Raw genomic sequence first — 56,440 nt, 5'->3', positions numbered from 1 at the left:
CGCCGCTCGCCCACTGCGCGCTCGCGCTGATGGGGGAGGGGGAGGTCCGCTGCGCCGACGGGACGCTGCGCCCGGCGGCCGAGGCGCTCGCCGGCGCCGGCATCGCCCCCGTCGAGCTGACGGAGAAGGAGGGGCTCGCGCTCATCAACGGCACGAGCGGGATGCTCGGCATGCTGCTGCTGGCCTCGGCCGACCTGCACCGGCTGCTCGCCACGGCCGACCTCGCCGCCGCGATGAGCGTCGAGGCGCTGCTGGGCACCGACACCGTGTTCGCCGCGGACCTGCAGGCGCTGCGCCCGCACCCCGGCCAGGGCGACAGCGCCGCCAACCTGCGCGCGCTGCTGCGGGGCTCGGCGATCATCGCGGGCCACGACACCCACGCCACCACCCGCGTGCAGGACGCCTACTCGCTGCGCTGCGCGCCCCAGGTGCACGGCGCCGCCCGCGACACCCTCGCCCACGCCGACGCCGTCGCCGCGCGCGAGCTGGCCGCCGCCGTCGACAACCCGGTGGTCACCGCCGACGGGCGGGTGGAGAGCAACGGCAACTTCCACGGCGCCCCCGTCGGGTACGTGCTCGACTTCCTCGCGATCGCCGTCGCGGACGTCGCCTCCATCTGCGAGCGACGCACCGACCGGATCCTCGACGTCGCCCGCAGCCACGGGCTGCCGGCGTTCCTCGCCGAGGACGCGGGCGTCGACTCCGGCCACATGATCGCGCAGTACACGCAGGCCGGGATCGTGTCGGAGCTCAAGCGGCTCGCCGCCCCCGCGTCGGTCGACTCCATCCCGTCCAGTGCGATGCAGGAGGACCACGTCTCCATGGGCTGGTCCGCGGCGCGCAAGCTGCGCCGCGCCGTCGACGGGCTCGCCAGGGTGGTGGCCATCGAGGCGCTCACCGCCGCCCGGGCCCTGGACCTGCGCGCCCCGCTCGCCCCGGCCCCCGCCACCGGCGCCGCGCGGGACCGCCTGCGCGCCGCCGTCGCCGGGCCCGGCCCCGACCGCGTGCTCGCCCCGGAGATCGAGGCGGCCGTGCAGCTCGTGACCGCGGGTGAGCTGCTGGCCGCCGCCGAGTCGGTGACCGGCCCGTTGCGCTGACGCCTCACCGGAGACGCAGCACCACGAGCGCCGCCGTGGCCGCGAGCAGCGTCGCGGTCACCGATGCCGCGGTCGTGAAGCCTGCGGTGAAGGCCTGCTGCGCCGAGGCGACCACCCGCTCTGCGACCGGCCCCGGGAGCGCCTCGGCGGCGGTGACCGCGCCGCCGACCGTCTCGGCGGCGGGGCCGGGGAGCCCCTCCGGTTCGAACCGGCTGCGGAAGACCACGCCCGCGATGCTGCCCAGCGCCGCGATGCCGAGCGCCCCACCCAGCTCGCTGCCCGCCTCGCCGAGGCCCGCGGCCGCGCCCGCGCGGTGCGGCGGGGCCGCGCTCACGATCAGGTCGATGGCGAGCGGCACGAGCATCCCGGTGCCCAGCGTCACCACGGAGTAGGCCGCGATCACCGCCGCCGGCGCGGTGTCCACGCCGACCCGGGCGACCAGCAGGAACCCGACCGCGGCGACCGCGAGCGCGGACCCGGCGACCAGGCCGGGCCGCACGAACCGGACCAGGGTGGTCGCGAGCGCGATGCCGATCCCGGTGGTGGCGACGGTGGGCAGCTGCCACAGCGCCGCGGCGAACGGCCGGATCTCGAGCACCAGCTGCAGGTACTGCACGGCGAGGAACCCGAGGCCCGCGCTGCCGACGATCATCACGACGTAGCCGCCGAACGCCGCGGCGAACCCTCCGTCGGTGAACAGCCGGACGTCGACCAGCGGGTCGCGCAGCCGCAGCTGCCGCCGGACGAACACCGCGCCGAGCGCGAGCCCGGCGGCGAGGGCGGCCCAGCCCGCGGGCCCCGAGTGCAGCAGCTGCTTCGCCCCGTGCACGACACCCAGCACGGCCCCGATCGACAACAGCGCGCCGACCAGGTCGAACCGCGGCCCGGACGGGTCCTTCGACTCCGGCAGGAGCACCGGCCCGAACGCGAGCAGCAGTGCCATGACCGGCACGTTGATCAGGAAGACCGAGCCCCACCAGAAGTGCTCGAGCAGGAGCCCGCCGACGATCGGACCGACCGCGATGCCGCCGGTGAAGGCCGCCGTCCAGATCCCGATCGCGGTCCGGCGCCTGCCCTCGTCGGGGAACATCCCGCGCAGCAGCGCGAGGGTGGACGGGGCGAGCGTGGCCCCCGCGACGCCGAGCAGGCCCCTGGCGAGCACGAGCAGCTCGGCGGTCGGGGCGTAGGCGGCCACCGCGGAGGCGGCGCCGAACGCGGCGGCACCCGCGAGCAGCAGCCTGCGCCGCCCGATGCGGTCGCCGAGCGCGCCCATCACCAGCAGCGTGCCGGCCATGAGGAAGCCGTACGCGTCCATGATCCACAGCAGCTGCGCGGGCGTCGGGGTGAGGTCGGCGGCGATCCACGGTGCCGCCATGAACAGCACGGAGAGGTCCATCGAGGCCAGCAGCGCCGGGAGCGTGAGCACGGCGAGGCCGATCCATTCCCGGTGCCCGACCCGGGCGTCGTGTCGCGTCACGCGCCCCGATGGTACGGACGTCAAGGACGTACGTCTAGGACGTCCGTATATGACGGATGTCCTGAACGGGCGTTAACCTCGGGCGCATGGGCAATCGGGAGGCGCTGCTGGCAGGCGCGAAGCGCTGCATCGTCGAGAAGGGCTATGCCCACACCACGGCGCGCGACATCGTGGCCGCGTCCGGCACCAACCTGGCGTCGATCGGCTACCACTTCGGGTCGAAGGACGCGCTGCTCGACGCCGCGATGCTGGACTCGTTCGACGACTGGGACGAGGACATCGAGGCGGCGCTCGCCGCGCAGCCCGACGGGGCGCCCACCGACCGGCTCGCCGCGTTCCTCGACGTCCTGATCGAGAAGGTGCGCACCGACCGGGCAATGGTGGCGGCCGGCGTGCAGTGGGTGGCGCAGGTGCAGTTCTCGGCCACCGTCCGCGAGCAGCTCGCGCTGGCCTTCTCCCGCGCGCGGGGTGCGTTCGCGGCGACCCTGCTCGGCGTCGCGGACGGCGAGGTCGACGACGACACCGCCCGCCGGGTCGGCTCGCTCATGCTGGCGCTGGTCAACGGCGTCGTGCTGCAGGCGCTCGTCGACCCCGACCGGGCGCCGTCGGGGGCCGACGTCGCGGAGGCGCTGCGGGCGGTCGTCGCCGCCCCCGCCGGGTCGGACTCCGAGGGACTATGCGGCGCGGGCCAGTGAACGCGCGATCACGAGCCGCTGGATCTGGTTGGTTCCCTCGAAGATCTGCATGACCTTGGCCTCGCGCATGTAGCGCTCCACCGGGAAGTCGCGGGTGTACCCGTAGCCGCCGAGCACCTGCACGGCGTCGGTGGTGACCTTCATCGCCGCGTCCGTGGCCACGAGCTTCGCCACGCTCGCCGCGCGCCGGTACTCACGGCCCGCGTCGCGGCGGCGGGCGGCCTCGAGGTAGGTGGCGCGCGCGGAGTCGACCGCCGCGGCCATGTCGGCCAGCAGGAAGCCGAGCCCCTCGTGGTCGATGATCTTGCGGCCGAACGCGGTGCGCTCGTTCGCATAGGCGGTGGCGGCGTCGAGCGCGGCCTGGGCGAGGCCGGTGGCGACCGCGGCGATGCCGAGCCGCCCGGAGTCGAGCGCGGCGAACGCGATCTGCAGGCCCTGGCCCTCGCGGCCGATGAGCCGGTCGGGCTCCAGCACGGCACCGTCCCAGTGCGCGGTGGCGGTCGGGATCGCGTGCAGGCCCATCTTCTCCTCCGGCCTGCCGAAGGAGAGCCCGTCGACCTGCCCGGGGGCGAGGAAGCAGGAGACGCCGCCGCTCCCCGGTGCCGTGCGGGCGAAGAGCGCGTAGCAGCCCGCACGCCCGCCGTGGGTGATCCAGGCCTTGGTGCCGGTGATCCGGTAGCCCTCCTCGACCCGCTCGGCCTTGCACGCCAGTGCCGCGGCGTCCGACCCCGCGTGCGGCTCGGACAGGCTGTATGCGCCCACGACCTCGCCGGCGAGCATGGCGGGCAGCCACCGCTCCTGCTGCTCCTCCGTGCCGAACGCGGCGAGCGGGTGGCAGGCGAGCGCGTGCACGCTCACCGCGACGGCGACCGCGGCCCAGCGCGCGGCGAGCTCCTCGAGCACCTGCAGGTAGACCTCGTACGGCTGGCCACCGCCCCCGAGCTCCTCGGGGTAGGGCAGGCCCAGCAGGCCCGCCTCGCCGAGCGTGGCGAACAGCCCCTCCGGGTAGGACTCCTCCCGCTCGTGCCGGTCGACGCGCGGGGCGAGCTCCTTGTCGGCGATCTCGCGGGTCAGCGCGATCAGGTCCTCGGCCTCCGTGGTGGGAAGCAGGCGCTCGACGGCCATGGCCGCCTCCTCTATCGGTACTCAGAGGGAAACGTCAGTACCGGTTAGGATAGCCGACATGGGCGTGGTCCGGCGTGGCGCCGTTCGGCGGGAGCAGCTGTTCGACGCGTTGGTGGAGCTGCTGCTGGCCGAGGGCTTCTCCCACCTGACCCTCGACGACGTCGCCGCGCGGCTGCGCTGCTCCAAGCGCACGCTCTACGCGCTCGCGGGCAGCAAGGAGCAGCTGGTGCGGGCCGCGGTGGTGCACTTCTTCCGCGGCGCGACCGAACGCGTCGAGGCCGCACTCGCCGCGCGGAGCGACCCCGCCGAGCGGCTCGCCGCCTACCTGCGCGCCGTCGCCACGGAGCTCGCGCCCGCCTCCGCGCGGTTCTTCGACGACGTCGCCGCCTTCCCGCCCGCCGCCGAGGTGTACGAGCGCAACACCCGCGCCGCCGCCGCCCGCGTGCAGCAGCTCGTGGCCGACGGGGTCGCGGCGGGCGCGTTCCGCGACGTGCACACCGGCTTCGTCGCCGACGTCGTCACGGCCACGATGGTGCGGATCCAGCAGCGGCAGGTGGCCGCGTCCACGGGCCTGGACGACGCCGCGGCCTACGCCCACCTCGCCGAGCTGCTGCTGCGCGGGCTGGCCCGGCGCGGCTGAGCTGCCTCAGACCAGGAAGCGGTAGGCCGTGGTTCCCGGCGCGATGTGCTGGATCTTCAGCGGGCTGGCCTCCATCCGCTTCCACAGCGGCTCGTAGCCGTCGCGGTGGGCCAGCTCGATGCCCACGAGCGCGGGGCCGGTCTCGCGGTTGTCGCGCTTGACGTACTCGAACAGCACGATGTCGTCGTCCGGGCCGAGCACCTCGTCGAGGAACCGCCGCAGCGCGCCCGGCTCCTGCGGGAACTCGACGAGGAAGTAGTGCTTGAGGCCGCGGTGCACCAGCGAGCGCTCGATCACCTCGGCGTAGCGGCTCACGTCGTTGTTGCCGCCCGAGAGCAGGCACACGACCGTCGCGCCCGCAGGCAGGTCGAGCTCGTCGAGCGCCGCGGCGGCCAGCGCCCCCGCGGGCTCGGCGATGATCCCGTCGACCTGGTAGAGGTCGAGCATCTCGGTGCAGACCCGGCCCTCGGCCACCGTGGTGAGCTCGGCGCCGCAGTCGCGCACGAGGGGGAAGGTGACGTCGCCGACCCGGCGCACGGCGGCCCCGTCGACGAACGTGTCGAGCTCGGCCAGCGGCACCGGCTCGCCCGCGTCGAGCGCGGCCGCCATGCTCGCCGCGCCCGCGGGCTCCACGCCGACGATCCGGACCCCGGGGTGGCGCTCGGCGAGGAAGCCGCCGACGCCGGCGAGCAACCCGCCGCCGCCCACCGGCACCACGACGACGTCCGGGGCGCGGTCCAGCTGTGCCACGATCTCCGCGGCCACCGTGCCCTGGCCCGCGATGGTGCGCGGGTCGTCGAACGCGGGCACGACCGTCGCCCCGGTGCGCTGGGCGTGCTCGGCGGCCGCGGCGGCCGCCTCGTCGTAGGTGTCGCCCTCGACCACGAGCTCCACGGCGTCGCCGCCGAGCGCGGTGATCCGCTCCCGCTTCTGCCGCGGCGTGGTGCTCGGCACGTGCACCCGCCCGCGGATGCCGAGCCTGCGGCAGGCGTACGCGACGCCCTGGCCGTGGTTGCCCGCGCTCGCGCACACCGCACCGGCCGCCCGCTCCTCGGGCCCGAGCTGGGCGAGGAGGTTGTACGCGCCGCGCAGCTTGTACGAGCGCCCGACCTGCAGGTCCTCGCGCTTCAGCCAGACCTGCGCGCCGGTCGCGGCCGAGAGCCGCTCGCTCCGCTGCAGCGGGGTGACGAGCGCGACGCCTTCCAGCCGCGCGGCCGCGGCGCCGACGGCCGCGGCGACGGAGCGGACGGGGTGGGCGAGCGGAGCCGCCGTGCGGGAGACCACCCGTCGATCCTGCACCCGCCACTGCGTGTCGTCGCGGGTGGGGGAGGGCTCGCCCGATCCGGGGTCAGCGCTTCTCCAGCAGCTCCAGGATGCGGTCGATCTTCGCTCCGTGCTCGGCGAGTACCGCGTTGTGCTGCGCCTGCATGCCGACGAGGCCGGCGAGGGTGGCGGTGTGCTGCACCGCCACGCCCGCGATCTCGTCGAGCCTGGCGCTCTGCTTGTCCTGTGCCGCGGCGATCGCCGAGAGGTACGCGTACACCGTCACCGGGTCGGTGCCCTGATGACGGATCGTTCTGTCGTCCTCCGCAGCCGTCATGTCAGGCAATCTAGCGAGCGGAGATCCACCTTTGGGTCACTTTGCGACAACCGGTGCCGATCGGGGCCGAAGGTCGAAACCCGCTGCGCGGTAGCTGTCGTCGAGCAACTGGGCGGTGGCCACGGCGTCGTGGGCATCGGTGGGCACCGGCCGCCCGTCGCGGACGGCCGCGGTGAACGCCTCGAGCTGGTAGGCGTACGACGGGCGCTTGCCCAGCCGCTCCTCCCGCTCGGTGCCGCCCACCGCGATCCACACCCGGTCGTCGCGGTGCGGGAGCACGAAGTTCCCGGCGCGCACCTCGCCCGCGTCGCCGACGAGCCGGGCGGTCATGCGCACCTCCTCGGCGGCCATCGAGCTGTGGACCACACCGGTCACCCCGCCGGGGAAGGCGAGCTCGACGCGCGCCCACTCGTCCACCCCCGGGTGGCCGGCGCGCTCGCGGGCCTCGGCGCCGGTGACCCGCGGGGCCCCGCCCGCGAACCGGCCCAGCATCCGGTGCAGGTGCAGGCCGTAGCAGCCGACGTCCATCAGCCCGCCGCCCGCCAGCGGGAGCGACCAGCGCGGGTCGCCGTCCGGCGGGGGCGGGATCTCCATGTGCACCTCGACCTCGCGCAGCTCACCGATCTCGCCGGACTCCACGGCCTGCAGCAGCCGCTGCGCCACCGGGTGGTACAGGTAGTGGAAGGCCTCCATGAACACGACGCCCGCCCCGGCGACCGCGTCGCGCACCTCGCGGGCCTCGCCCGCGTCGCTCGCCGACGGCTTCTCGGTGAGCACGTGCTTGCCCGCGGCGATCGCCGCGAGGTTCCACGGGCCGTGCAGGCCGTTGGCGAGCGGGTTGTAGACGGCCTCGACCTCGGGGTCGGCGATCACGTCGGCGTAGGTGTCGAGCACCCGCTCGACGCCGTGCTGGGCGGCGAAGGCCTCGGCCCGGTCGCGGTCGCGCGCCGCGACGGCGACGAGCCGGGCCCCGGTCAGCTGCGCGGGGGCGACGATGGCGTTGGCGGCGATGCGCGAGGCGCCGAGCACTCCGATCCGAAGGGGTTCCACGCGGATGATCCTCCCCAGCGGGGAGGTGGTGCCGCTAGTGGATGTGAGCGCGCCAATCCGCCGGGACCCGCTCCGCGGGGCCGGGGACCGCCTGGTCGAGCGGCCGGTGCCGGGGTTCGGGCAGGTCGGGGCCCTCCAGCAGCTCGTTCGTGCGGTAGTCCCAGTACCAGCCCTCGCCCGGCTCGAAGCTGCGGACCAGCGGGTGGCCGGTCGCGCGGAAGTGCGCGGTCGCGTGCTGGGCCGGAGACGAGTCGCAGCAGCCGATGTGGCCGCACTGCGCGCACCGGCGCAGGTGGACCCACCAGCCGCCCACGTCGTCGCACTCGCGGCAGCCCGTGCCGCTCGGGGCGGCGGTGAGGTCGATCCCGTCCGTCATCCACCCATCATGGCGCGGAACGACCCGTCAGCGCCCCGCGGCGTAGCCCTGGGCGCCCCGCGGGTTGGCCGCGGCGGACAGCACGCCGGTCGCCGGGTCGCGGTGCACGCTCGACAGCCGCCCGAGCTCCCAGTCGCCCGCGCGCGTGACCAGGTGCCCGCGCCGCTCCAGCCCGCTGATGACCTCCTCACCGAGCCGGTCCTCCACCACCGCGCCGCCCGGGGTCCAGGTGCGCGGCCAGAACGAGCCGGGCATCGACGTGGTGTGCAGGGCCGGGGCGTCGATGGCCTGCTGGGGCGAGTAGCCGCCGACGAGCGTGCGCAGCAGGTAGAGCAGCTGCCACTGGTCCTGCTGGTCGCCGCCGGGCGAGCCGAGCGCGCCCACCGGTTCGCCGTCGCGCAGCAGCAGGGTGGGGGTGAGCGTGGTGCGCGGCCGCTTGCCCGGCGCGAGCGAGGACGGCGCGCCCTCTTCCAGCCAGGTCATCTGCAGCCGCGAGCCGAGGCAGAACCCGAGCTCCGGGATCGTGGGGGAGGACTGCAACCAGCCCCCGGACGGCGTGACCGCCACGATGTTGCCCCACCGGTCCACGACGTCGACGTGGCAGGTGTCGCCGCGGGTCTCGCCGGACAGCACGACGGTCGGCTCGCCCACGCCCGCCGCGTCGCCCTCCGCGGGCTCGGTGACGAGCGGCGGCAGGAACGGTTCCCGCCCGCCGGGGCGGCCGGGCCGGAACTCGTGCGAGGCCGTCTCGCCGATGAGCTCCCGCCGCTCGCGCGCGTACTCGGCGGACAGCAGGACCTCCAGCACGCCCTCGGGCATCGCGTCGCCGTAGTGGGCGTCGCGGTCGGCGAGCGCGAGCTTGAGCGCCTCGAGCACGTGGTGGGCCCCGTCGGGGGTGGACGGGTCGAGGGCCTCGTCGGGCAGACCGTCGAGGATCATGAGCGCCTGCAGCAGGACGGGGCCCTGGCCCCACGGGCCGGTCTTGGCGACCGTGGTGCCGCGGAACTCGGCGGTCACGGCGGGCTCGAACCCCGCCGAGAACGCGGCGAAGTCGGCCACCTCGATCACGCCCGCGTGGTCGGTGCCGGACGAGTGCCGGTGCGGGGTGCGCAGGAACTCCACCGCCTCCCGCGCGACGAACCCCTCCTTCCACTCGCGGCGCGCCGCCTCGATCCGGCCGCGCCGGTCGGTGGCCCGCGACCCGGCCTCGACGAGCCGCTCGAGGGTGCGGGCGTAGGCGGGGAGCCGGATGATCTCGCCCGCGCGGGGCGGGCGGCCGTCGGGCATCCACAGCTGCGCGGACGTCGGCCAGTGCTCGGTGAACAGCTCCGCGACCGTCTCGATCGTGGTGCCGACCCGCCCGACGACGGGGTGGCCGTCGCGGGCGTATCCGATCGCGTAGGCGAGGACGTCGGCGAGCTCCCACGTGCCGTGCTCGGCGAGCAGCACGAGCCACGCGTCCACCGCACCCGGCACGGCGGCGGCGAGCCCGCCCGCGCCCGGGACCAGGTCGAGGCCTTCGCCGCGGTAGTGCGCGATCGTCGCACCCGCCGGCGCGGGGCCCTGTCCCATCAGCACCTGCGGGGTCGGGTCGGCGGCCGTGGCGAACACCCCGGTCAGGTCGCCGCCGGGGCCGTTGAGGTGCGGCTCGACGACGTGCAGCACGAACCCGGCGGCCGTGGCGGCGTCGAAGGCGTTGCCCCCGCGCTCCAGCACCGACTGGGCGGTGGCGGTCGCCAGCCAGTGGGTGGTGGCCGACATGCCGAACGTGCCCTGCAGCGTGGGCCGGGTGGTGAACTCGGACGGCGGGACGAAGCTCACGGGGTTCCTTTCCTCCGCACGGAGCGCCCTGGTCAGACCTCGGATGTATACATCACCGCGGGTGGTGACGCGGCGCAACCGGAGTCAATCCCACAGCGGGCTCGGATGCAGGACGGCAACGATCGCGGGTCGGGCCGCGAGTGAGCCTTCGCACCGGCCGGAGGACGTGAGAAGCTGCAGCGATTCCGGACCGTCACGATGTGACGCCCTCACGTCCTGACACCCTGACGACAGGGGGACCGATGAGCGAGCTGGCGAGCGTGCCCACCGACCCGCGGACCGAGTCCGAGCCCCGGGTCAAGCCCGTCGTCTTCTACGGGTCCGCGGCGGTCACCCTCCTGATCGCGCTGTGGGCGATCATCGCCCCGACCGCCGCCTCCGACGTCCTCACCGCGGTCGTCGGCTGGACCTCGGAGTGGTTCGGCTGGTTCTACATCCTGCTGTCGACGCTCATCCTCGTCTTCGTGATCCTGGTGGGCGCCTCCCGCCTCGGCCGGACCAGGCTCGGACCGGAGCACGCGCGGCCGGAGTTCAGCACGTTCGCGTGGGCGTCGATGCTCTTCGCCGCGGGCATCGGCACCGACCTGATGTTCTTCGCCGTCGTCGAGCCGGTCACCCAGTACCTCACCCCGCCGCGCGGCGAGGGCGAGACGCTCCAGGCGGCCGAGGAAGCCACGGTGTGGACGCTGTTCCACTACGGCATCAGCGGCTGGGGCATGTACGCGCTGATGGGCATGGCGCTCGGGTACTTCGCCTACCGGCGGAACCTGCCGCTCGCCATCCGCTCCGCGCTCTACCCGATCTTCGGCAAGCGGATCCACGGCGGGATCGGCACCGCGGTGGACCTCGCCGCCGTGCTCGGCACGATCTTCGGGGTCGCGGCCTCCCTCGGCATCGGGGTCGTGCTGCTCAACTACGGGCTGTACTTCCTGTTCGGGATCCCCGAGGGCGCGGCCGCCCAGATCGGGCTGGTCGCCATCGCGGTCACCATCGCCACCATCTCCGCGGTGAGCGGCGTCGACCGCGGGATCAAGCTGCTGTCGCAGCTCAACGTGCTGCTCGCGATCGCGCTGGCCCTCTACCTCCTGGTCGCGGGCGACACCGTGTTCCTGCTCAACGGGCTCGTGCAGAACGTCGGCGACTTCGTCGCCTCCTTCCCGGGCATGACGCTGCAGACGTTCGCCTACGACCGGCCCGTCGACTGGCTCAACGCGTGGACGCTGTTCTTCTGGGCGTGGTGGATCGCCTGGGCGTCGTTCGTCGGGCTCTTCCTCGCCCGCATCTCCCGCGGGCGCACGATCCGCCAGTTCGTGGCCGGGACGATGATCATCCCGTTCACCTACATCGTCATGTGGATCTCGATCTTCGGCAACAGCGCCCTCGACGTGATCCGCCGCGGCAACGCCGAGTTCGGGCAGGCGACGATCGACAACCCGGCGCAGGGCTTCTACGAGCTGCTCGCGCAGTACCCGGCGGTCACGTTCGTCGCGTCGATCGCCACCTTCGTCGGCCTGCTGTTCTACGTGACCTCCGCCGACTCGGCGGCGCTGGTGATGGCGAACCTGAGCTCGCACCTGCCGACGCCGAAGACCGACGGCGCCCCGTGGATGCGCATCTTCTGGGCGATCGCCACCGGCCTGCTCACCGTCGGGATGCTCCTGGTCGGCGGCGTGCCCGCGCTGCAGAACGCCACGATCATCATGGGCCTGCCGTTCGCGTTCGTGCTGATGCTGGTCATGCTCGGCCTGTACCGGGCGCTGCGGCTCGAGGCGCTGCAGGCCGACAGCAGGCAGTTCGGCCTGCGCTCGCTGTCCAGCCGGAGCACGTCGAACGGGCACCTGGAAGGGGTCCCGGCCTGGCGGCTGCGGCTGGACCGGGCGCTGTCGTTCCCGAGCCGGGAGCGCACGGAGCGGTTCCTGACCGAGGTGGCGCTGCCCGCCATGACGGACGTGGCGGCGCACCTGCAGGAGCGCGGATGCGGGGCGCAGGCGCGCGAGGACCGGGACGAGGACGGCACGCGGTACGTCGTGCTCGACGCGGACCTCGGCGAGGAGCGCCCGTTCCGCTACGAGATCCGGCCGCGGGAGGTGCCGGTGCCCGTCTACGGGCGGGCGGTGCCGAAGGGCAGCGACACCTACTGGCGGCTCGAGGTGCACCTGCGCGAGGGCGGCCAGGACTACGACGTCATGGGCTACACGTCCGAGCAGCTCATCGACGACATCCTGGACCAGTACGAGCGGCACCTGGAGTTCGTGCGGATGCAGGAGGTCGCCGGCTAGCGCCTGTTCGATGCGTCGCGGGGCGGTCCGGCTACCGGGACTGCAGCCGCTCCGCGCGCACCCCGTCGTCGCCGAGCAGCCCGGCGCGCCCGGCGAGCGCGGCGGCCTCCGTGCGGTTCGCGACGCCGAGCGTGCGCAGCAGCCCGGCCGTGAGGCGCTTGACCGTCCGCTCGGAGACGTGCAGCGCCCGCGCGATCTGCGCGGTGCTCGCGCCGCTGGCGATGAGCGTCCAGAGGTGGCGCTCCCTGCTCGTCAGGGCCGAGCCGACCGGGAGGTGCGCGGAAGGCTGGGTGGTGGCGCCGGTGGCCGCGAGCAGCGCGGGGACGAACCCGGCCGGGGGGACGGTGCGCAGCAGCACGCCGTTCGCCCCCGCGCCGAGGATCTCGAGGACCCCCTCGAACCGCGCGGCGTGACGCGTGAGCGCGAGCACCGGCAGGCTCGGCTGGACGCGGCGCATCGCGGTGAACGCCGCCACCGGCCCCGGCGCGTCGAGCTCCAGGTCGACCAGGGCGACGTCGGGCCGGTGCATGCGCACCAGCGCCGGCGCCGAGGCGGCGACGTCCGTCCCGGCCACGACGCGCACCCAGCCCTCGCTCGCCGCGGGCAGCGCCTCCTCCAGGCAGCGGCGGAACATCGGTTGCCGATCGACGATCAGCACGCGGACCACCATGCCGGTGGGTTTCCCACGCGATCGCGTTCCTACCGACGCGCCGTCCGATCGGAGGACGGGGACGGCCCGCTCGTGGTACCGATCCGCAGCGATACCGGCAGCACGATGCTCTCCGGGGTGCCGCCCTCCACCAGCTCCATCGCCGCGCGCGCCGCGGCCCTGCCCTTCTCGGCGCTCGGCTGGACGACCGTGGTGAGCTGGGTCGGGGCGAGCCAGTGCAGGTCGGCGCCGTCGAAGCCCACCACCGACAGGTCCTCGGGCACCCGGATCCCGAGCTCGGCGGCGGCCTGCAGCACCCCGGCGGCGAGCACGTCGCTCTGGGCGATGATCGCCGTCGGCCGCCGTTCCGCGGGGACGTCGAGCAGGACGCGCCCGGCCGCCGCGCCCTCGTGCACGGCGTTGCTCGGCGTCTCGTACATCGGCACCGGGCCGAACACGTCCTCCACGCCCTCCATGCGGTGGCGCACGTCGCGGTAGTGGGCGAGCGCGCGCCGCTTCGGCGTGACCGGCCCGCGGGTGCCGTCGAGCCGCAGCGGCATCGTGACGACCTCGACCCGGCGGTGGCCCAGGTCGTGCAGGTGGCGGGCGAGGTCGCGGGTGCCGCCGCGGTCGTCGATGTCGATCATCGGGACGCCCTCGAGCTCGGGGCCCTCCACGGCCACGATCGGCACCCCGCGGGCGCGCAGCTGCTCCACCGCGGGGTCGTCCTCGAGCCCGCAGGTGGCGAAGATCGCCGCGTCGAGCGGGATGCGCGCGATCTGGCTGGTCGACGGGCGGCCGACGTCGCCCGCGAGCAGCAGCAGCCCGACGTCGTGGGCGCTCAGCACCTCGCTGATGCCGTCGAGCAGCTGCAGCGCCACCGGGTCGCGGAACGCGTAGAGCAGGCGCTCGCCGATGAACGCGCCCACGACGCCGCTGCGACCGCGGCGCAGCGAGGCCGCGAGCGGGTCGGGGCCGGCGTAGCCGAGCTCGGCGGCCGCCGCGAACACCCGCTCCCGGGTGGCCGGTGCCACCTTGGGGCTGCCGGCGAACGCGAGCGATGCCGTCGAGGGGGAGACGCCTGCCCGCGCCGCGACGGCGGCGAGCGTCGGGCGGGTGGACACGCCGGGAACCGTAGCGGCCGGGCCCGGGCAGGTTGAGCGGGCCGGGCCCGTCGCGTACCGTTGACGCGGATCGAATCGATTCGATGCCCCGCGCGATCTGATTGAGGAGCCGACGTGACCGCGACCGCAGCCGTGCCCCCCGCCCAGCTGTCGAGGGCGCGCACCGCCGTGGTCGTCGTCTTCATCGCCGCGGGGCTGGCGTTCGCGTCGGTCATCGCGCGCACGCCCGCGCTGCGCGACTCGCTCGGGCTGTCCACCGCCGGGCTCGGCCTGCTCCTGCTGTGCATGTCGGGCGGTGCGGTCGCCGGGCTGCCGCTCTCGGGGCCGATCGTGCACCGCCTCGGCCCGGGCCGCGCGGTGCTCGCCGGTGCGCTGTCGATGACGCTCGGGCTGGCGCTGCTCGCGCTCGGCATGTCCACCGAGCTCGTCCCGGTGGCCGCGGTCGGCCTGGTCGCAGCCGGGCTCGGCACCGGCGTGTGGGACGTCGCCATGAACGTCGAGGGCGCCGACGTCGAACGCAGGCTCGGCCGCTCCCTCATGCCCCGCCTGCACGCCGGCTTCAGCCTCGGCACCGTGGCGGGCGCCGCGATCGGCGCGGCGTGCGCGGCGCTCGGCATCCCGCTGCAGGTGCAGCTGATCGGCATCGTCGTGCTGCTCCCCGCCGTCGTCGTGCCCGCCGTGCGCCGGTTCCTGCCGGTGGCCGAGCCTGCGGCGGGGGAGACCACGGCGGGCTCCGGGGTGCTCGCCGCGTGGCGGGAGCCGCGCACCCTCGTCGTCGGGCTGATGGTGCTCGCCTTCGCGTTCACCGAGGGCTCGGCCAACGACTGGATCGCGCTGGCGATGGTCGACGGCCACGGCACCGGCGAGACCCTCGGCGCGGTCGGGTTCGGGTTCTTCGTCGCCGCGATGACCGCGGGCCGGATGGTCGGCGGCGCGGCCCTGGACCGCTTCGGCCGCGTCGCGGTGGTGCGCGCCACCGCAGGCATCGCCCTCGCCGGGCTGCTCCTGATGCTGCTCGGCGGGTCCGTGCCGGTCGCGCTCAGCGGGGCCCTGCTGTGGGGGGTCGGGGCCTCGCTGGGCTTCCCCGTGGGCATGAGCGCCGCCGCCGACGACCCGGCCCGCGCGGCCGCGCGTGTCTCGGTGGTCAGCTCCATCGGCTACACCGCGTTCATCGCGGGCCCGCCCCTCATCGGCCTCATCGGCGAGCACGCGGGCATCCTGCGGGCCCTGTTCGTCGTGCTGGGTGCGCTGCTGTTGGGCCTGCTCGCCGCGGGCGCCGCCCGGCCGCTCACCCAGCCGGAGCCGCGGTAGTCCCCCGAGGAGCCGCTTCCGCTTGACGTCCGGCCGCTGGCGAGGACGATCGGCGGGTGCCCAGTCTGTACATCGACGGGACCTGGACATCCGGGTCCGGCGACCCCGCCGAGGTCATCAACCCGTTCGACGCGAGCGTGATCGAGACGGTCGAGCAGGCCGGCCCCGACGACGTCGAGCGCGCGGTGGCCGCGGCCCGCACCGCGTTCGACGACGGCCCGTGGCCGCGCACCCCGGCCGCGGAGCGCGCCGACCTGCTGCGGCGCGTCGCGGACCTGCTGGTCCGCGACAAGGAGGACATCGCCCGCACCGAGACGCTCGACACCGGCAAGACGCTGGTCGAGAGCCGCATCGACGTCGACGACGTGACGGCGGTGTTCCGGTACTACGCCGACCTCGCCGCCCACGACGCCGGGCGGCTGGTCGACACCGGCAAACCGTCGGTCGTCAGCCGGGTGGTGCACGAGCCCGTCGGCGTCTGCGCCCTGATCACCCCGTGGAACTACCCGCTGCTGCAGCTGTCGTGGAAGGTCGCACCCGCGCTGGCGGCCGGGAACACCGTGGTGATCAAGCCGAGCGAGGTCACCCCGCTCACCTCGGTGATGCTCGTGCGGCTCCTGGAGGAGGCGGGAGCACCACCGGGGGTGGTCAACATCCTGCTCGGCGACGGCCGGTCGGTCGGCGCGCCGCTCACCGAGCACCCGGGCGTCGACATGGTCAGCTTCACCGGCGGGCTCGCCACCGGCCAGGCGATCATGCGGGCCGCCGCGGGCACCGTGAAGCGGGTCGCCGTGGAGCTGGGCGGCAAGAACCCCAACATCGTCTTCGCCGACACCGACTTCGAAACCGTCGTCGACAACGCGCTCACCGCCGTCTTCCTGCACGCGGGCCAGGTCTGCTCGGCGGGCGCGCGGCTGATCGTCGAGGACTCGCTGCACGACGACCTGGTCGCCGAGATCGGCCGGCGCGCCGAGCGGATCCGGCTGGGCAACGGGCTGGACGAGGCCACCGAGTCCGGCCCGCTGGTCTCGGCCGCCCACCGGGCGAAGATCGAGGACTACGTTGCGTCCGCGCAGGCCGAGGGCGCCCGGCTGGTGGCGGGCGGGCGCCGCCCCGAGGAGCCGGACCTGCAGAAGGGCTTCTTCTACCGGCCCACCGTGTTCGCCGACTGCCGCCGCGACATGCGCGTGCTGCGCGAGGAGACCTTCGGCCCGATCCTCACCGTCGAGCGGTTCACCACCGAGGAGGAGGCGATCGCGCTCGGCAACGACACCGACTACGGCCTGTCCGGCGCGGTGTGGACGAACGACTCGGGGCGCGCCGAGCGCGTGGCCCGCGCGCTGCGGCACGGCACCGTGTGGATCAACGACTTCGGCCCGTACGTGCCGGGCGCGGAATGGGGCGGCTTCAAGCGTTCGGGCAACGGGCGCGAGCTCGGGCCGACCGGGCTCGCCGAGTACCAGGAGCACAAGCACATCTGGCACAACACCGAGCCCGCGCCGGCTCGGTGGTTCACGAGCGGAGGGGCCCGGTGACGGGAAGCGCTGCGTCCGAGAACACAGCGAGGTCCGACAACACAGCGACCGAGAGCTTCGACTACGTCGTCGTCGGTGGGGGGTCGTCGGGGTGCGCGCTGGCCGCCCGCCTGTCGGAGGACCCCGACGTCACGGTCTGCCTGCTCGAGGCCGGCCCGTCCGATGTCGACGACCCGGCGATCCTCAAGCTCACCGACTGGATGGCCCTGCTCGACTCCGGCTACGACTGGGACTATCCGGTCGAGCCGCAGGAGCGCGGCAACAGCTTCCTGCGCCACGCCCGCGGCAAGGTCCTCGGCGGCTGCTCGTCGCACAACTCGTGCATCGCGTTCTGGCCGCCGCGCGAGGACCTCGACGAGTGGGCGGCGATGGGCTGCGAGGGCTGGAGCGCCGACGAGTGCTGGCCGCTCGTCGCCCGGCTGGAGAACAACGACGGGCCGTGGGAGGGGCACGGCCGCACCGGCCCGGTCCGGATCATGCAGATCAAGCCGGAGGACCCGTGCGGGGTCGCCGTGCTCGAGGCGGCCGCGGCCGTCGGCCTGCCGACCGTCCGCTTCAACGAGGGCGTGACCGTCTGCGAGGGCGCCGGGTTCTTCCAGATCAACTGCGAGCCGGACGGCACACGCGCCTCCTCGTCGCACGCCTACCTGCACCCGATCATGGGTAAGCGCCCCAACCTCGAGGTCCGCACGGGCGCGTGGGCGTCCCGCGTGCTGTTCGACGGCCGCCGTGCCACCGGCGTCGAGTACCAGCACGGCATCGGCCCGGGCCGCCGCACGGTGACCGCGCGCCGCGAGGTCGTGCTCAGCACGGGCGCGATCGACACCCCGAAGCTGCTCATGCTCTCCGGCATCGGACCCGCGGACCACCTGCGCGAGGTCGGCGTCGACGTGCTGGTGGACGCACCGGGCGTCGGGGCGAACCTGGACGACCACGTCGAGGGCCTCGTCATGTGGGAGGCCGCCCGCCCGATGGTCACCCGCTCCACCCAGTGGTGGGAGATCGGGCTGTTCACCCGCACCGAGGAAGGCCTCGACCGGCCGGACCTGATGATGCACTACGGGTCGGTGCCGTTCGACCTCAACACCGTGCGCTGGGGCTACCCGACCACCGACAACGGCTTCTGCCTCACCCCGAACGTCACCCGGGGACGCTCCCGGGGCACGGTGCGGCTGCGCAGCCGCGACTTCCGCGACCGGCCGCGGGTCGACCCGCGCTACTTCACCGACGCCGAAGGCCACGACATGCGCGTCATGATCGCCGGGGTGCGCCTGGCCCGCCGCATCGCCGAGCAGGAGCCGCTCAAGGAGTGGGTGGCCCGCGAGCTCGCGCCCGGCCCGGACGCCGTCGGCGACGACGAGCTCGCCGACTACATCTCCAAGACCCACAACACCGTCTACCACCCGGCGGGCACGGCCAAGATGGGCCCGGACAGCGACCCGATGGCCGTCGTCGACCCGCAGCTGCGGGTGCGCGGGGTCGAGGGGCTGCGGGTGGCGGACGCGTCGATCATGCCGTTCCTGCCCGCGATCAACCCCAACATCACCTGCTACATGATCGGGGAGAAGGCGAGCGACCTGTTGCGGCGGTGATGGGGTGGGTGCGGGGGGTCTCGCGTTCGCGGGTTCCGCGGAACTCGATTCCCGTCGATTCGGCTGCCCGGGTGGGCGTGCCTGGTCACCTCGGGTGGGTGGCTGGGCCGGGTTCACCACCGAATTCCGTGGTTGCGCGGACGGGCGTACCCGACTGGAGGGGCACGCCAGTTCACGACGAGCCCGCTGCAGCTGGGTGCTGCTCGACCGCTTGTGGTCCCGTTGCGTATTCAGACACACCCCGACGAGGCAAGGATGTCATCCGGGTCTGCACTTCTCGGGTTCCGCGGAACCTGAAAGCGGCCCATCCGAGGCTGCGCATTCCGTTCGAGCGAAGCAGGTTCCGCGGAACCCAGAAGAGGCCCCCCGATGGCACCGATCAGCTGATCGGCACCGCCGACCCCGTGGCCGCGTCGACCAGCTCGTCCGGGTCGCAGCCGTACCCCCGCTCCCGCTCGGCGGCGAACTCGGCCTCGCCGAGGGCCGCGGTGGCGGCGGCGGTGATCCGGTCGACGTCGCCGCGCTCGGCGGGTGGCAGAGGTGCGCCGACGCCGTCCCGCGCCGCGGCGGCGGCGCCGAGCAGGCGGGCGGCGTGGCGGTGCTCGCCCGCGAGGGCGAGGGCGCCGGCGAGCCCTTCGAGGCTGAGGGCGAGCGCACGCAGGTCCGTGCCGCGCCGGGCCACGGCGTGCCCGGCGAGGTGGTGGCGGAGGGCGGCCTCGGCGTCGCCGCGCAGCTCGGCGACGAAGCCCAGCTCGGCGTGGATGAGGCCGAGGGCGATCTCGGCGTCGACGCCGCGGTGCCACTCGAGGATCTCCTCGAGGTGCTCCTCGGCGGCGTCGAGGCGCCCGGTGCGGCGCTCGCCGAGCGCGAGGCCGGTCAGCGCGTAGATGCGCCCCGGCGCGAAGCCGTGGGCGACGGCCGTCTCGACCGCGCGGCGGTGCAGCTCCTCGGCCTCGTCGAACCGCCGTTCCAGCAGCGCGATCCGGCCCAGCCACGACTGCTGGTAGGAGACCTCGGCCCACAGGCCGAGCTCCTCGGCCATCCGCAGGCCGGCGCGGTGCTGCGCGGCGGCCTCGTCGTAGTCGCCCGCGAGCTCGGCGAGCGTGCCGAGCGCGAACGACGCCTGCACCTGGCCCCAGCGCTCGCCCACCTCGCGGAACAGCGCCGCCGTGCGGTCGGCCTGCTCGCGCGTGCCCGCGTAGTGGCGCTGGCTGACGCGGTCGACGAGGGCGGCCGCGATGCCCCACCGGTCACCCAGCGCCTCGAACGTGGCGAGCGCGCTGGTGGTGAGGGGGATGCCGCGGGTGTCGCCGACGGTGGTGAGCGCGTAGCCGAGGAACCACTGCGTGCGGGCGCGCGCGACCGGGTCGGCGATCCCTGACGTGTCGAGATCCGCGTCGTCGGGGCGGACGCCGTCGAGCACCCGCAGCGCGGTGAGCCACGCCGAGGCCTGCGCGCGGGCCGAGGCGGGTGCGTCGCCGGGGACGGCGAGCGCGGCGCGCAGCGACCGGACGGCCTCCCCGGTGCGCCCGCGCAGGAACCAGTACCAGCACAGGGCCAGCACCAGCCGCAACGCGGGCCCGGCGCCGTCGGCCTGCTGCACGAGGTGATCGAGCGCTGCGCGCAGGTTGGCCGACTCCGCGTCGAGGCGCTCCAGCCAGCGCTGCTGGTCCGGGCCGCGCAGCTCCGGCTCGGCGCGCTCGGCGAGCGCGAGGTAGTGGCGGCCGTGCCGCTGCCGGACGAGCTCGAGCTCCCCGGCTTCGGCCATGCGCTCCAGCCCGTAGGCCGCGACGGTCTCCAGCAGCCGGAACCGCGGCGGCCTGCTGACCACGAGCGACCGGTCGACGAGGCGGGCGAGCAGGTCGAGCACGTCCCCGCGGCGCACGCCGTCGCCGGCGCAGACGGTCTCGGCCGCCTCCAGGTCGCAGCCCTCGGCGTGCACGGCGAGGCGCCGCAGCACGACGCGCTCGGCGGGCGTGAGCAGGTCCCAGCTCCAGTCGATCACCGCGCGCAGCGTGCGCTGCCGGTCGGGCGCGTCCCGGGGCCCGCCCGCGAGCAGCGCGAACCGGTCGTCGAGCCGGGCCAGTACCTCGTGCACCCCGAGCGCCCGCACCCGGCCCGCGGCGAGCTCCAGGGCGAGCGGCAGCCCGTCGAGCCGACGGCAGATCGCGGCGACCGCGGGCGCGGTGTCGTCGTCCAGGACGAACCCGGGCGCCGTCGCTGCGGCCCGCGCGACGAACAGCCGGCCGGCGCTGGAGGCGCGCACGCCGTCGGGGTCGGTCCGCTCCGCGGGCGGCTCCAGCGGCGGGACCTCGTAGAGCACCTCGCCCGTCACGGCCAGCGGCTCCCGGCTGGTGGCGAGCATCCGCAGCCCGGGGGCGCGGCGCAGCAGCCGGCCGGCGAGCGCGGCCACCGACCCGACGACCTGCTCGCAGTTGTCGAGCACCAGCAGCATCCGGGCGTCGGCGACGGCCTCGCCGATCTGCTCGACGAGCTCGGCGGACGGGCCCTCGCGCACGCCGAGGGCGCGGGCGACCGCGGTGGTGACCCAGTGGTCGGCGGGGCACTCGTCCTCGGGGCAGACCTGCCGGTCGAGCCCGGCCAGCTCGACCAGGCACGCCTCGCCCGCTGCGCGCGCCACCGCGGTCGCGAGGCTGGTCTTACCGACCCCGCCGGGCCCGGTGAGCGTGACGAGCCGGGCGGTGTGCAGTCGCTCCCGCACCTGCTCGATCGCGGCCTCCCGGCCGACCAGCTCCGTGAGCGGCGCGCGGATCGTGTGCCGGAGCGGGGTGGCTCGGGGCTGTGGGACGTCGAGCGCGGGGTCCTGGGTGAGGATCCGCTGGTGCAGGGCGGCGAGGTCGGGTGAGGGTTCGAGCCCGAGCTCGGCGACGAGGGCCGCGCGCAGCTCGGCGTACGACGCGAGCGCCTCCGCCTGCCGCCCGCCGCGGTACAGGGCGCGCATGTGCAGGCCGCGCAGCCGCTCGCGCAGCGGGTGGCGTGCCACCAGCGCGCCCAGCTCGGCGACCAGCGGCCCCAGCTCTGAGGCATCGAGGGCGAGCCGCGCCTCCGCGCGTTCCTCCTCGGCGGCCAGCCGCTCCTCGTCGAGCCGCTGCGCGGCGGCCACCGCGAACGGCTCCTCGCGGACGTCGGCGAGCGCGGGCCCGCGCCACAGCGCGAGCGCGTCGGCGAGCGTGGCGGCCCGCTCGGCCGGGTCGGGCGTCTCCCGCGCCCGGGCGGTCAGGTCTCGGAACCGGTGCAGGTCGAGCGCGCCGGGCGCGAGCCGCAGCAGGTAGCCCGGCGGCTGGCGGACCACCAGGTCGCGCCCGCCCGCGCGGTCGAGGGTGCGCCGCAGCTGGGAGACCTTGGTCTGGAGGGTGTTGAGCGGGTTGCCGGGCTCGTGGCCGCCCCACAGGTCCTCGACGAGCCGCTCCACGGCGACCGGGCGGCCCTCGTGGACGAGGAGGTCGGCCAGCAGCAGCCGGACCTTCCGCTCCGGCACCCGCACCGGGCTGCCGTCGTCGGCCCACGCGGCCACCGGCCCGAGCACCCCGAACTGCACGCACCCACCGTATCCACCGGCCCCGACCGTTTCCGACGAGCGGCGCAGCCGTCGGTACCCGTCCGGCGGCGCCGATGGCGGCGAAGGTCTCCACGGTGCGCACGTCGAGCAGGTGGGCGCGCGGGTGGTGCGTGGTGACGTCGCGGCGCTCGATCAGGAGTCCCTCGACGCCGCGCCGGGCCAGTCCTTCTACATCCGCTCCGGTGCCGCGCACGCGCAGCGCGCCGAAACGCGGTCGACCCTCCGGCACCCCGGGAATCCCACCCGTCCACCCGCGCCTCGGCCGGTACGCGGACGACGAACGGGCCGTTCGCCGGATGAGGGCACTGGGGTCAGGCGGGCTTCAGCGGATCGTGGCCCAGCGACATCAGGCGGTGCCGCCACGCGGGCTGGCCCGCCGTCGGCTCCAGGTCGTCGCGGCGCTGGGCGTGCACGCGGTCCACGACGCGGCGCATGACGTCCGCGTCGTGCGTCGTGAGGTCGGCGCGGCGCTTGCCGAGGATGGCCAGCACCCGCTGCCCGGTCGGGGTGCCGGCCCGGTCGGGCAGTTCCTCGCCGTCCTCGCCCGCGTCCCGGGTGCGCAGCCACTCCGACAGCTCGCGCGAGGTCATGTTGACCACCCGGTGGAACTCGTCCCACATCTCGTCGTCGACATCGGCCATACCCCGGGCCTACCCGCGGCGGACGGGTGCGACGCGGCCGGTGTCAGTACTTCTCGAGGATCTCCTCGGCGACCTGGCAGGCGTCGGTGTCCTCCTCGCCGATGGCCACCGCGAGCCGCTGCAGCAGCGCGCGCAGGGTCTCGCGCTCGGCGGGGTCGAGCGGGGCGAGCACGTGCTCCTCGACCCGGCGCAGCCTGCGTTCGAGGTCGCACAGCCGGGCGTTGCCGGCCTCGGTGAGCACCACGCGGCGGGCCCGGCGGTCCGCCGGGTCGGGCTTGCGTTCGACCAGCCCGGCCTTCTCCAGGTCGTCGAGGAGGTAGGTCATCACGGTGCGGTCGACGCCGAGGCGCTGGGCCAGCGCCAGCTGGGTGCCCGCGTCGCCCCGGGCGGCGGCGGAGAGCACGTGGTACCCGCGGGGCCCGCCGGGGAGGTCGGCCACCGCCTGTTCGGCGATCCGCAGGTAGGAGCGCGTGACGGTGCCCAGGACCCAGCCGAGGTCGGACTCGACGTTCGTGGGGCTGGTCACCTGTCGATGGTACCCGGGGAATAGGGCGGTCGGATGCTCTGTTGACGCGATGGTCTGTATCGCAGATGATCTGAGCGACAGCATGCATCGCGTGGGAGGAAACCCGATGACCTTGTTCCGCCTGGACAGCAGCATCCAGGGAGACGCGTCCGTGAGCCGGGCGGTGGCCGACGCCGTGGAGCGGGCCTGGTGCGACCACCACCCCGAGCCGAACGTGATCCGTCGGGACCTCGCCGCGAGCCCGGTACCCGCCGACGCCTGGCAGACGGCGGTGTCCGGCCTGTTCGCCGCGGAGGCGGACCGCACCCCGCAGCAGCGGGCGGCCCTGACGCTGGCCTCGTCGCTGGCCGACGAGCTGTTCGCGGGCGACGCCGCCCTCATCGCGGCCCCGCTGTACAACTACGGCATCTCGCAGCACCTCAAGTCGTGGATCGACCTGGTGCTCACCGACCCCCGGCTGCAGCCCGGCTCCGCGGGGCTCGACGGGAAGCCGGTCACGATCGTGGTCTCGCGGGGCGGCGGCTACGGCCCGGGCACCCCGCGCGAGGGGTGGGACCACGACACGCCCTACGTCCGGCGGATCTTCGCCGACGTGCTGAACGCCGACGTCACCGTGGTGACCGCGGAGCTCACGCTGGCCCCGGTCAAGCCGGAGATGGCGCACCTGCGCGAGCTCGCCGAGGAGTCGCGCGCCCGCGCCCTGCGCGACGCGGAGACGACCGGCCGGGTGCTCGCCCAGCGGCTCGCGCCGGCGGGCGTCTCCCGCTGAACCGCCGGGCGGCCCGTTCGTCGGATCCCGGCGGACGGGCCACCCGGGTTCACGGCAGGAAGAGGTGGACGACCTGGTGCTCGACGGCGGCGCCGGTCTCCGGCCGGAACTCGAAGTTCGAGGTCAGCAGGCCGGTGGCGCCGTCGAGTCGCCCCGATCCCTCCACCTCCCAGATGACCGAGCCCCGCAGCGTGCCCTCCTCGGCGGAGGGCTCGATGACCCCCGTCCCGGCGGTGCGCAGCCGCAGGCCGGCGCCGTCGAACGTCATCTCGCCGTCCTCGACGAACGTGCGTTCGCCGGTCATCGTCACGTGGGTCTCGTAGGCCGCCTCCGCCGGTACCCAGGCACCCGCGCCGTCGAGCGTGTCGATCGTGCCCGGGCCGGACGTCACGTCGAAGCTCGGCGGGTCGCCCGCGGGCGGTGTCGTCCGCGGTTCGAACCGCAGGAGCAGGGTCTGTCGTCGCATGGCGCGCTCCTCGCGTCGACCGGATGGTCCGAGGGGCCTCGTCGATCCGCCGGAGCTCGTTACGCGACGCGGGGCCCGGGTCACGGCCTGCCCGCCTGCTGAGGATCGACCCGGCGCTCCGCTCGTGAGCGTCGATCGTGCGCGGCAGCTGGGCCGCCTGGGTGCCCTCCACCCAGAGCCGAAGGTCATGGGGCCGACGGCCCGCGGGTGCCGCCGGGCCAGATCCAGGTGGTCCCATTGAAACGCGGCGAGGTCGGCGTCGCTGGTGTGGCCGGGCTTCGCCCCGCATGCCTCGAGCGGCGCGGCCTGGGGGAGGAGGAACAGGTCCTTCCCCGCCGCGGCGGTCTCCAGCGTCCGCGGGGTCGCGCCACGGCGGAGATGGAGTCGCAGCACTGGTCGAATCCGACCCGGTCGACCTCCGCGGGGATCTCCATGGTGGCCGTGACGGCGGGCGCGGCCTCGACCACCACCCGCATGTCCGGGAACGTCTCCTTGATCGTCCTGGCCGCGGAGGCGAGGTCCTCGGGGGACACGCCGCGCCAGTAGGGCTCGTCGCGCAGGTCGAATCCGGCGACCTTCTCGAACGAGTCGGTGAACCCCGCGGCCTCATCCGCGTGGGCCTGGGCGCCGACCACGCCGTGCCCGCCGAGCGACGAGCGCCGCCACCGCCGCGACGGCCACGACCGGCCGCCTCCCGCTCGGCCGCAACCACCGGTGCCTGGCCGTGGGTCGCGGCCTGGAAACGGTTGCAAGTCGTTACAGGCACCCACCGACCGGATGATCGAGTTTCCTGATGCTCGGGGGTTGACGTTGGTCGCAAACGGTTTCAGACTTTCGCACACCGAATGCCGACCAACGACGGAGGCCCCGTGGCGCCCACCATCCGCGACGTCGCTCGTGCCGCGGGCGTCTCGCAGGCGACGGTGTCGCGGGCCCTGTCGATGCCGGACCTGGTGCGCCCCGCGACGCGGGCCCGGGTGGAGGCGGCCGCGCGCGAGCTGGGCTACCGGCCCAACCGCGCCGCGCGCGGCCTGATCACCGGGCGCACCGGCAACCTCGGGCTGATCGTCCCGGACCTGGCCAACCCGTTCTTCGCGGCCGTGGTGAAGGGCGTGCAGGCCGCGGCGCGCGCCGCCGACCACTCGGTGTTCATCGCCGACACCGACGAGGAGGCGAGCGCGGAGGCCGACCTCGTGCGCGCGCTCGCCAAGCAGGTCGACGGGCTGATCCTGTGCTCGCCGCGCGCCCCCGACGAGGAGCTCGCGAGCGTCGGCGCGGACACCACGGTCGTGTTGATGAACCGCGTGGCGGGCGACCGGCCCAGCGTCACCGTCGACAACGCCGACGGGATGCGGCAGGCCCTGGAGCACCTGGCCGCGCTCGGGCACCGCCGGGTCGCGTTCGTCGCAGGCCCGCGCACGTCGTGGTCGAACGCGCAGCGGGAGGAGGGGCTGCACCGCTCCGCGGAGGCGGGCGGGGTCGACCTGGTGCACGTCGGGCACTTCCCGCCGCAGTTCGAGGGCGGCGTCGCGGCGGCCGACCTGGTGGTCGCCTCGGGCGCCACGGCGGTGATCGCCTACAACGACCTCGTCGCGCTGGGGCTGCTCAGCCGCCTCGGCGTCCGCGGCATCCCGGTTCCGGATGCCATCAGCGTCGTGGGCTGCGACGACATCGGCATGTCGGCCATGAGCCACCCCGCGCTCACCACGGTGTCCGTGCCCAAGCGCGCGGCGGGCCGGGCGACCGTGGGGCTGCTGCTGTCGCTGCTGAACGCGGGGCCCGATGCGGGCCCGATGCACCGCGAACTGCCCACCCAGCTCATCGTGCGCGGCACGACCGGGGTCGCGCCCATCTCCCCGACGAAGGGATCCAGCCGATGACCATGCACTGGCGCAGGGCGCTCACCGCGGGCGGGATCAGTGCGATCCTGTTGCTCGCAGGCTGCGGGGCACCCGAACGGCCCGGTACGAGCGAGGTGCCCGCGGGCGAGGTGCCCGACCGCCCGTCCCAGCCGGTGACGCTCAACATCCTCGACGTCGCCGGCAACCTGCAGCTCACGCAGGGGATGATCGACGAGTTCGTGGCGCAGAACCCGGACATCGTCTCGCGGGTGACCACGGAGAAGGCCGCGGCGCCCGAGATGGCGGGCAAGATCAAGGCACAGCAGGACGCCGGCCGCCTCGGCATCGACCTGGTGCTGACCGGCACCGATGGGCTGTCCGCCGGCATCGAGCAGGGGCTGTTCACGCCGCTCCTGCCGCAGTTCGCCGACCGGTTGTCCAACATGGACAACTACCAGGAGCCGGCCGCGGCGATGCAGGAGCTGGCGGCCGACCACGGCGTCGTCGTCACCTACTACCCGTCGGGCCCGCTCATCGAGTACGCCCCCGACCGGGTGCCGAACCCGCCGACGACGGCCGAGGAGCTGCTCGCCTACGCCCAGGCCAACCCGGGCAAGGTCGGCTACGCGCGCCCGTCCAACTCCGGCCCGGGCCGCACGTTCCTCATGGGGCTGCCCTACATCCTCGGTGACTCCGACCCCAAGGACCCGGTGAACGGCTGGGACAAGACCTGGGCCTACCTCGCCGAGCTGGACAAGACGATCTCGCAGTACCCGTCCGGCACGACCGACACGATGAAGAACCTGGCCAACGGGACCTACGACATCGTCGTCACCACCACCGGCTGGGACATCAACCCGCGGGCCCTGGGCACGGTCCCGGCGGAGTACCAGGTCGGCGCGCTCGAGGGCTTCACGTGGGTCACCGACGCCCACTACGCGGCGATCCCGAAGGGCGTCTCGGCCGACAAGCAGGCCGCCCTGCTCGCCCTGATCCAGTTCATGCTCACCCCCGAGCAGCAGGCCAAGGCCTACGACAGCGGCTACTTCTACCCCGGCCCGGCCGTGGAGGGAGTCAGCCTCGACATGGCGCCGCCGGAGTCGCAGCAGGTGATCCAGCAGTTCGGGCGCCCCGAGTACGACGCGCTGATCGCCGACCACCCCAAGGCCACCCCGCTGGCCACGAAGGACATGGTCGCGGCGTTCGACCGCTGGGACCGGGAGATCGGCGGAGGCAACTCGTGACGAACGCGTTCTCCGAGCTGCGGCTCGACGGCGTGGGTCGGCGGTTCGCGGGCAAGGACGCGCTCGCCGACCTCGACCTCACCATCCGCGCGGGCGAGTTCATCGCCCTGCTCGGGCCGTCGGGGTGCGGCAAGTCGACCGCGCTGAACTGCCTGGCCGGCCTGCTCCCGCTCACCTCCGGCAGCATCTGGCAGGACGAGAAGCGGATCGACCTGCTGCCGCCGGAGAAGCGCGGGTTCGGCATGGTTTTCCAGAACTACGCCCTGTTCCCGCACATGTCGGTACGCCGCAACGTCGCCTTCGGCCTGCAGATGCGCAAGCTGCCGCGAGCGGAGGTGGCGCGCCGCACGGAGGAGGCGATCCGCCTCGTCCAGCTGGAGGAGCACGCCGACAAGCTGCCCGGCCAGCTGTCGGGCGGGCAGCAGCAGCGCGTGGCGATCGCCCGGGCCGTCGTGCTGGAGCCGGCGCTGGTGCTGATGGACGAGCCGCTGTCCAACCTCGACGCCAAGCTGCGGCTGGAGATGCGCACCGAGATCCGCAGGCTGCACCAGTCGCTCGGGCTCACCACCGTCTACGTCACCCACGACCAGGAGGAGGCCCTGTCGCTCGCCGACCGGCTGGTCGTGCTGCGGGCGGGGCGCGTGCAGCAGATCGGCACGCCGGAGGAGCTGCACAGCAGGCCGGCGAACTGGCACGTCGCCGACTTCATGGGGTTCCGCAACCTGTTCGAGCTGACCGCCACCCGGACCTCCGCGGGCGACGTGGTGGTCTCGGGCGACGGGCTCGAGCTGATCGGCTCGGCGGTGTCCCCGCTGACCGAGGGGGACCGGGTGGTCGCCGCGGTGCGCCCCGAGGACGTGCGGGTCGTCGGGGGCGAGGCGGAGAACCGCTTGGAGGTCGACGTCGAGGTGGTCGAGTACCAGGGCCGCGAGCTCGCCGTCGAGGTGCGCACGCCCTCCGGGCGGCCCCTGCACGTGCGCACCGACCAGCGGCTCGCCCCCGGCGACCGGGTGTCGCTCGCGATCGACCCGCAGCGCCTGCTCGTCTACCCGCTCGCCCCCGGCGAAGAGGCACCCGCGCCGCTCGCCGAGGCGGTGCCGTCGTGACGGCCACGCTGGAGCGCTCGCGGTCGGCGGCGCAGGCACCCGCCCTGCGCCACCGGCTCGCCGAGCGCGGGGTGGACCGGCAGTTGCTCCTGCTCGCCCCCGCCGTGCTGTTCGTCGTGCTGCTGTTCCTCTATCCGTTCTTCTACGGGCTGCAGCTGTCGTTCGCGCCGGAGGAGGGCGGGCCGCTCGCCAGCTACGCCGCGTTCTTCTCCGACCCGTACCAGCGCGGCACGATCTGGATCACGCTCGGGCTCTCGCTGCCTGCGGCGCTGCTCAACGTGCTGGCGTCGGTGCCCATCGCGTACCGGATGCGCGGGCGGTTCCGCGGCAAGCGGCTGCTCACCACCATCCTCGTCGTGCCGATCACGCTCGGCACGGTGCTCACCGCGCAGGGCCTGCTGAACTACCTCGGCCCGGCCGGCTGGTTCAACAAGATCTGGACCGGCCTCGGCGCGAGCGAGCCCGCGCAGCTGGTGGGCAACTACTGGGGCGTGTTCTTCTCCCTGGTGATCACCGGGTTCCCGTTCGCGTTCCTGTTGATCCTGTCCTACCTGTCCGGCATCGACCCCACCCTCGAGCAGGCCGCGGCCACGCTGGGGGCCGACTGGAAGCAGCGGTTCCGCCGCATCACGCTCCCGCTGCTCGCGCCGGGCCTGGCCACCACGTTCTGCCTGGCGTTCGTGCTCGCGTTCAGCGTGTTCCCGTCCGCGGTGCTGGTCGGCAACCCGGCGGGGGAGACCCGCGTGCTCGCGCTCGCCGCCTACCAGGCCGCCTACGAGCAGTACGACTACTCGCTGGCGTCGGCGATCGCGATGGTGATGGGCGCGGTCGAGCTGATCGTCATCGCGGTCGTGCTGCTGTGGCGGTCGCGGCTGTACACCGGATCGACGGGGGGCAAGGGCTGATGGTCGCGCTCCAGCCCGGGACGCGCCGGATCGTCGCGAGCCCCGCCGCGTGGCTCGTGTGGGGCGCGGTCGCGTTCTTCATGATCAATCTTGCCGGCGTGGTCGGGTCGGTGCTGGTCAGCTCGTTCGGCACCCGTTGGTTCGGCACCTGGCTGCCCGAGGGCTTCACCACCGACTGGTACGCCGACGCGTGGCGCAGCTTCGGCCTGCTCGACGTCGTGATCGTCACGCTGCAGGTGTCGCTGCTCGTCGTGGTGATCTCGGTGCTGATCGGCGTGCCGGCCTCCTACGTGCTGGCCCGGCGCGACTTCCCCGGCAAGAAGCTCGTGTACTTCGCCTTCCTGCTGCCGATCCTCATGCCGCCGATCACCTACGGCATCCCGCTCGCCACCGTGCTCTACAAGTACGGCTTCGCCGGCAACACGTCCGGCGTCGTGCTGGCGAACCTGGTGCCGTCGGTGCCGTTCGTGATCATGACGATGACCCCGTTCATCGAGCAGATCAACCCGAGCATCGAGTCGGCGGCGCGGATGTGCGGGGCGGGCATGCGGGCGCTGTTCCTGCGCGTGCTCGGCCCGCTGCTGGTGCCGGGCATCCTGGCCGCGTCGATCCTCGTGCTGGTGCGGACCGTCGGGATGTTCGAGCTGACGTTCCTCACCGCGGGCCCGGACTCGCAGACCCTGGTCGTGGCGCTGTACTACTCCATGTCGGCGGCCGGGATCAGGGCCCAGCAGTCGGTGGACGCGATGGCGGTGATCTACACGTCCACGATGCTGATCCTGCTGGTGATCGCGCTGCGGTACGTGAACCCGACACAGCTCGTCGCCCGGGTGAAGGAGGCGCCCGAGCCTTAGATCGGGCCGGGTCAGGCCGGCCGGTGGTGGTAGGCCGCCTCGCGCAGGGACCGCGCGAGCGCGGCGACCGCAGGCTGCGCCCCGGCGCCCGCGCGGGTGACCAGCGAGACCGTGCGGGTCAGCTGCGGCTCCACCACCGGCCGCAGCTGCACGTCGGCCGACAGCGCCTCGGTGGCGAGGCGGGGCAGCAGCGCCACCCCGAGCCCGGCGGCGACGAGCGCCACGATCACGGTGTAGTCGTCGCTCGCGTAGTCGACGGTCTGCGCGAAGCCGGCGAGCCCGCAGGCCCGGTCGAGCACCCCGCGCAGGCCGGTGTCGCTGTGCGGGGCGATCCAGGAGTCGTCGCGCAGGTCCTCGAGCGGCAGCGGGTCCGGCGCCGCGCGCCCGGCCGGGAGGGCGGCGAGCAGCGGTTCGGTGAACAGCCGCTCGACGGCCACGCCCGCGTCGGCCACGCGGGGCAGCAGCGCGTACTCGTAGACGATCGCGAGGTCGATCCGGCCGGACCGGACCGCGGCCACCGCCTCCTCGGTCTCGAGCTCGGTGAGGACCACCCGCAGGTCCGGGTGCTCGGCGCGGCAGCGCGCGATGGCGGGCGGGACGAACGCGGCGGCCGCGGTGGGGAAGGCCGCGAGCTGCACGGTCCCCTGCACCGCCCCGGCGAGCCCGGCGAGCGCGGCCTCGGCCGCCTCCAGCTCGGCCAGCACCCGTTCGGCGTGGGCGACGAGCACCCGGGCGGCCTCGGTGAGCGCGAGGCGGCGGCCCTCGCGGATCAGCAGCGGCATCCGCACCTCGCGCTCGAGCAGGGCGAGCTGCTGGGAGACCCCGGAGGGGGTGTACCCGCACGCCTCCGCGGTGGCCGCGATCGTGCCCCGGTGCGCCAGCTCGCGGAGCAGCCGCAGCCGTCGTGGCTCCAACATGAAGTGATGCTACCGACGATCGGAAAGAATCGTCACTGGTGCTGAAGGCTCACCGGGCTACACCCTGGCGGTGTGACGATCACCCTGCCCGAACTGCGCGATCCCGAGCACGCCTCGCGCATCACCGCGTTGCGGTCGGCCATGGCCGAGCGCGGCCTGGCCGCCGTGGCGCTGACCAGCCCGGAGAACGTCTACTACCTGCTGGGCCTCGACCACTTCGGCTACTTCGCGTTCACGATGCTCGTGGTGCCCGCCGCCGAGCAGGAACCGGTGCTCGTGACGCGGGAGATGGAGCGCACCACCGTGCGCGCCCAGGCGCCCGGCGTCCGGCACGTGACCTTCGCCGACGGCGAGGATCCCGCGCACGCCGCCGCGCGGGCGCTCGCCCCCGTCGTCCCGGGAGGGGCGGCGGTCGGCGTCGAGCTGCGCGGCTCGTTCCTCCCGCCCGCCGTGCTGGACGGGCTGCGCGCCGCGCTGCCCGAGCTGACCTTCACCGACTGCACCGGGCTGCTCTCGGCGGCCCGGGCCGTGAAGTCGGCCGCCGAGGTGGAGTGGACCCGCAGGGCGGCCGCGGTGTCGGACGCCGCCATGCGGGCCGGCATCGCGGCGGCCCGGCCGGGGGCGGCCGAACGGGAGGTGGCCGCGGCGGTGCACCACGCGATGTACTGCGCCGGTGGGGAGCCGCCCGGGTTCGCCCCGCTGATCCGCCCGGTGGCGATGCTCGGCCAGGAGCACGTCACGTGGGGAGACCGCGTGCTCGAGCCGGGACACGGGCTGTTCCTCGAGCTCTCCGGCTGCGTGCGCCGCTACCACGCGCCGCTCGCGCGCACCGTCTACCCGGGGTTCGTGCCGCCGGACGCCGTGGAGGCGGCCGACGCCGCGCTCTGCGGGCTCACCGCCGCCCGCGCCGCGCTGGGGCCGGGCGCGCGCACCGGGGAGGTGTTCGCCGCGTGGCAGCGCGCCGTCGGCGGCATGCCGCGCCGGCACCACTGCGGCTACCTGGTCGGCATCGGGTACCCGCCGAGCTGGGTCGGTGGCGCCGAGGTGCTGGGCATCCGGCCCGGTGGCGACGCCGAGGTGGTGGCCGGGATGGTGTTCCACCTGATGTCGTGGGTCGAGCGGCCGGTCGGGCACGTCGTGTCCGACACCGTGCTCGTCACCGAGGACGGGTGCGAGCTGCTCACCACCGTGTCCCGCGAGCCGGCGGTGGTGGCCTGATGCGGATCACCGGCATGCGCACGACCCCGGTCGCGGTCCCGTTCCGCACCGACGAGATCTGGGCGTTCGGCCGCCGCCGCGGCCAGGTGAGCGTCCTGCTCGAGCTGGAGACCGACGAGGGGATCGTCGGGATCGGCGAGGCGGCGACCTACCCGTCGGCCGACATCGTGCTCGCGGTGTTCGCGAGCCTGGAGCCGCTCGTGGTCGGCGCCGACCCGCTGCGGATCGAACAGCTCGTGCGGCGCATCGACGTGGTCGGCACCTGGCACCACGTCGGGGCGAGCAGCCCGGCGATCGCGGCCGTCGAGATGGCCTGCTGGGACATCGCGGGCAAGGTCTGCGGCCAGCCGCTGGTGAACCTGTTCGGCGGCCGGTTCCGCGACGAGGTCGAGTTCTTCTTCTACGTCGCGCGCGCCGAGCCGGACGAGGTCGCCGAGGAGGGGCGTCGGGCCGTCGAGGCCGGGTTCTCCACCTGTTACCTGAAGGTCGGCGCCGACGACCCGCGCGTCGACCTCGAGCGGGTCGCCGCCCTGCGCGACGGGGCCGGGCCGGGCGTGCGGATCCGGGTGGACGCCAACGAGGCGTGGTCGCCGGGTTCGGCGGTGCGGGTGATCAAGGAGCTCTCCCGCTACGACCTCGAGCTCGTCGAACAGCCGGTCTCCGGGCGCAACCTCGACGAGATGGCCTACGTCCGCCGCCGCATCGACGTGCCGCTGCTGGCCAACGAGGCCTCCTGGACCCGGCACGCCCAGCTCGCCGTGATCAAGGCCGGCGCGGCCGACGTGATCTCGGTGGACAACCAGATGGACGGGGGGCTGGCCAACCTGCGCCGGTCGGCCGGGATGTGCGAGACGGCCGGGCTGCCGGTCGTGAAGCACAGCCTCGGCGAGCTGGGCGTCGCCCTCGCGGCGGCGGTCCACGCGCTCGCCGCCACCCCCAACGCCCGCCCGGCCCACCAGGCCTACGGCGCGTTGCTCACCGACGACGTCGTCGCCGGGTTCGGCGGGCCCGCCGCGAACTACACCGAGGGGCGCCTCGCGGTCCCGTCCGGCCCGGGGCTGGGGGTCGAGCTCGACCGGGATCGGGTGGAGCGCTACGCCGAGCTGTACCGGAAGGAGGGCGCGGCCTTCGGGTTCCACGACCGGGAGCGGGTGTACGCGGCGGCGGCGCTGCCGAAGTTCTGAGGTCTGCCCGCGCCGGGGCGCGTGCGTGATCCGACGAACGGCGCCGCTCGTCGGAACGCTCCGGGCTCGCTCAGCGCGCGCCGACCGAAAGCGCCTCGGGCAACACCTCCGCCGCCTCGACCAGGCTCGGCCCGTACCAGGTGAGCAGCCGCCCGCTGACCAGCGCCGCCGGCACACCGGGGAACGCCTCCGGGCCGTCGTCGGCGGTGAACCGGTACGGCTCGTCGGGCAGCACCACGAGGTCGTGCGGCGGCAGGTGGTCGGGGCGGAAGCGCGGGTAGCGCTCGTCGGCGTCGGCGAGCACGTTGTCGACGCCGAGGCGCGCGAGCACCGAGCCGGTGAACGTGTCGCGGCCGACCGCCATCCACGGCCGCCGCCAGATCGGCACGACCGCCCGGCGGCGGACGGTCGGCTCGGGCAGCGCCGCCCACGCGGCCTCGGCCTCGTCCAGCCACGCCGGCCGGTCCAGGCCGCACGCCGCGAGCATGCGGGCGAGCGAGGTGAACGCCCCGTCGAGGGTGCGGATGTCGGTGACCCAGACCGGTACGCCCGCGGCGCGCAGCCGGTCGAGGTCGCTCGCCCGGTTCTCCTCCTGGTTGGCGACCACGAGGTCGGGCGCCAGCGAGACGATCCGCTCGACGTCGGGGTTCTTGGTGCCGCGGACCCGCGTGACGTCGAGGTCGGGCGGGTGGGTGCACCAGTCGGTGGCGCCCACGAGCAGGCCGGGGGCGGTGGTGGCGATCGCCTCGGTGAGCGAGGGGACGATCGAGACGACCCGGCTCACCCGCGCCGGGACGTCGACCTCCAACCCGAGATCGTCGGTCACGCCCCCAGTCTCCCCGCTCGCGGCGGCGCGAGCAGCTCCGGGCCGTTGCGGCGCAGGAAGTCGCGGAACACGCGCACAGCCGGGCCGACCGGCCGGTCGGCCACCCAGACCAGCCCCACGGTGCGGGTGGTGCGCGGGTGCGTGACGCGCAGCTCGACCACCCCGGGCGTCACGTGCGAAGAGGGTGCGAGCAGCGCCACCCCGAGCCCGGCGCCGACCAGGCCGCGCAGCGTCTCGCCGTCCTCGCCCTCGAACGCCATCCGCGGCACGAAGCCCGCCTCGCGGCACCACGCCTCGGTGAGGCTGCGCAGCCCGAACCCCGGCCGGTAGCCGACGAACTGGGCACCCGCCGCCGCGGCGAGCGGCAGGCCGTCGCGGTGAGCGGCGAGCGGGTGGTCGACCGGCACGACCAGCCGCAGCTCCTGCTCGTACATCGGGGCGCTGACGAGCGTGGGGTCGGTGGGCAGCGGGGAGGTCAGGCACACGTCCACCTCGCCCGCGCGCAGCCGCTGCAGGATCGCGTCGTTGCCGCCCTGCGCCAGGTCGAACCGGACGTCGGGGTGGGTCCGGCGGAACTCGCGCAGCAGCCGCGGCACCGCCTCGGCGCCGAACGTGTGCAGGAACCCCAGCGCCACCCGGCCGCGCACCGCGTCGGCGTCGGTGACGATCTCGCGCGCGGCCGCGTCCAGCTCGGCGACGGCGCGCTCGGCGTGCCGCAGCAGCGTGCGGCCCGCGCGGGTGAGCCGCACCGCGCGGCCGGCCCGGACGAACAGCGCCACCCCGAGGTCGTGCTCCAGGCGGGCGATCCCGCGGCTCAGCGTCGACTGCGGGACGCCGATCGCCTCGGCCGCCCGCGTCATGTGCTCGGTGCGGGCGACGGCGGTGAACTGCCGCAGCCGCGGAGCGAGCGCGGCGAGCAGCTCCGACTCATCCATTTCCTCATCGTAGGGCGCGCAAAGATGCATTGGACGCATTGAAGCGCGATTTCTACGGTGGTGAGCGATGCCAACGACCGCGCAGGCCCCCGTCGGCCACGAACGCGGCACCCGCGCCTACCGCCGCCTCGGTGCCGCGATGTGGTGCGCGGGCCTCGCGACGTTCGTGCTGGTCTACTGCGTGCAGGCACTCCTGCCGGCGTTCGCGGACGAGTTCGGCGTCTCCTCGTCGGCGGCGAGCCTCGCGCTCTCGGCCACCACCGGAACCCTCGCGCTGGCGATCGTCCCGCTCTCCGCGGTCGCCGAGTCGTGGGGCCGCGCGCGGGTGATGACGATCGCCCTCGCCGCGTCCGCGGTGCTCGGCCTGCTCGCCCCGCTCGCGCCCACGTTCGGCGCGCTCGTCGCGGTGCGGGCGCTGCAGGGCGTCGCGCTCGCCGCGCTGCCCGCCCTCTCCATGGCGCACGTGACCCGCGAGGTCGCGCCGCGCTGGCTCGGCGGCGCCGTCGGGCTGCTCATCGCGGGCAACACGATCGGCGGCCTGTCCGGGCGGCTGGTGGCGGGCGCCGTCGCCGAGCTGGGCGGCTGGCGGGTGGCGCTCGCCGTGATCGGCGGCCTGTCGCTGCTGTGCACCGTCGCGTTCCGCTTGCTGCTGCCGCCCCCGGTCGCCCCGACCCCGCCGCGCGTGCGCCTGCGCGAGCTCGGCCGGCCGCTGCGCGCCCAGCCCGCCGACCCCGGCCTGCGGTGCCTGTTCGGCATCGCGTTCCTGCTCATGGGCGCGTTCGTGACCGTCTACAACTACCTCGGCTTCCGGCTGCTCGCGCCACCGTTCGACCTGCCCGCCGCGCTCACCGGCCTGGTCTTCCTCGGCTACCTCGCGGGCACCTGGTCCTCGACCGGGGCCGGGCGGCTCGGCGACCGCTGGGGCAGGCGGCGGGTGCTGTGGGCCGCCGTGCTCGTCGCGGTCGCCGGGGCCTGGGCGACGTTGCCCGACGCGCTGCCCGCGGTGCTGGCCGGCCTGCTCGTGGTGACGGTCGGCTTCTTCGGCGCCCACTCGGTGGCGAGCAGCTGGGTGGGCAGGCGGGCGTCGGTGCTGCCCGACGGCTCGCCCGCCGTCGCGTCCTCGCTCTACCTGTTCGCCTACTACCTGGGCAGCAGCGTCGGCGGCGCGGTCGGCGGCGTCGCCTACGACCTCGGCGGCTGGCCGGCCGTCGTCGCCTACGTGACGGCCCTGCTGTCAGGGGCGCTCGCCCTCGCGCTCCGGCTGCGCCGCGTCGCCGCCCTGGTGTGACGCGACGACCTCGTCGCGGGCGAGCGCGATGCCCGGGGCGATCGCCCCGCACCCGGCCGTGATCAGCGCGATCACCACCAGCAGCAGCGCGGGCGACCAGGACTCCCCGCCGCTCGCGGCGAGCAGCCCGGTGGCGGCCAGCGGGACGAACCCGCTCACGATGCCCGCCACGTTGGACGACAGCGCCACGCCGCTGTAGCGCAGCCGCGCCGGGAACAGCTCGGTGAGCAGCGCCCCGGACACCGCGTACGGGATCGACAGGCACGCGACCGCGAGCGTCACCCCGAAGATCACCAGGCCGGCGTTGGTGGTGTCGATCAGCCAGAACGTGGGGAACGCGATCAGCGCCGAGACCACACCGCCGACCAGGGTGACCCGCCCCGGCCCGAAGCGCTCGGCCATCCGCCCGCCCACGATCAGCACGACGATCTCGACGACCGCCGCGACCAGCGTCGCGGTGAGCAGCAGCGACCGCGGCATCCCGAGGGTGGCCGTGCCGTAGCTGATCACGAACGTGGTGATGAGGTAGAAGCCGCCGATGCCGAGCAGCGCCGACCCGGCCCCGACCATCAGCTGGGGGAACGCCCGGCGCAGCACGTCGGCCACCGGCGAGCTCGCGACCTCGTCCTCGCGCAGCAGCTGCTCGAACAGCGGCGACTCCTCGACCCGGCGGCGGATCCACAGCGCGATGTACAGCAGCGGGAACGCGGCGAGGAACGGCAGGCGCCAGCCCCAGGAGTCGAAGCTCTCCGACGGCAGCAGCGCGACCAGCAGGAACGCCCCCGACGACAGCAGGGTGCCGATCGGGGAGCCGATCTGCGGCATCGCGGCGTAGCGGCCGCGGTGCTCCGGCGGGGCGTGCTCGACGGCGAGCGTGACCGCGCCGCCCCACTCCCCGCCGACCGCGACCCCCTGCAGCAGCCGCAGCAGCGTGAGCAGCACCGGCGCCGCGACCCCGATGGAGAAGTAGGTGGGCAGGAGCCCGATCAGGCCGGTCGCGATCCCGATCAGGGTGACCGTGACGATCAGGCACTTGCGGCGCCCGATCCGGTCGCCGAGGTGGCCGAACAGCACCGCGCCCAGCGGCCGCGCCACGAACCCGACCGCGAACGACGCGAACGCGCCCGCGGTGGCCACCACCACGTCGTCGCTGGCGAAGTAGAGCCGGTTGAACACGAGCGACGCGGCGGTGCCGAAGAGGAAGAAGTCGTACCACTCCAGCGCCGTGCCCACGAACGCGCCGAACGCGACCTTGCGCGCCTCGGCCTCGGTGACGGTGACCGCCATCTCACTCCTCCTGGTTGTGGTCCGGCTCTTCGGCGCCAACCTTCTCCGCGCCGACTTCCGCGCCGACCTGCTCCGCGCCGACCTGCTCCGCGCCGTGCACGCACCGCCCGCCGACGAACGTCGCGAGCACCTCCACCTCGCCGATCCGCTCCGGTGCGACGGCCGTGACGTCGTCGGAGAGCAGCACGAAGTCGGCGAGCTTGCCCGGGGTGAGGCTGCCGCGCTCGCGCTCCTCGCCCGCGATCCAGGCGGCGTCGAGGGTGTAGGCGCGCAGCGCGGTCGCGGCGTCGACGCGCTCGTCCGGTCCGATCACGGCCCCGCTCGCCGACATCCGCTGCACCATCGACTGCATGCCGAGCAGCGGCGCGCCCGCGGCGACCGGCCGATCCGAGCTGCCCGGCACCCGCAGCCCCGCCCGCAGGAAACTGGCGTGCCGGTACAGCGCCGCGGCGCGGTCCGGCCCGACGGCCTCGACCATCGTGTCGCCGATCTCGTACAGGAACCGCGGCTGCGGCACCGGCGTGACGCCCAGCCGCGCCATCCGCGCGACCTGCTCGGGCGAGGTGACGGCGGCGTGCTCGATGCGCGGGCGGGCACCGGGGCGCGGGTGGGCACGCAGCATCTCCTCGAACGCGTCGAGGGCGAGGTCGATCGCGCGGTCGCCGATCGCGTGCGCCGCGACCCGCCAGCCGGTGGCGTGCGCGCCCAGGATCCGCGACCGCAGCACCTCGGGGTCCTCCTGGAGGTACCCGTGGCCGTGCCGGTCGCAGAACGGCTCGCGCATCGCGGCGGTGCGGGCCACCAGCGAGCCGTCGGTGAAGATCTTCATCGGCCCGATGCGCAGCCGGTCGTCGCCGAAACCGGTGCGCACGCCCAGGTCCAGCCCGATGCCCCCGGGGTCGCTCGCGTGCCCCGCGACCGGGTGCAGCGCGTCGGACGCGGGCATCAGCTGTACCCGCACGGTGAGCGTGCCCGCGTCGCGGGCCTGCTGGTAGGCGGCGAGCTCCCGGGGGGAGCGCCCGATCCAGCCGCCGCCGATGCCGCACTCGGTGACGTGGGTGAGCCCCTCCGCCGCGTACACCGCCGCCGCGTTGCCGACGGCGCGGGCGAGGTCGTCGGTGGCGTACGGGACGAGCAGCGCGCTCACGAGGTTCTGCGCCTGCTCCTCGAGGGTGCCGGTCGGCTCGCCCGCCTCGTCGCGCACCACGACCCCGCCCTCGGGCACGACCGCCGACCCGTCGAGCACGCCGATGCGGTCGAGCACGGTGCTGTTCACCGTGGTCACGTGCCCGGATCGGTGCTTGAGCACCACCGGCCGGCCGCCCGCGGCCCGGTCCAGCTCCCGGCGGTGCGGGTGCCCGCCGATCGCGGTGTCGTCGTACCCGGAGCCGATCACGAACGCGTCCGGGGCGAGCGCCGCCGCCCGCTGCGCCACCCGGTCGTAGAGGGCGCGCAGGTCGGTGAGCCCCGCGAGGTCGACCTCGTCGAGCGAGGCGCCGAACCAGGCCATGTGGTTGTGGGCGTCGCCGAACCCGGGCACGACCGCAGCGCCCTGCGCGTCGATCTCGGCGTGCGCCGACACCCCGTCCGGATCGAGGGCGAACACCCGGCCCCGGTGCACGGCGAGCGCGTGCGCGCGGGGCGTCGCGTCGTCCACCGTGACGATCACGGCGTTGCGCACGAGCAGGTCGACCTTCACGTGTTCCTCACCCCAGGTGGTGCAGCCGGGTGAGCGGCAGCGTCGGGGACCGGTGCAGCGCGACCTCCTCGCCGTCGACGCGAACCCCGGCCGGCTCCGGCGCGATCTCGACGGTGGGGGTCGCGGTGTTGTGCAGCATGTCGGCGCAGGTCAGGCCGCGGCTGTCGGCGATGGGGGAGTAGGTCCGCCCCGCCGGGAGCGCGCCGGTGTCCGCCTGCCCCGACACGAACACGTGCGCGAGCCGCGCCGGCACCGCGCCGTGGCCGCCGTAGAAGGCGCGCATCCGCCGCGGCTGGGTGAGCCGGGTCGACCCGGAGCCCGACCCGGCCGCGCCCCACGCCACGAACCCGGACTTGATCACCAGGTCGGGCTGGGCGCCGAACCACGCCGGGTTCCACAGCACGATGTCGGCGAGCCGCCCCGGTCGCAGCGAGCCGACGTGCGCGGCGATCCCGTGCGCGACGGCGGCGTTGTGGGTGAGCTTGGCCAGGTAGCGCAGCACCCGCGCGTTGTTGGCGACCTCGGGCCCGGTCTCGCCGGCGAGCGCCGCCTGCACGGACGCCAGCTGCCAGGTCCGGCGCGCGGTCTCGGCGATGCGGCCCATGCCGAGCGCGTCGGAGTTGACGATGCTGATCGCGCCCAGGTCGTGCAGCCGGTTCTCGGCGGCGATGGCGTGCTCGCGGATGCGGCTCGCCGCGATCGCGGTGTCGCTCTCCACGTGCGCGTGCCCGCGGTGCACGGTGAGCGTCATCGGGTGCAGCTCGGCCACCGTGGACGGGGTGAGCGGCAGCGTCGGCGTGGTCGAGCTGGTGAGCACGTTCGGCCGGGAGACGATCGACAGCAGGTCGGGGTGCCCGCCGCCGCCCTCCACGTGATAGGCGTGCACGGTGCGCCCGCCGACCGCGTCGAGGGTGTCGGCGAGGAAGCCGGACTCGTTGAGCGTGTCGGTGTGCAGGGCGACCGGCAGGTCGGCAGCCTCGGCCACCGACAGGCAGGTGTCGATCACGTCCGGGGTCGCGCCCCAGTCCTCGTGCACCTTGAACCCGGCGCAGCCGGAGGCGACCGCCTCCTCCAGCAGGGCGGGTGAGGTCGACGAGCCGCGGGCCAGGAACGCGGCGTTGATCGGCACATCGGCCCAGCCCGCGATGAGGGAGTGCAGGTTGTAGCGGGGGTTGGCGCCGACGTCCCACACGCCGCCGATGCCCATCCCGACGATCGTCGTGACCCCCGCCGAGAGGGCGGCCGCGGCGAGGTCGGCGTTGGACAGGTGCACGTGGGAGTCGACGATCCCCGGGGTGGCGAGCAGGCCCTCGCCGGTGATCATGGCCGTGTGCGCGTCGACCTCGAGGTCCACGCCGTCGAGGACGTCCGGGTTGCCCGCCCGGCCCACGCCGACGACGCGGCCGTCCTTGATGCCGATGTTGGTCTTGCGGATCCCGAGCACCGGGTCGAGCAGCACGACGCCGAGCACGATCATGTCGAGGGCCGACGAGCGGTCCGCCGAGCTCGACACCAGCGCCCCGTGGCGGGCGGTCTTGCCGCACCCGCCGAGCAGCTCCTCGCCCGGCTCGGTGTCGTCGGCCTCGATCTCGACCCACAGGTCGGTGTCGGCGAGCCGGATGCGGTCGCCGGTGGTGGGACCGTAGCGGCGGGCGTAGTCGGCCCGCTCGAGCGCGGTCACCCCGTCCCCCCGATCCGCACGACGGCGACCTCGCGCTCGGCGCCCGCGTCCACCCGCACCGCGGTGCCCGCGGGGACGTCGAGCCGGTAGCGACCCTCCGGAGCGGCGACCCGCACCTGCAGCGCCGGGTTGAGCCGGTCCAGCGGGACGTGCGAGGAGACCCAGATCGGCAGGTCGCCGGTGTTGCGCAGCACGGCGGTGGCGCGCTCGCGGCCCGGGGCCAGCTCGACCGGGCCGTCGGCCACCCGCACCGCGCCCGGCCCGTCGGCGGGCGGCGGCCCGAACGGGGCGTCGACGTGCACCAGCACCGTGCCGTGCGGGAACAGCGCCTCCACCTGCAGCGACGGCACCGCGGCCGGCACGCCGTCGACGAGCTGGTCGGGGCGTAACACCTCGCGCGCCCGGGCGACCACCTCGTCGTAAGGCAGGCCGTCCCATGCGAGCTCGCAGATCTCGTCGCACACGAGCGCGACCGCCTCGGGCGCACCGAGGCGCGCACCGCGGGCCAGCCTGCGGCGCGCGAGGTCGGCACCCGCGGCGAGCAGCAGCCGCTCGTGTTCGCGGGGGGTCAGGTGCATCGGCACTCCGGGGTCGGGGGTGGGGCACAGCATCGTCGGTGCCGCCGGCCGGGGGAACCGGGATGCCCCACGAGATCCAGCCCTCGAACTGTGCATGTGCACAAACTTCATTCACGTATGACTCAATCAAACAGATGAGTGATAAGGTGGAGCCATGACTCGGATCCTGATCAGTGGTGGAGGCATCGGCGGGTTGGCGCTGGCGCAGGCGCTGCGCGGCGCCGGGTACGAGGTGGCGGTCTACGAGCGCGATCCCGCGCCGGAGCCGCGCAACCAGGGCTACCGCATCCACATCGACCCGGACGGCAACGCGGCGCTGGCCGCCTGCCTGCCGCCGGACGTCCTCGACCTGGTGCGACGCACCAGCGGCGCCAACGGCGACCTCGTGGCCGCCTACACCCACCGGCTCGAACAGGTGATGGCGCAGACCTTCCCCAACACCGGCGACGAGGCGATCACCTGCGTCGACCGGTACACGTTCCGGCAGGCCCTGCTGACCGGGCTGCAGGACGTCGTCCGCTTCGGGCGGACCGTCACCCGCTACGAGGTGACCGGCTCCGGGCGGGTGCGCGTCGAGTTCGCCGAGGGCGGCAGCGACGAGGGTGACCTCCTGGTCGGCGCCGACGGCGTCGGCTCGGCGGTGCGCAAGCAGCTGGTCCCGCACGCGACCGTGCGCGACCTCGGCGTCCGCTGCCTGTACGGGCGCATGCCGCTCACCCCGGACACCGACCGGCTGGTGCCCGCCGACTTCGACCGGGGCTTCTCCTGGGTGTCCGACGACACCGGCTACGGCGCCGGGTTCGCGCCGGTGCGGTTCCGCACGCCCCCGCCCACCGGGGTGGCCGACTACCTCATGACGGTCCTCGTCGGCACGCCCGAGCGGCTCGGGCTCGGCGACGAGGAGCTGTTCCGGGCGGCGCCGCAGCAGCTGTGGCGGATCGCCGTCGACGCGACGAGCACGTGGCACGAGTCGGTGCGGGAGCTCATCGCCCACGCCGACCCCGGCTCGTTCTTCCCGATCACGATCCGGGCGAGCGAGCCCGTGGCGGCGTGGGAGACCGGGCCGGTCACGCTGCTCGGCGACGCGATCCACACCATGCCGCCCACCGGCGGGGTCGGGGCGAACACCGCGCTGCGGGACGCGCAGACGCTCGCCGCGGAGCTCTCCGCCGGGAAGCCGTTGCTCGAGGCGGTCGCGGCCTACGAGCGGGTCATGCTCCCGCGCGGGTTCGAGGTGGTCGAGGGGTCGTTGCGGATGGCCGATCAGATGTTCGGCAGGGCCGTTCGGTCGCAGGCGTCGTGAGGCCACTCGCCGACTGGTCGGCGGCGGCCGGGTGAATCGTGCCGTTCGCCCCTTCCCGTGCGGCGTGATCGAGAAGACGCTGTGGGTCGCTGTCGACCAAGGAGGCGCGCCACATGACCCAGACCGCGGAGCGACCGACCTACATCGGCCAGAGCGTGCCCCGCCGCGAGGACGCGGCGCTGATCACCGGCCGGGCCACGTGGACCGACGGCATCACGCCGGCCGGAACGCTCCACATGGCGGTGGTGCGCAGCCCGGTCGCGCACGCCCGCATCCGGGGCGTCGACACCGCGGCCGCCCGCGCCCTCCCCGGCGTGGTGGCCGTGTTCACCGGGGCCGACCTGGCCGGCGACTTCGCGATCGGGCTGCCGTGCGGGTGGCCGGTCACGGAGGACATCAAGATCCCCGACCACCACCCGCTGGCGCGCGACGAGGTCAACCACGTCGGCGACGGGGTGGCCGTGGTGCTGGCCACCGACGCGCGGACCGCCGAGGACGCGGTGGGGCTGGTCGAGGTCGACTACGAGGAGCTGCCCGCCGTCGTCGACGTGGAGGCCGCGCTCGCGCCGGGCGCCCCGCTGGTGCACGAGGAGCTGGGCACCAACCACTGCTACACGTGGCCGCTCGCGGTCGGCGACGTCGACGCCGCGTTCGCACAGGCCGACGTCGTGGTCGAGGGCCGGTACGTGCAGCAGCGGCTGGTGCCCTCGGCGATGGAGCCGCGTGCGGTCGTGGTGGTGCCCGAGCCGGTGGGCGGGGCGTTCACCGTCTACAGCTCCACCCAGGTGCCGCACTTCGTGCGGGACCTGCTGGCCATGGTCTGCGGCGTGTCCGACACCAAGATCCGCGTGGTCGCCCCGGACGTGGGCGGCGGGTTCGGCTCGAAGCTCAACCTCTACGCCGAGGAGGCGCTCGCGTTCGCGCTGGCCCGCCGCACGGGCAAGCCGGTGAAGTGGACCGAGACCCGCTCGGAGAACCACATCGCGACCACCCACGGGCGGGGTCAGGTCCAGAAGATCGCCGTCGCGGCCACCCGCGAGGGCAAGATCCTCGGGATGCGGGTGGAGCTGCTCGCCGACATGGGCGCCTACCTGCAGCTGCTCACCCCCGGCATCGCCGTGTTCGGTGCGTTCACCTACTGCGGCCTCTACGACTTCGGCGCCTACTCCTTCGAGTGCAAGGGCGTGTTCACCAACCTCACGCCCACCGACGCCTACCGCGGCGCGGGCCGCTCCGAGGCCGCCTACGCCCACGAGCGGATCATGGACGACCTCGCCCGGGAGCTGGGCATGGACCCGGCCGAGGTGCGGCTGCGCAACCTCATCCCGCCGTTCTCCGAGCCGCGCACCGTGCCGTCCGGCGTGATGTACGACTCGGGCAACTACGAGGCGACCATGCGGCGGGCGATGGAGCTGGTCGAGTACGACCGGCTGCGCGCCGAGCAGCGCGAGCGCCGGGAGCGGGGCGACGTCGTGCAGCTCGGCATCGGCATCGGCAACTTCACCGAGAGCGGCGGGCTCTCCCCGTCCAAGGTCGCGGCCGGGGTGCGGCTGCAGAGCGGCGGCTGGGAGGCCGCGACCGTGCGGATGACGGTCGGCGGCAAGGTCGAGGTCGTCACCGGCACGTCCCCGCACGGGCAGGGGCACGAGACCGCGTGGGCGCAGATCGTCGCCGACGCGCTCGGCGTGCACCCCGACGACGTCGAGGTGCTGCACGGCGACACCGCGATCGCCCCGTTCGGCCGCGACACCTACGGCTCGCGCAGCCTGCCCGTCGGCGGGGTCGCGGTGCACCTGGCGGCGGAGAAGGTCGCCGCGAAGGCCCGCGCGATCGCCGCGCACCTGCTGGAGGCCTCCGAGGACGACCTCGAGTTCTCCGGCGGCCGCTTCTCCGTGGCGGGCACCTCCGGGCCGGGCATCACGATCCAGGAGGTCGCCCTCGCCGCGTCGCTCGCCGCCAACCTCCCCGAAGGGATGGAGCCGAACCTCACAGCGGACCACCACTTCGACCCGCCCAACTTCACCTGGCCGTTCGGCACGCACATCTGCGCCGCCGAGGTCGACACACAGACCGGGCGGGTCATGATCCGCAGGTACGTGGCGGTGGACGACTGCGGCCCGATCGTCAACCCGGCGATCGTCGAGGGCCAGCTGCACGGCGGCATCGCGCAGGGCGTGGCCCAGGCGCTGTACGAGGAGGCCGTCTACGACGAGGCGGGCAACCCGAAGACGCCGACGCTCGCCGAGTACCACTTCCCGACCGCGGTGGACCTGCCGAGCTTCACCCTCGACCAGACGATCACCCCGTCGCCGACCAACCCGATGGGGGTGAAGGGCATCGGCGAGTCCGGGGCGATCGGGTCGGCGCCCGCCGTGGTCAACGCCGTGATCGACGCCGTGAGCCACCTCGGGGTCAGGCACCTCGACATGCCGGTCACCCCGGAGAGGGTGTGGCGGGCCATCGCCGAGTCGGGCCAGACTGCGGGTGATGGCGGACCGAACACCTAGACGGGAGGCCGGACATGGTGGCGATCAACTGCGACATGGGTGAGGCCTTCAGCATCTACCGCTGCGGCGACGACGAGGGGCTCATGCCCTGGATCACGCTCGCGAACGTGGCGTGCGGCTTCCACGCCTCCGACCCGAGGGTGATGCGGCGGACCGTCGCGCTCGCCAAGGAGCACGGCGTGAAGGTGGGCGCGCACCCGTCGCTGCCCGACCGCGAGGGCTTCGGCCGCCGCGAGATGAAGATGGAGCGCGACGAGCTGACGGCCTCGGTGATCTACCAGGTCGGCGCGCTGACCGGGTTCCTGCGCGAGCAGGGCATGGAGCTCAACCACATCAAGCCGCACGGCGCGCTCTACGGCATGGCGGCCCGCGACGAGGAGGTGGCGCAGGCCGTCGCCGACGCCGCCGCGGTGTTCGGCGTGCCGCTCATGGGCATGGCGGGCACGGCGCACGAACGCGTCTGGGGCGCGAGCCCCGGCGGGTTCATCTCGGAGTACTACGCCGACCTCGACTACCGCCCGGACGGCTCGCTGATCATCACCCGCGAGCACGCCGCGTTCGACCCCGCGTCCTCGGCGCAGAAGGCGCTGCGCGCGGTCACCGAGGGGGTCGCGACGGCGATCGACGGCACCGAGATCCCGGTGCGCGCCGACTGCGTGTGCGTGCACTCCGACACCCCGAACGCCGTCGACCTCGCGAAGGCCGTTCACGAGGCGCTGCGACCGCACCTGAACTAGGAAGGAGACCGCGTGAGCCGCATCGAGGTCGTCTCACCCATCCCCGGCGTCTTCTACCGCCGGCCGGACCCGGACAGCGCCCCCTTCGTCGTGGAGGGCCAGACCATCGGGGCCGACGACACCGTCTGCCTCGTGGAGGTCATGAAGTCGTTCCACCCGGTGCAGGCGGGGGCCGCCGGCACGCTCGTCGAGTTCCTCGTCGAGAACGAGGACGTCGTCGAGGCCGGCCAGCCGGTCGCGGTGATCGAGGCAGGGTGAAGCGCCTCCTCGTCGCCAACCGGGGTGAGATCGCGGTGCGGATCATCCGCGCCGCCCGTGATCTCGGGATCTCGACGGTGGCCGTGCACAGCACCGCGGACGCCGACGCCCGCCACGTCCGGCTGGCCGACGCGGCGGTGGAGATCGGGCCGCCGCCGGCGGGCAAGAGCTACCTGCTCGTCGACGCGATCGTGGCGGCGGCCCGCGAGACCGGCGCGGACGCGGTCCACCCCGGCTACGGGTTCCTGTCCGAGCGGGCGGCGTTCGCCGCGGCCGTCGCCGACGCCGGGCTGGCGTTCGTCGGCCCGGACGCGGACGTGATCGACCGGATGGGTGACAAGGTGCGGGCGCGCCAGGTGGCCGCGGCCGCGGGCGTGCCGACCGTGCCCGGCACCGAGGACGGCGTCGACGACGTCGACGCGGCCCTCGCCGCCGCGGCCGACATCGGCTACCCGGTCATGCTCAAGGCCGCCGCGGGTGGGGGCGGGCGCGGCATCCGGGTCGTCGCCGACGAGGCCGAGCTGCGCACGGCGTTCCCGGCCGCGTCCCGGGAGGCGGCCAGCGCCTTCGGCGACGGGCGCATGTACCTGGAGCGGTTCGTCCGCCGCGCCCGCCACGTCGAGGTGCAGGTGCTCGGCGACGGCACCGACGCGGTGCACCTGTTCGAACGGGAGTGCTCGCTGCAGCGGCGCAGGCAGAAGGTGCTCGAGGAGGCGCTCTCGCCCGGCGTCGACGAGCGGGTGCGGGAGGAGATGACGGCGGCGGCCGTGCGGCTCGCCCGCGAGGTCGGTTACCGCAGCGCGGGGACCTGCGAGTTCCTCGTCGACGACGACACGCACGAGTTCTTCTTCATCGAGATGAACACCCGCATCCAGGTCGAGCACCCGACCACCGAGCTGGTCACCGGCATCGACCTGGTCGCAGACCAGCTGCGGATCGCCGCGGGCGACCCGCTGCCGCACCGGCAGTCCGACATCGCCGCCCGCGGGTGGGCGATGGAGTTCCGGATCAACGCCGAGGACCCGGCGCGGGACTTCCTGCCGTCGCCGGGGAAGGTCGGGCGGGTCGAGCTGCCCGACGGCCCGTGGGTGCGGGTCGACACGTGGCTCGAGCCCGACGTCACGATCCCGCCGTTCTACGACTCGCTGCTGGCGAAGGTCGTGGTGTGGGGCGAGGACCGCGAGAGCGCGATCCGCCGCTCCCACCGCGCGCTCGCCGAGTTCGCCGTCGAGGGCGTCCCGACGACGGCCGGGCTGCACGCCGAGATCCTCGGCGAGGAGTGGTTCGCGGCGGGGGATTTCCACACCGGGACGCTGGAGAAGTGGTTGTCCGACCGTGAGGAGCCCGCATGACGGCCATGACGGAGGTCCAGCCCGCCCGCTACAGCTGGGGCGGTGACGAGTTCGTCTTCGTCGAGCTCGCCGAGGAGATGAGCCTGCAGGCCAACTTCCGGGCGATGGCGATCACGAAGCAGCTGGCCGCCGCGCGCCCGGAGGGCGTGCTGGAGATCTGCCCGGCCAACGCCTCCTACCAGGTGCGCTTCGACCCGGACGTGCTGGACCCGCGCGAGCTGCTCGCACTGCTCAAGGACCTGGAGCAGCAGGTCGGCGACGCCCACGAGCTGGCGCTCGACACCCGGGTGCTGGAGATCCCCGTGCTCTACCGGGATCCCTGGACCACCGAGACCCTCATGCGGTTCCGCGACCGCCACCAGGACCCGAACTCCACCGACATCGAGTACGCCGCGCGCATCAACGGCTACTCGAGCGTCGAGGACTTCATCGCGGCGCACTCCGGCTCGCCGTGGTTCACCTCGATGGTCGGGTTCGTCGCCGGGCTGCCGTTCATGTTCCAGATGGTGCCGCGGGAACGGCAGATCATCGTGCCGAAGTACCTGCGCCCGCGCACCGACACCCCGAAGCAGACGGTCGGCTACGGCGGCTGCTTCGCCTGCATCTACTCCGTGCGCGGAGCGGGCGGCTACCAGATGCTCGGCATCACGCCCGCCCCGATCTACGACCCCACCCAGACGCTGCCGGATTTCACCGAGTTCATGGTCCTGTTCCGGCCCGCGGACATCGTGAAGTTCACCCCGATCGACCGGGAGCGCTACGACGAGCTGCTCGCCGAGGTCGAGGCCGGGACGTTCCACGTCAGGACGCGACCCGTGCAGTTCCACCTGCAGTCGTTCCTCGACGACCCCGACGGCTACAACGCACGGCTCCTGGAGGTCCTGAAATGATCGAGGTCGTCAAGCCGGGGCTGTCCACCACCGTCCAGGACGCGGGCCGCAGCGGCTACTACCACCTGGGCATCCCGCCGTCGGGGGCGCTGGACCAGTACTCGCTGCGCGCGGCGAACCTGCTCGTCGGCAACCCCGCGGGCGCCGCGGCGCTCGAGGCCGTCTACATGGGTCCTGAGCTCGCGTTCACCACCGACGCGGTGGTCGCGGTCACCGGGGCGACCATGGTGCCGAAGGTGAACGGGGAGGAGCGGCCCGTCTGGGAGTCGTTCCCCGTCTCGGCCGGGGACGTGCTGAGCTTCGCCTACCTCACCGCGGGGGCGAGGGCGTACATCGCGGTGTCGGGCGGGATCGACGTGCCGGAGGTGCTCGGCAGCCGCTCCACCTACGCGCTCGGGGCGCTCGGCGGCGTGTCCGGCCGCCCGATCGCGGCCGGCGACCGGCTGCCGATCGGGCGGGCGAGCGGCGCGACACCCGGCCGCAGCGTGCCCGCCGACCTGCGCCCGACCCTGTCCAAGGAGGTCGAGGTGCGGGTGGTCATGGGCCTCTACGACTACCGGCTCACCGACGCCGGGCGCGCCGCGTTCCTCGACAGCACCTGGGACCTCACCCCGGAGGCCGACCGCATCGGGTTCCGCTACGCCGGGCCGCAGCTGGAGACCGTGCCGCGGGAGCCACCGTTCGGGGCGGGGCAGGACCCGTCCAACATCGTGGACGCGCCGTACCCCATCGGCTCGATCCAGGTGCCCGGCAGCGTGGAGCCGATCATCCTGCACCGCGACGCCGTCTCCGGCGGCGGCTACATGATGATCGCCACCGTGCTGTCGGGCGACCTCGACCTCGTCGCCCAGTCGGCGCCGAAGACCCGCACCCGGTTCGTCGAGGTCGACCTGGACGGGGCGCTGGCCGCCCGCGCGGACTACCGCAAGCGCAACCAGCGGCTCGCGGAGGCGCTGGGCGCCTGACCGGGCCGGGTCAGTCGCCTTCCCGATCCCAGTTGGTCGGGAAGAGCCGCTCCGTGCCCGCCATCCAGCAGGCGAACAGCAGGTAGCCGGCCTCGAAGGAGACGAGGTCGCGGTCCCACCGCGAACCGGTGGGGCGCCGCCACCTCAGGAGGGCGGCTCCGGCGGCGAGGTTCAGCGCCGCCCACGCGGCGTTCACGGCCGGGCCGGACGTCCGGCCCGCGAGCGGGGTGAGGTGCTGCCGCCCGGCGACCGCGCTGGCGAGGTGCGGCGCGCTGTTGGCGACGAGCAGCCCGGCGAGGAACGATCGGACGCGCGACGATCCCATGGGGCGCGATCCTAAGGAGGACGTCGCCGCCCCTTAGCGTGTTCGGATGCTGCAGTCGCAGGACGACACGGCGGCCGCCCGCTGGAGCGCGCTCGTCGGGCGGGTGCGCGCCGACGCCGAGGCGCTCGTCACCGAGTTCGTCGAGCGCGTGCGCGCGATCGGCCCGTACGGGCGCGGGCTCGTGCCGAACGAGGTGCTCGAGGCCGACGCCGACCGCACCTTCGACTACCTGCTGCGGCGGGTCGCCGGCCAACCCGTCCCGGAGCGGCTGCTCGACATCGGCCCGTCGATCGGCCGGGACAGGGCGCGCCGGGGCGTCCCGCTGAACGACCTGCTCACCGCGGTGCGGCTGGACTTCCGGGTGCTCTGGGCGGCCCTGCGCGACCGGGCCGACCCGGCCGACGAGGCGCTGCTCGTCTCGCACGTGGAGGACGTGTGGGCGGTGGTCGAGGACTACTCGACGCAGATCCGGGTGAGCTACGAGGCCGAGGCGGCGCTGCTCGCCCGGGAGCGGCAGGGTGAGCGGACGATGCTGGTGGCCGCCCTGCTCGCGGGCCAGGACCCCGACCCCGACGAGGTGGAACGGCTCGCCGTCGCGCTCGACATCGACGTCGACGCCGACCTGCTCGTCGCGGCCGCGGCGGCGTCGGCGGGGCCCGCGCTGCGGCGGGCCGCCGACCGGCTCGGCGCCGACGGGCGGATGGTGCACGTGCAGTCCACCGGGCGGCACCTCGTGCTGATCGCCCGCTGGGAGGGCGGGACGGGCGCCCCGGTACGGGCCGCCCTCGCCGGGGTGCCGTGCGGGGTCGGCCCGCCCGCGCACGGCCTGGCCAACGTGCCGCGCAGCGCGCGGATCGCGGGCGAGATCGTCGATGTCACGCCGGACCTCGACGGCCCGCGCGAGCTCGCCGACGCGTGGTTGCACCTGGCCGGGGCGCGCCTGGCCGACATCGGGCCCGAGCTCGTGGCGGGCGAGCTCGGCGGGCTCGCCGACGTGCCCGCGCGGGAGCGGGACCGGGTGCTCGCCGCGGTCCGCGCCTACCTCGCCACCGGCTCGGTCGCGCAGGTGGCGTCGCGGCTGTACTGCCACCGCAACACGGTGCTCAACCGCCTCCGCCGGTTCACCGAGCTCACCGGGCGGGACGTGACGGTGCCCGCCGACGCGGCGGTGGTGCTGCTCGCGCTGCAGTGCGCCCGGTGAAGGTTTGTCCGGTGAACGTCCCGTGTCGGCTGTTCCCCGCGCCGCGGGCCGCGTGCCAGGCTTGGGGCCATGGACCCCGAGAACCGCTCGGACGAGGACGACTCCGGGCTGCTGGAGCCCGAGGACAGCCTGGACGACCGCGGCGTCGCCGACGTGCTCGACGAGGGGTACTCGCCGCCCGAGAAACCGTGGGCGAGCACCGACTGGGGCACCACCGCCCGCGAAGAGGCCGACGGTGAGCCCCTCGACGTGCGCCTCGCGCGCGAGGCCCCCGAGGACGGGGAGTGGACCGGCGACGGGATCGGCGACACCTCCGACACCGACGGCGAGCCGATCGACGCCGAGGTCGGCGACGCGCGCGCCGGGCGGCTGGTCGCGCGGGGCGGGGCGTTCGACGACGACGAGGAGCTGTACGCGCTCGACGCGGGCATCGACGGCGGCGCCGCCTCGGCGGAGGAGGCGGCGGTGCACGTCGTCGGCGAGGAGCAGGCGCTCGACGAGTGAGCGGCGCGTACCGTTCCCGGCATGACTGACGTGGACGCGACCGACACCGCTTTCTGGCACCCGTTCGCCGCCATGGGCGCCGTGCGCCGCTCCGAGTTCGTGGTCACGCGCGGCGAGGACGTGTGGCTCTGGGACGAGGCGGGCAACCGCTACCTCGACGCCACGGCCAGCCTGTGGTGCGTCAACGTCGGCCACGGGCGCAGGGAGATCGCCGACGCCGTCGCCGCGCAGATGCGCGAGCTCGCGACCTACCACACGTTCACCGACTTCGCGAACCGCCCCGCGCTGGAGCTCACCCGCAGGCTCGCCGGCATCGCACCCGTCCCGGGGGCGAAGATCTTCCTGGTCAACGGGGGCGGCGAGGCGATCGACACCGCCGCCAAGATCGCACGCGAGTACCACGTGCGCACCGGGCACCCGGAGCGCACGGTGCTGATCAGCCGCAGGCACGGCTACCACGGCACGCACGGGTTCGGCACCGCGCTCGCCGGGATCCCCGCCAACCGCGTCGCCGCGCCGTTCGTGCCGGACGTGGTGCAGGTCGAGTGGAACGACCCCGCCGCGCTCGAGGCCGAGATCGAGCGGATCGGCCCGGAGCGGGTGGCCGCGTTCTTCGTCGAGCCGGTGATCGGCGCCGGCGGCGTCTACCCGCCGCCGCCCGGGTACGTCGAGCGGGTCCGCGAGATCTGCACCCGGCACGGGGTGCTGCTCGTCATCGACAGCGTGATCTGCGGGTTCGGCCGGCTCGGCGACTGGTTCGGCGTCGACCGGTTCGGCATCGTTCCCGACCTCGTCACGTTCGCCAAGGGCATCACCAGCGGGTACGTACAGCTCGGCGGGGTGGTGGCGCACGAGCGGGTGGCCGAGCCGTTCTTCGCCGACGGCGCGGCCCCGTTCCGGCATGGCGCCACCTACTCCGGCCACCCCACGGCCTGCGCGGCGGCCATGGCGAACCTCGACATCATGGAGAACGAGGGCCTGCTCAAGCGGGCCGACGGGCTGGAGCTGCCCCTCTACGAGGCGGTGCAGTCGCTCGCCGACCACCCGCTCGTCGCCGAGGCCCGCGGCGGCACCGGCGCGCTCGCGGCGATCGAACTGGACCCCGAGCGGGTGGCCGCGAACCCGGGCCTGCCCGGCGCGGTGGCGGCCGCGGCGCGGCGGCGCGGCGTGCTCGTGCGGCCGATGGTGTCGGCGCTGGCCGTGTCGCCCCCGCTCACCTTCACCGACGAGCACGTCGAGCTGATGGTCGAGGGCCTGCGGGGCGGCCTGGACGACGCGTCCTGACCGCCCCGGCCCGGTCTCAGGTCTCGAGCCACGCGGTCGTGTCGGCCGGGAGCAGCCCGTCGGGCAGCGGCCCGCTCGACACGACCACCCGGCCCGCGGGCAGCGGCACCGGGGTGTCGCCGAAGTTCGTCACGCAGGTCCAACCGTTCGGCCTGCGGAACTCGACGACGTCCTCCGGTGCGTCCGCGGCCCACTCCAGGTCCTCGGCGGTCTGCAGCCTGCGGCGCTCGGCGAGCGCGCGGCGGTAGAGCGCGAGCGTGGAGCCCGGGTCCGCCTCCTGCCGCTCGACCGACAGCTCGCCGAAGGTCGCGGGCTGGGGGAGGTGGGCCGGGCCGGGGCCGAAGCCGAACGACGGGCCGCTCGCGGTCCACGGCAGCGGCACCCGGCAGCCGTCGCGGCCCTTCTCGGTGTGCCCGGAACGCACCCAGGTGGGGTCCTGCAGGACCTCCGACGGCAGGTCGGCGACCTCGGGCAGGCCCAGCTCCTCGCCCTGGTAGAGGTACATCGAGCCGGGCAGGGCGAGCGCGAGCAGCGTGGCGGCGCGGGCGCGGCGCAGCCCGAGCTCGGCGTCGGCGGGCGGGTTCGTCCCGCCCGTCATGAGCCACGCCTTGAGGTCGGTGCCGGGCGGCAGCGCGTAGCGGGTGGCGTGGCGCACCACGTCGTGGTTGGAGAACACCCACGTCGAAGAGGTGGCCGCCGACCGGGCGAGGGACAGGTTCTCGTCGATGATCTTGCGGTACTCGGCCGCGTCCCACGACGCGAGCAGCAGGTCGAAGTTGAAGGCCTGGCCGAGGCCGTCCGCGGAGGCGTAGCGGGCCCGGCGGTGCGCCGAGCGCACCCACGCCTCGGCCACGGCCGTGCGCGGCGGGTCGTAGCGGTTGAACAGCTCCCGCCACTCCTTGTAGATCTCGTGCACCTCGTCGCGGTCGAGCAGCCGGTGCGCGCCGTCGGGCAGGTCCTCGGCGTCCAGCTCGGCCTGGCTGGGCAGCGGCGGCGTGAGGTCCTTGGCGAGCGCATTGGCCACGTCGATGCGGAAGCCGTCGACGCCGCGGTCGGCCCAGAACGCCAGCGTCTCGAGGAAGTCGTCCCTGACCTCGCGGTTGTCCCAGTTCAGGTCGGGCTGCTCGGGCGCGAACATGTGCAGGTACCACTCGCCGTCGCCGACCGGCTCCCACGCCGGTCCGCCGAAGGTGGCGACCCAGTCGCTCGGCGGCCGCTCCCCGTTGGGCCCCTCCCCGCGGCGGAAGACGTAGCGGTCCCGCTCGGGCGAGCCGGGCGGGGAGGCGAGCGCCGCGCGGAACCACTCGTGCCGGTTGGACGTGTGGTTGGGGACGATGTCGACGATCAGCCGGATCCCGGCCGCCTTCAGCGCCGCGACCATCTCGTCGAACTGGGCGAGCGTGCCGATCTTGGGGTCGACGTCGCGGTGGTCGTCGACGTCGTAGCCGCCGTCGGCGAGCGCGGACGGGTAGAACGGCGAGAGCCACACCGCGTCGACGCCCAGCTCCCGCAGGTACCCGATGCGGCTCGTGATGCCCGGCAGGTCGCCGATCCCGTCGCCGTTCGAGTCGGCGAAGCTGCGGGGGTAGATCTGGTAGACGACGGCCTGCCGCCACCACGGCGCGGGGTCCGACACGGGCGCTCCTTTTTGTTCAGGCGCTAAATCTAAGCGGTTCCGACGATAGGCAGAGCCCGGTGCGCCAGCAAGCGCGCCGGAAGTTCACCCGTTTCGGGTAGCTGCGCCATTCGGTCGTGCCTCTGCCACCGGACAGCTCAACACGTGGTGCCCCGGGCGACCCGTTCGAGGCCACGGTTCGTGACGTGGGAGGTACGAAGCGCGTGACCCGTACGCACAGGCTGTGACCGCCGTCACTCGGGTGGACGCCAGTGACGTGGGCTACCGCGCCCTCCCCGTGATCCGCTCGTTGTACAGACACGGCAAGTGACTGCTAGGGGGACAGGAGCGTGCGATGGCCGGTGAGGCGGGGAGCGGGCGCTACAGCGCAGCCCGGCATGCCGTAGCCGACGGGGACGGGCACCGCCCGGCCTCCGACGACCGGTCCCTGGTCGACCGGTTGCTCGCCGGAGGCGACGAGCAGGCCTTCGACTGGGGCTGGGGGGAGCCCGCGGACCGGGAGCCGCTGCACGACATCCCGGAGCTCTGGGACGAGCGCCGCGACGCGGGCGGTCCGCGCGACGAGGACGAGTCCTTCCCGACACCGCGTCGGCACGGCGAGCACTCGCTCGCCGACGACCGGGCCGACGGTGGGAAGCGCGACTGGTCCGACCGTGGCGGCGACGATCCGGGGGACCTGGGCGACGACCGGGGCAGCGACGACTGGGCCGCCCCGCGCCGCGACGAGGACCGGCGGCCGGACGCCGACGGCGACCGGGGTGCCGACGACGCCGCGTTCGCGCGGCCGTTCGACGACCTCGGGCCGGACCGGCGGGACCGCCCGGCGGCGCACGGCGCCGACGACCGGCGGTACGACGAGCCGGGCTTCGCCCGGCCTGCGCCGAACGGCGGGGGACCGGACGGCGACCCGCTCGACGCGCTCGCCACCGGGCGGGTCCGCGACGGGTACGGCCCGCTCACCGACGCCGACCGCGATCGGGGGGCCGGAGAGCGCGACCGCGTGAACGATGGCCTCATGGACGGTGAACACGCGGGTGACCGGCCCGGCGACGACCCGCTGGGCCCGTCGCCCCTCGCGCCGCAGCCGTCGAACCGGGACCCGTTCGACGCGGAGCGCAGCCGCGACGAGGAACCGGCCGACCGGGCTTCCCGCGAGCGGGGCCCGTCGCACCACGCCCTGTTCGAGCCGGAGCCGCCGAGCTCCGAGCCGCAGCCGCAGCCGCAGGAGCGCAAGCTCGTCGACGCGGACCCGCGGCTGCGCCGCTGGGCCGACCGCGGCCGGCCCAGCGGCTCGCCCCGCATCGAACGCCCGGTCCCGCCCGCGGACGAGGCCGCCGCCACCGACCCGCTCGGCGGCGGACGCGGCCCCGAGCGCGCCGACGCGGGTACCGACGAGCGCGAGGATCTGCGCGGCGAGGACGGGCCCGGTGACGGCCTGCGCAGTGACGACCTGGGCAGGGGCGACTTGCGCAGGGACGACCTGCGCGGTGACGACCTGCGCAGCGACAACGTGCGCGATGGCGACCTGCGCGGCGGGGAAGACCGCCTCGAGGACCAGCGCG

At 74.4% G+C, this 56,440-nt stretch carries 48 protein-coding genes and 2 pseudogenes (1 of these 50 cut by a window edge); 27 read left to right on the top strand and 23 right to left on the bottom strand.

The features are described 5' to 3' along the window. Positions 1-1,097, top strand: the 3' portion of a protein-coding gene (gene hutH / locus VKZ81_RS00745) for a histidine ammonia-lyase (protein ID WP_324239387.1). 451 nt of this gene lie to the left of the window's left edge; the window shows 1,097 of its 1,548 coding nt (coding positions 452-1,548); its start codon lies beyond the left edge, outside the window; it ends in the stop codon at positions 1,095-1,097. A 4-nt stretch (positions 1,098-1,101) separates the two neighbouring features. Here the strand turns inward: hutH and VKZ81_RS00740 are convergent, their stop codons facing one another. After that, on the bottom strand, positions 1,102-2,574 hold the full coding sequence (locus VKZ81_RS00740; protein WP_324239386.1) for an MFS transporter: 1,473 nt from the start codon (positions 2,572-2,574) through the stop codon (positions 1,102-1,104). Between the two features lie 86 nt (positions 2,575-2,660). On the opposite strand from VKZ81_RS00740, the gene VKZ81_RS00735 reads away from it, so the two are divergent. Beyond that, complete coding sequence (locus VKZ81_RS00735) at positions 2,661-3,269, top strand: TetR/AcrR family transcriptional regulator (protein ID WP_324239385.1); 609 nt, start codon at positions 2,661-2,663, stop codon at positions 3,267-3,269. Here the strand turns inward: VKZ81_RS00735 and VKZ81_RS00730 are convergent. Continuing rightward, on the bottom strand, positions 3,249-4,394 hold the full coding sequence (locus VKZ81_RS00730; RefSeq protein ID WP_324239384.1) for an acyl-CoA dehydrogenase family protein: 1,146 nt from the start codon (positions 4,392-4,394) through the stop codon (positions 3,249-3,251). The genes VKZ81_RS00735 and VKZ81_RS00730 overlap by 21 nt on opposite strands. Before the next feature lie 58 nt (positions 4,395-4,452). On the opposite strand from VKZ81_RS00730, the gene VKZ81_RS00725 reads away from it, so the two are divergent. After that, positions 4,453-5,034 (top strand): TetR/AcrR family transcriptional regulator, encoded by a 582-nt coding sequence (locus tag VKZ81_RS00725; RefSeq protein WP_324239383.1) that lies wholly within the window; start codon positions 4,453-4,455, stop codon positions 5,032-5,034. Positions 5,035-5,040: 6 nt separating this feature from the next. On the opposite strand, the gene ilvA is transcribed toward VKZ81_RS00725, so the two are convergent. From ilvA to VKZ81_RS00700, 5 genes are all read right to left on the bottom strand, one after another. Further along, positions 5,041-6,318 carry a threonine ammonia-lyase IlvA gene (gene ilvA / locus VKZ81_RS00720; protein WP_324239382.1) on the bottom strand — a complete coding sequence of 426 codons (1,278 nt, stop codon included), beginning with the start codon at positions 6,316-6,318 and terminating at the stop codon, positions 5,041-5,043. A 64-nt stretch (positions 6,319-6,382) separates the two neighbouring features. Beyond that, positions 6,383-6,634, bottom strand: a complete 252-nt coding sequence (locus VKZ81_RS00715) for a hypothetical protein (RefSeq protein ID WP_324239381.1) — start codon at positions 6,632-6,634, stop codon at positions 6,383-6,385. A gap of 36 nt (positions 6,635-6,670) precedes the next feature. Next, a complete protein-coding gene (locus VKZ81_RS00710) occupies positions 6,671-7,684 on the bottom strand; it encodes a Gfo/Idh/MocA family protein (RefSeq protein WP_324239380.1) in 1,014 nt (337 codons plus the stop codon). A 34-nt stretch (positions 7,685-7,718) separates the two neighbouring features. Continuing rightward, positions 7,719-8,060: a UBP-type zinc finger domain-containing protein gene (locus VKZ81_RS00705; RefSeq protein ID WP_324239379.1), complete on the bottom strand. Its 342-nt coding sequence runs from the start codon at positions 8,058-8,060 to the stop codon at positions 7,719-7,721. 27 nt (positions 8,061-8,087) lie between these two features. Continuing rightward, positions 8,088-9,821, bottom strand: a complete 1,734-nt coding sequence (locus VKZ81_RS00700; protein WP_324239435.1) for a gamma-glutamyltransferase family protein — start codon at positions 9,819-9,821, stop codon at positions 8,088-8,090. A 302-nt stretch (positions 9,822-10,123) separates the two neighbouring features. Here VKZ81_RS00700 and betT point away from each other — a divergent pair, with 302 nt between their 5' ends. Next, positions 10,124-12,160 (top strand): choline BCCT transporter BetT, encoded by a 2,037-nt coding sequence (betT, locus tag VKZ81_RS00695; RefSeq protein ID WP_324239378.1) that lies wholly within the window; start codon positions 10,124-10,126, stop codon positions 12,158-12,160. A 31-nt stretch (positions 12,161-12,191) separates the two neighbouring features. Here the strand turns inward: betT and VKZ81_RS00690 are convergent, their stop codons facing one another. Beyond that, entirely contained in the window at positions 12,192-12,818 is a 627-nt protein-coding gene (locus tag VKZ81_RS00690; protein ID WP_324239377.1) for a response regulator transcription factor, read from the bottom strand. A 41-nt stretch (positions 12,819-12,859) separates the two neighbouring features. Then, complete coding sequence (locus VKZ81_RS00685) at positions 12,860-13,933, bottom strand: LacI family DNA-binding transcriptional regulator (protein ID WP_324239376.1); 1,074 nt, start codon at positions 13,931-13,933, stop codon at positions 12,860-12,862. 114 nt (positions 13,934-14,047) lie between these two features. On the opposite strand from VKZ81_RS00685, the gene VKZ81_RS00680 reads away from it, so the two are divergent. Genes VKZ81_RS00680 through VKZ81_RS00670 form a run of 3 tightly spaced genes read left to right on the top strand, consistent with a single transcriptional unit; the run spans position 14,048 to position 18,371 of the window. After that, positions 14,048-15,244, top strand: a complete 1,197-nt coding sequence (locus tag VKZ81_RS00680) for an MFS transporter (protein WP_324239375.1) — start codon at positions 14,048-14,050, stop codon at positions 15,242-15,244. A gap of 56 nt (positions 15,245-15,300) precedes the next feature. Continuing rightward, the gene (locus tag VKZ81_RS00675) at positions 15,301-16,779 is read left to right on the top strand and encodes an aldehyde dehydrogenase family protein (RefSeq protein ID WP_324239374.1); all 1,479 of its coding nucleotides are present in this window, start codon (positions 15,301-15,303) and stop codon (positions 16,777-16,779) included. Further along, positions 16,776-18,371, top strand: a complete 1,596-nt coding sequence (locus VKZ81_RS00670; RefSeq protein WP_324239373.1) for a GMC family oxidoreductase — start codon at positions 16,776-16,778, stop codon at positions 18,369-18,371. The genes VKZ81_RS00675 and VKZ81_RS00670 overlap by 4 nt, the downstream gene beginning before the upstream one ends. 379 nt (positions 18,372-18,750) lie before the next feature. Here VKZ81_RS00670 and VKZ81_RS00665 read toward each other — a convergent pair whose 3' ends face one another. The 4 genes and pseudogenes from VKZ81_RS00665 to VKZ81_RS00655 form a co-directional block, all read right to left on the bottom strand. Next, positions 18,751-21,930: an AfsR/SARP family transcriptional regulator gene (locus tag VKZ81_RS00665; protein ID WP_324239372.1), complete on the bottom strand. Its 3,180-nt coding sequence runs from the start codon at positions 21,928-21,930 to the stop codon at positions 18,751-18,753. Between the two features lie 64 nt (positions 21,931-21,994). Next, positions 21,995-22,144 (bottom strand): annotated as a pseudogene (locus VKZ81_RS35065) (FAD-dependent monooxygenase); the annotation flags it as partial. 118 nt (positions 22,145-22,262) lie between these two features. Further along, positions 22,263-22,592 carry a DUF3140 domain-containing protein gene (locus tag VKZ81_RS00660; RefSeq protein ID WP_324239371.1) on the bottom strand — a complete coding sequence of 110 codons (330 nt, stop codon included), beginning with the start codon at positions 22,590-22,592 and terminating at the stop codon, positions 22,263-22,265. 43 nt (positions 22,593-22,635) lie between these two features. Then, positions 22,636-23,118, bottom strand: coding sequence for a MarR family winged helix-turn-helix transcriptional regulator (locus tag VKZ81_RS00655; protein WP_324239370.1), 483 nt, complete (start codon positions 23,116-23,118; stop codon positions 22,636-22,638). 106 nt (positions 23,119-23,224) lie between these two features. Here VKZ81_RS00655 and VKZ81_RS00650 point away from each other — a divergent pair, with 106 nt between their 5' ends. Continuing rightward, on the top strand, positions 23,225-23,887 hold the full coding sequence (locus VKZ81_RS00650; protein WP_324239369.1) for an FMN-dependent NADH-azoreductase: 663 nt from the start codon (positions 23,225-23,227) through the stop codon (positions 23,885-23,887). A 49-nt stretch (positions 23,888-23,936) separates the two neighbouring features. Here the strand turns inward: VKZ81_RS00650 and VKZ81_RS00645 are convergent, their stop codons facing one another. After that, positions 23,937-24,353 carry a hypothetical protein gene (locus VKZ81_RS00645; protein WP_324239368.1) on the bottom strand — a complete coding sequence of 139 codons (417 nt, stop codon included), beginning with the start codon at positions 24,351-24,353 and terminating at the stop codon, positions 23,937-23,939. A gap of 869 nt (positions 24,354-25,222) precedes the next feature. Between VKZ81_RS00645 and VKZ81_RS00640 the strand changes: the two genes are divergently transcribed. From VKZ81_RS00640 to VKZ81_RS00620, 5 genes are read left to right on the top strand one after another with little or no spacing between them, the layout of a single operon-like run. Next, a complete protein-coding gene (locus VKZ81_RS00640; protein ID WP_324239367.1) occupies positions 25,223-26,233 on the top strand; it encodes a LacI family DNA-binding transcriptional regulator in 1,011 nt (336 codons plus the stop codon). Then, positions 26,230-27,438: an ABC transporter substrate-binding protein gene (locus VKZ81_RS00635; RefSeq protein ID WP_324239366.1), complete on the top strand. Its 1,209-nt coding sequence runs from the start codon at positions 26,230-26,232 to the stop codon at positions 27,436-27,438. Before VKZ81_RS00640 ends, VKZ81_RS00635 begins: the two co-directional genes overlap by 4 nt. After that, the gene (locus tag VKZ81_RS00630) at positions 27,435-28,544 is read left to right on the top strand and encodes an ABC transporter ATP-binding protein (protein ID WP_324239365.1); all 1,110 of its coding nucleotides are present in this window, start codon (positions 27,435-27,437) and stop codon (positions 28,542-28,544) included. The genes VKZ81_RS00635 and VKZ81_RS00630 overlap by 4 nt, the downstream gene beginning before the upstream one ends. Then, positions 28,541-29,449 (top strand): ABC transporter permease, encoded by a 909-nt coding sequence (locus tag VKZ81_RS00625; RefSeq protein ID WP_324239364.1) that lies wholly within the window; start codon positions 28,541-28,543, stop codon positions 29,447-29,449. The genes VKZ81_RS00630 and VKZ81_RS00625 overlap by 4 nt, the downstream gene beginning before the upstream one ends. Further along, positions 29,449-30,303: an ABC transporter permease gene (locus tag VKZ81_RS00620; RefSeq protein ID WP_324239363.1), complete on the top strand. Its 855-nt coding sequence runs from the start codon at positions 29,449-29,451 to the stop codon at positions 30,301-30,303. The genes VKZ81_RS00625 and VKZ81_RS00620 overlap by 1 nt, the downstream gene beginning before the upstream one ends. A gap of 11 nt (positions 30,304-30,314) precedes the next feature. Here VKZ81_RS00620 and VKZ81_RS00615 read toward each other — a convergent pair whose 3' ends face one another. Next, the gene (locus VKZ81_RS00615; protein WP_324239362.1) at positions 30,315-31,220 is read right to left on the bottom strand and encodes a LysR family transcriptional regulator; all 906 of its coding nucleotides are present in this window, start codon (positions 31,218-31,220) and stop codon (positions 30,315-30,317) included. Between the two features lie 72 nt (positions 31,221-31,292). Here VKZ81_RS00615 and VKZ81_RS00610 point away from each other — a divergent pair, with 72 nt between their 5' ends. Both VKZ81_RS00610 and VKZ81_RS00605 read left to right on the top strand, forming a co-directional pair. After that, the gene (locus tag VKZ81_RS00610; protein WP_324239361.1) at positions 31,293-32,438 is read left to right on the top strand and encodes a M24 family metallopeptidase; all 1,146 of its coding nucleotides are present in this window, start codon (positions 31,293-31,295) and stop codon (positions 32,436-32,438) included. Continuing rightward, positions 32,438-33,622 (top strand): mandelate racemase/muconate lactonizing enzyme family protein, encoded by a 1,185-nt coding sequence (locus VKZ81_RS00605; RefSeq protein ID WP_324239360.1) that lies wholly within the window; start codon positions 32,438-32,440, stop codon positions 33,620-33,622. The genes VKZ81_RS00610 and VKZ81_RS00605 overlap by 1 nt, the downstream gene beginning before the upstream one ends. Before the next feature lie 70 nt (positions 33,623-33,692). Here the strand turns inward: VKZ81_RS00605 and VKZ81_RS00600 are convergent, their stop codons facing one another. Beyond that, entirely contained in the window at positions 33,693-34,448 is a 756-nt protein-coding gene (locus VKZ81_RS00600; RefSeq protein ID WP_324239359.1) for a helical backbone metal receptor, read from the bottom strand. Further along, entirely contained in the window at positions 34,445-35,383 is a 939-nt protein-coding gene (locus VKZ81_RS00595; RefSeq protein WP_324239358.1) for a LysR substrate-binding domain-containing protein, read from the bottom strand. The genes VKZ81_RS00600 and VKZ81_RS00595 overlap by 4 nt, the downstream gene beginning before the upstream one ends. 67 nt (positions 35,384-35,450) lie before the next feature. Between VKZ81_RS00595 and VKZ81_RS00590 the strand changes: the two genes are divergently transcribed. After that, positions 35,451-36,671, top strand: a complete 1,221-nt coding sequence (locus VKZ81_RS00590; RefSeq protein WP_324239357.1) for an MFS transporter — start codon at positions 35,451-35,453, stop codon at positions 36,669-36,671. Here the strand turns inward: VKZ81_RS00590 and VKZ81_RS00585 are convergent. Genes VKZ81_RS00585 through VKZ81_RS00570 form a run of 4 tightly spaced genes read right to left on the bottom strand, consistent with a single transcriptional unit; the run spans position 36,618 to position 41,916 of the window. Next, complete coding sequence (locus tag VKZ81_RS00585) at positions 36,618-37,958, bottom strand: MFS transporter (RefSeq protein WP_324239356.1); 1,341 nt, start codon at positions 37,956-37,958, stop codon at positions 36,618-36,620. The two genes, VKZ81_RS00590 and VKZ81_RS00585, sit on opposite strands and share 54 nt — an antisense overlap. Position 37,959: 1 nt before the next feature. Then, positions 37,960-39,657 carry an amidohydrolase gene (locus VKZ81_RS00580; protein WP_324239355.1) on the bottom strand — a complete coding sequence of 566 codons (1,698 nt, stop codon included), beginning with the start codon at positions 39,655-39,657 and terminating at the stop codon, positions 37,960-37,962. A 7-nt stretch (positions 39,658-39,664) separates the two neighbouring features. Further along, positions 39,665-41,338: an urease subunit alpha gene (locus VKZ81_RS00575; protein WP_324239354.1), complete on the bottom strand. Its 1,674-nt coding sequence runs from the start codon at positions 41,336-41,338 to the stop codon at positions 39,665-39,667. Continuing rightward, a complete protein-coding gene (locus tag VKZ81_RS00570; protein WP_324239353.1) occupies positions 41,335-41,916 on the bottom strand; it encodes an urease subunit gamma in 582 nt (193 codons plus the stop codon). Before VKZ81_RS00570 ends, VKZ81_RS00575 begins: the two co-directional genes overlap by 4 nt. Before the next feature lie 154 nt (positions 41,917-42,070). Between VKZ81_RS00570 and VKZ81_RS00565 the strand changes: the two genes are divergently transcribed. The 7 genes from VKZ81_RS00565 (at position 42,071) to VKZ81_RS00535 (ending at position 49,928) form a co-directional block, all read left to right on the top strand. After that, positions 42,071-43,219 (top strand): FAD-dependent oxidoreductase, encoded by a 1,149-nt coding sequence (locus VKZ81_RS00565; RefSeq protein ID WP_324239352.1) that lies wholly within the window; start codon positions 42,071-42,073, stop codon positions 43,217-43,219. A gap of 113 nt (positions 43,220-43,332) precedes the next feature. After that, the gene (locus VKZ81_RS00560) at positions 43,333-45,726 is read left to right on the top strand and encodes a xanthine dehydrogenase family protein molybdopterin-binding subunit (RefSeq protein ID WP_324239351.1); all 2,394 of its coding nucleotides are present in this window, start codon (positions 43,333-43,335) and stop codon (positions 45,724-45,726) included. A gap of 14 nt (positions 45,727-45,740) precedes the next feature. Then, on the top strand, positions 45,741-46,463 hold the full coding sequence (pxpA, locus tag VKZ81_RS00555) for a 5-oxoprolinase subunit PxpA (protein ID WP_324239350.1): 723 nt from the start codon (positions 45,741-45,743) through the stop codon (positions 46,461-46,463). Between the two features lie 12 nt (positions 46,464-46,475). Then, positions 46,476-46,721, top strand: a complete 246-nt coding sequence (locus VKZ81_RS00550; protein ID WP_324239349.1) for an acetyl-CoA carboxylase — start codon at positions 46,476-46,478, stop codon at positions 46,719-46,721. Then, a complete protein-coding gene (locus VKZ81_RS00545; protein ID WP_324239348.1) occupies positions 46,718-48,073 on the top strand; it encodes an acetyl-CoA carboxylase biotin carboxylase subunit in 1,356 nt (451 codons plus the stop codon). The genes VKZ81_RS00550 and VKZ81_RS00545 overlap by 4 nt, the downstream gene beginning before the upstream one ends. Then, positions 48,070-48,963 (top strand): 5-oxoprolinase subunit B family protein, encoded by an 894-nt coding sequence (locus VKZ81_RS00540; protein ID WP_324239347.1) that lies wholly within the window; start codon positions 48,070-48,072, stop codon positions 48,961-48,963. The genes VKZ81_RS00545 and VKZ81_RS00540 overlap by 4 nt, the downstream gene beginning before the upstream one ends. Continuing rightward, positions 48,960-49,928 carry a 5-oxoprolinase subunit C family protein gene (locus VKZ81_RS00535; protein ID WP_324239346.1) on the top strand — a complete coding sequence of 323 codons (969 nt, stop codon included), beginning with the start codon at positions 48,960-48,962 and terminating at the stop codon, positions 49,926-49,928. The genes VKZ81_RS00540 and VKZ81_RS00535 overlap by 4 nt, the downstream gene beginning before the upstream one ends. A 10-nt stretch (positions 49,929-49,938) precedes the next feature. Here VKZ81_RS00535 and VKZ81_RS00530 read toward each other — a convergent pair whose 3' ends face one another. After that, positions 49,939-50,253 (bottom strand): hypothetical protein, encoded by a 315-nt coding sequence (locus VKZ81_RS00530; RefSeq protein WP_324239345.1) that lies wholly within the window; start codon positions 50,251-50,253, stop codon positions 49,939-49,941. A gap of 46 nt (positions 50,254-50,299) precedes the next feature. Here VKZ81_RS00530 and VKZ81_RS00525 point away from each other — a divergent pair, with 46 nt between their 5' ends. From VKZ81_RS00525 to VKZ81_RS00515, 3 genes are all read left to right on the top strand, one after another. After that, positions 50,300-51,454 carry a PucR family transcriptional regulator gene (locus VKZ81_RS00525; RefSeq protein WP_324239344.1) on the top strand — a complete coding sequence of 385 codons (1,155 nt, stop codon included), beginning with the start codon at positions 50,300-50,302 and terminating at the stop codon, positions 51,452-51,454. Between the two features lie 69 nt (positions 51,455-51,523). Continuing rightward, positions 51,524-51,958, top strand: coding sequence for a DUF5709 domain-containing protein (locus VKZ81_RS00520; RefSeq protein WP_324239343.1), 435 nt, complete (start codon positions 51,524-51,526; stop codon positions 51,956-51,958). A gap of 21 nt (positions 51,959-51,979) precedes the next feature. Then, the gene (locus tag VKZ81_RS00515) at positions 51,980-53,242 is read left to right on the top strand and encodes an aminotransferase family protein (protein WP_324239342.1); all 1,263 of its coding nucleotides are present in this window, start codon (positions 51,980-51,982) and stop codon (positions 53,240-53,242) included. Between the two features lie 16 nt (positions 53,243-53,258). Here VKZ81_RS00515 and VKZ81_RS00510 read toward each other — a convergent pair whose 3' ends face one another. Continuing rightward, the gene (locus VKZ81_RS00510) at positions 53,259-54,878 is read right to left on the bottom strand and encodes a glycoside hydrolase family 13 protein (protein WP_324239341.1); all 1,620 of its coding nucleotides are present in this window, start codon (positions 54,876-54,878) and stop codon (positions 53,259-53,261) included. A 334-nt stretch (positions 54,879-55,212) separates the two neighbouring features. Between VKZ81_RS00510 and VKZ81_RS00505 the strand changes: the two are divergent. Continuing rightward, positions 55,213-56,440, top strand: a pseudogene (locus VKZ81_RS00505) (hypothetical protein); the annotation flags it as partial.

The sequence above is a fragment of the Pseudonocardia sp. genome (genome assembly GCF_035305885.1).
Taxonomy (GTDB): Bacteria; Actinomycetota; Actinomycetes; order Mycobacteriales; family Pseudonocardiaceae; genus Pseudonocardia.
The sequence above is the reverse complement of the archived record's forward strand: the minus strand, read 5'-3'. Positions and strand labels throughout refer to the sequence as shown.

What these genes read in the sequence shown, in the direction of transcription:
- VKZ81_RS00735 (WP_324239385.1), top strand. Translation starts at nt 2,661, where the DNA reads ATGGGCAATCGGGAGGCGCTGCTGGCAGGCGCGAAGCGCTGCATCGTC.
- VKZ81_RS00730 (WP_324239384.1), bottom strand. Translation starts at nt 4,394, where the DNA reads ATGGCCGTCGAGCGCCTGCTTCCCACCACGGAGGCCGAGGACCTGATC.
- VKZ81_RS00725 (WP_324239383.1), top strand. Translation starts at nt 4,453, where the DNA reads ATGGGCGTGGTCCGGCGTGGCGCCGTTCGGCGGGAGCAGCTGTTCGAC.
- VKZ81_RS00715 (WP_324239381.1), bottom strand. Translation starts at nt 6,634, where the DNA reads ATGACGGCTGCGGAGGACGACAGAACGATCCGTCATCAGGGCACCGAC.
- VKZ81_RS00705 (WP_324239379.1), bottom strand. Translation starts at nt 8,060, where the DNA reads ATGACGGACGGGATCGACCTCACCGCCGCCCCGAGCGGCACGGGCTGC.
- VKZ81_RS00700 (WP_324239435.1), bottom strand. Translation starts at nt 9,821, where the DNA reads ATGTCGGCCACCACCCACTGGCTGGCGACCGCCACCGCCCAGTCGGTG.
- betT (WP_324239378.1), top strand. Translation starts at nt 10,124, where the DNA reads ATGAGCGAGCTGGCGAGCGTGCCCACCGACCCGCGGACCGAGTCCGAG.
- VKZ81_RS00660 (WP_324239371.1), bottom strand. Translation starts at nt 22,592, where the DNA reads ATGGCCGATGTCGACGACGAGATGTGGGACGAGTTCCACCGGGTGGTC.
- VKZ81_RS00650 (WP_324239369.1), top strand. Translation starts at nt 23,225, where the DNA reads ATGACCTTGTTCCGCCTGGACAGCAGCATCCAGGGAGACGCGTCCGTG.
- VKZ81_RS00645 (WP_324239368.1), bottom strand. Translation starts at nt 24,353, where the DNA reads ATGCGACGACAGACCCTGCTCCTGCGGTTCGAACCGCGGACGACACCG.
- VKZ81_RS00635 (WP_324239366.1), top strand. Translation starts at nt 26,230, where the DNA reads ATGACCATGCACTGGCGCAGGGCGCTCACCGCGGGCGGGATCAGTGCG.
- VKZ81_RS00620 (WP_324239363.1), top strand. Translation starts at nt 29,449, where the DNA reads ATGGTCGCGCTCCAGCCCGGGACGCGCCGGATCGTCGCGAGCCCCGCC.
- VKZ81_RS00615 (WP_324239362.1), bottom strand. Translation starts at nt 31,220, where the DNA reads ATGTTGGAGCCACGACGGCTGCGGCTGCTCCGCGAGCTGGCGCACCGG.
- VKZ81_RS00605 (WP_324239360.1), top strand. Translation starts at nt 32,438, where the DNA reads ATGCGGATCACCGGCATGCGCACGACCCCGGTCGCGGTCCCGTTCCGC.
- VKZ81_RS00595 (WP_324239358.1), bottom strand. Translation starts at nt 35,383, where the DNA reads ATGGATGAGTCGGAGCTGCTCGCCGCGCTCGCTCCGCGGCTGCGGCAG.
- VKZ81_RS00590 (WP_324239357.1), top strand. Translation starts at nt 35,451, where the DNA reads ATGCCAACGACCGCGCAGGCCCCCGTCGGCCACGAACGCGGCACCCGC.
- VKZ81_RS00585 (WP_324239356.1), bottom strand. Translation starts at nt 37,958, where the DNA reads ATGGCGGTCACCGTCACCGAGGCCGAGGCGCGCAAGGTCGCGTTCGGC.
- VKZ81_RS00570 (WP_324239353.1), bottom strand. Translation starts at nt 41,916, where the DNA reads ATGCACCTGACCCCCCGCGAACACGAGCGGCTGCTGCTCGCCGCGGGT.
- VKZ81_RS00565 (WP_324239352.1), top strand. Translation starts at nt 42,071, where the DNA reads ATGACTCGGATCCTGATCAGTGGTGGAGGCATCGGCGGGTTGGCGCTG.
- VKZ81_RS00560 (WP_324239351.1), top strand. Translation starts at nt 43,333, where the DNA reads ATGACCCAGACCGCGGAGCGACCGACCTACATCGGCCAGAGCGTGCCC.
- pxpA (WP_324239350.1), top strand. Translation starts at nt 45,741, where the DNA reads ATGGTGGCGATCAACTGCGACATGGGTGAGGCCTTCAGCATCTACCGC.
- VKZ81_RS00540 (WP_324239347.1), top strand. Translation starts at nt 48,070, where the DNA reads ATGACGGCCATGACGGAGGTCCAGCCCGCCCGCTACAGCTGGGGCGGT.
- VKZ81_RS00535 (WP_324239346.1), top strand. Translation starts at nt 48,960, where the DNA reads ATGATCGAGGTCGTCAAGCCGGGGCTGTCCACCACCGTCCAGGACGCG.
- VKZ81_RS00530 (WP_324239345.1), bottom strand. Translation starts at nt 50,253, where the DNA reads ATGGGATCGTCGCGCGTCCGATCGTTCCTCGCCGGGCTGCTCGTCGCC.
- VKZ81_RS00525 (WP_324239344.1), top strand. Translation starts at nt 50,300, where the DNA reads ATGCTGCAGTCGCAGGACGACACGGCGGCCGCCCGCTGGAGCGCGCTC.
- VKZ81_RS00520 (WP_324239343.1), top strand. Translation starts at nt 51,524, where the DNA reads ATGGACCCCGAGAACCGCTCGGACGAGGACGACTCCGGGCTGCTGGAG.
- VKZ81_RS00515 (WP_324239342.1), top strand. Translation starts at nt 51,980, where the DNA reads ATGACTGACGTGGACGCGACCGACACCGCTTTCTGGCACCCGTTCGCC.